General features: G+C 71.9%; 51 protein-coding genes and 2 pseudogenes (1 of these 53 cut by a window edge). 25 read left to right on the top strand and 28 right to left on the bottom strand.

All coding sequences use genetic code 11. The annotated features are described in order from the left end of the window. Positions 1 to 159: 159 nt before the first annotated feature. Complete coding sequence (locus tag ASC99_RS06110; protein ID WP_057229088.1) at positions 160 to 624, bottom strand: MarR family winged helix-turn-helix transcriptional regulator; 465 nt, start codon at positions 622 to 624, stop codon at positions 160 to 162. A gap of 94 nt (positions 625 to 718) precedes the next feature. On the opposite strand from ASC99_RS06110, the gene ASC99_RS06105 reads away from it, so the two are divergent. Then, entirely contained in the window at positions 719 to 1,216 is a 498-nt protein-coding gene (locus tag ASC99_RS06105) for a VOC family protein (RefSeq protein ID WP_057229086.1), read from the top strand. A gap of 63 nt (positions 1,217 to 1,279) precedes the next feature. On the opposite strand, the gene ASC99_RS06100 is transcribed toward ASC99_RS06105, so the two are convergent. The 3 genes from ASC99_RS06100 to ASC99_RS06090 form a co-directional block, all read right to left on the bottom strand. Further along, entirely contained in the window at positions 1,280 to 1,627 is a 348-nt protein-coding gene (locus ASC99_RS06100) for a hypothetical protein (RefSeq protein ID WP_057229084.1), read from the bottom strand. Between the two features lie 144 nt (positions 1,628 to 1,771). Continuing rightward, positions 1,772 to 2,932, bottom strand: a complete 1,161-nt coding sequence (locus ASC99_RS06095; protein ID WP_057229083.1) for an ADP-ribosylglycohydrolase family protein — start codon at positions 2,930 to 2,932, stop codon at positions 1,772 to 1,774. A gap of 13 nt (positions 2,933 to 2,945) precedes the next feature. Then, complete coding sequence (locus tag ASC99_RS06090; protein WP_057229081.1) at positions 2,946 to 4,343, bottom strand: FAD-binding oxidoreductase; 1,398 nt, start codon at positions 4,341 to 4,343, stop codon at positions 2,946 to 2,948. A gap of 119 nt (positions 4,344 to 4,462) precedes the next feature. On the opposite strand from ASC99_RS06090, the gene ASC99_RS06085 reads away from it, so the two are divergent. The 5 genes from ASC99_RS06085 (at position 4,463) to ASC99_RS06065 (ending at position 9,631) form a co-directional block, all read left to right on the top strand. After that, positions 4,463 to 5,995 (top strand): AMP-binding protein, encoded by a 1,533-nt coding sequence (locus ASC99_RS06085; RefSeq protein WP_057229079.1) that lies wholly within the window; start codon positions 4,463 to 4,465, stop codon positions 5,993 to 5,995. Between the two features lie 44 nt (positions 5,996 to 6,039). Next, positions 6,040 to 6,816, top strand: coding sequence for a TIGR03084 family metal-binding protein (locus ASC99_RS06080; RefSeq protein ID WP_057229077.1), 777 nt, complete (start codon positions 6,040 to 6,042; stop codon positions 6,814 to 6,816). 87 nt (positions 6,817 to 6,903) lie between these two features. Beyond that, positions 6,904 to 7,326, top strand: coding sequence for a hypothetical protein (locus ASC99_RS06075; RefSeq protein ID WP_057229075.1), 423 nt, complete (start codon positions 6,904 to 6,906; stop codon positions 7,324 to 7,326). A 101-nt stretch (positions 7,327 to 7,427) separates the two neighbouring features. Next, positions 7,428 to 9,098 (top strand): cytosine permease, encoded by a 1,671-nt coding sequence (locus ASC99_RS06070; RefSeq protein ID WP_057229073.1) that lies wholly within the window; start codon positions 7,428 to 7,430, stop codon positions 9,096 to 9,098. A gap of 104 nt (positions 9,099 to 9,202) precedes the next feature. Further along, the gene (locus ASC99_RS06065) at positions 9,203 to 9,631 is read left to right on the top strand and encodes an SSI family serine proteinase inhibitor (RefSeq protein ID WP_057229255.1); all 429 of its coding nucleotides are present in this window, start codon (positions 9,203 to 9,205) and stop codon (positions 9,629 to 9,631) included. A 64-nt stretch (positions 9,632 to 9,695) separates the two neighbouring features. On the opposite strand, the gene ASC99_RS06060 is transcribed toward ASC99_RS06065, so the two are convergent. Next, entirely contained in the window at positions 9,696 to 10,196 is a 501-nt protein-coding gene (locus ASC99_RS06060; RefSeq protein WP_057229071.1) for a DUF1772 domain-containing protein, read from the bottom strand. Between the two features lie 131 nt (positions 10,197 to 10,327). Between ASC99_RS06060 and ASC99_RS06055 the strand changes: the two genes are divergently transcribed. From ASC99_RS06055 to ASC99_RS06045, 3 genes are all read left to right on the top strand, one after another. Next, positions 10,328 to 11,257, top strand: a complete 930-nt coding sequence (locus ASC99_RS06055) for an AraC family transcriptional regulator (protein ID WP_057229068.1) — start codon at positions 10,328 to 10,330, stop codon at positions 11,255 to 11,257. A gap of 31 nt (positions 11,258 to 11,288) precedes the next feature. Further along, positions 11,289 to 11,825, top strand: a complete 537-nt coding sequence (locus ASC99_RS06050; RefSeq protein WP_063856988.1) for a hypothetical protein — start codon at positions 11,289 to 11,291, stop codon at positions 11,823 to 11,825. Between the two features lie 143 nt (positions 11,826 to 11,968). After that, the gene (locus ASC99_RS06045) at positions 11,969 to 13,255 is read left to right on the top strand and encodes an MFS transporter (RefSeq protein ID WP_235583006.1); all 1,287 of its coding nucleotides are present in this window, start codon (positions 11,969 to 11,971) and stop codon (positions 13,253 to 13,255) included. Position 13,256: 1 nt separating this feature from the next. On the opposite strand, the gene ASC99_RS06040 is transcribed toward ASC99_RS06045, so the two are convergent. From ASC99_RS06040 to ASC99_RS06020, 6 genes and pseudogenes are all read right to left on the bottom strand, one after another. Next, positions 13,257 to 14,594, bottom strand: a complete 1,338-nt coding sequence (locus ASC99_RS06040; protein ID WP_057229066.1) for an NAD(P)/FAD-dependent oxidoreductase — start codon at positions 14,592 to 14,594, stop codon at positions 13,257 to 13,259. Positions 14,595 to 14,696: 102 nt separating this feature from the next. Next, a complete protein-coding gene (gene aspT / locus ASC99_RS06035) occupies positions 14,697 to 16,358 on the bottom strand; it encodes an aspartate-alanine antiporter (protein WP_057229064.1) in 1,662 nt (553 codons plus the stop codon). Between the two features lie 130 nt (positions 16,359 to 16,488). After that, complete coding sequence (locus ASC99_RS06030; RefSeq protein ID WP_235583005.1) at positions 16,489 to 18,810, bottom strand: error-prone DNA polymerase; 2,322 nt, start codon at positions 18,808 to 18,810, stop codon at positions 16,489 to 16,491. A 286-nt stretch (positions 18,811 to 19,096) separates the two neighbouring features. Beyond that, positions 19,097 to 19,600: pseudogene (locus ASC99_RS40110) on the bottom strand (PHP domain-containing protein); the annotation flags it as partial. A gap of 112 nt (positions 19,601 to 19,712) precedes the next feature. Further along, positions 19,713 to 21,302, bottom strand: a complete 1,590-nt coding sequence (locus ASC99_RS06025; RefSeq protein ID WP_057229249.1) for a DNA polymerase Y family protein — start codon at positions 21,300 to 21,302, stop codon at positions 19,713 to 19,715. A 13-nt stretch (positions 21,303 to 21,315) separates the two neighbouring features. Further along, complete coding sequence (locus ASC99_RS06020) at positions 21,316 to 22,002, bottom strand: hypothetical protein (RefSeq protein WP_057229062.1); 687 nt, start codon at positions 22,000 to 22,002, stop codon at positions 21,316 to 21,318. Positions 22,003 to 22,217: 215 nt separating this feature from the next. On the opposite strand from ASC99_RS06020, the gene ASC99_RS06015 reads away from it, so the two are divergent. Both ASC99_RS06015 and ASC99_RS36920 read left to right on the top strand, forming a co-directional pair. Further along, positions 22,218 to 22,658: a VOC family protein gene (locus ASC99_RS06015; RefSeq protein ID WP_057229060.1), complete on the top strand. Its 441-nt coding sequence runs from the start codon at positions 22,218 to 22,220 to the stop codon at positions 22,656 to 22,658. Positions 22,659 to 22,851: 193 nt separating this feature from the next. Further along, positions 22,852 to 24,816 carry a PAS domain S-box protein gene (locus tag ASC99_RS36920; RefSeq protein WP_369824170.1) on the top strand — a complete coding sequence of 655 codons (1,965 nt, stop codon included), beginning with the start codon at positions 22,852 to 22,854 and terminating at the stop codon, positions 24,814 to 24,816. A gap of 8 nt (positions 24,817 to 24,824) precedes the next feature. Here ASC99_RS36920 and ASC99_RS06005 read toward each other — a convergent pair whose 3' ends face one another. From ASC99_RS06005 to ASC99_RS05995, 3 genes and pseudogenes are all read right to left on the bottom strand, one after another. Then, positions 24,825 to 25,397 carry a DUF1345 domain-containing protein gene (locus ASC99_RS06005; protein ID WP_369825076.1) on the bottom strand — a complete coding sequence of 191 codons (573 nt, stop codon included), beginning with the start codon at positions 25,395 to 25,397 and terminating at the stop codon, positions 24,825 to 24,827. Positions 25,398 to 25,587: 190 nt separating this feature from the next. Beyond that, positions 25,588 to 26,260, bottom strand: a pseudogene (locus ASC99_RS06000) (dihydrofolate reductase family protein). A 33-nt stretch (positions 26,261 to 26,293) separates the two neighbouring features. Next, positions 26,294 to 27,091: a DJ-1/PfpI family protein gene (locus tag ASC99_RS05995; protein WP_082598109.1), complete on the bottom strand. Its 798-nt coding sequence runs from the start codon at positions 27,089 to 27,091 to the stop codon at positions 26,294 to 26,296. A gap of 70 nt (positions 27,092 to 27,161) precedes the next feature. On the opposite strand from ASC99_RS05995, the gene ASC99_RS05990 reads away from it, so the two are divergent. The 4 genes from ASC99_RS05990 (at position 27,162) to ASC99_RS05975 (ending at position 30,492) form a co-directional block, all read left to right on the top strand. Beyond that, complete coding sequence (locus ASC99_RS05990; RefSeq protein ID WP_057229056.1) at positions 27,162 to 28,115, top strand: helix-turn-helix domain-containing protein; 954 nt, start codon at positions 27,162 to 27,164, stop codon at positions 28,113 to 28,115. Positions 28,116 to 28,167: 52 nt separating this feature from the next. Continuing rightward, positions 28,168 to 28,785 carry a hypothetical protein gene (locus ASC99_RS05985; protein ID WP_057229054.1) on the top strand — a complete coding sequence of 206 codons (618 nt, stop codon included), beginning with the start codon at positions 28,168 to 28,170 and terminating at the stop codon, positions 28,783 to 28,785. 241 nt (positions 28,786 to 29,026) lie between these two features. Next, positions 29,027 to 29,209, top strand: a complete 183-nt coding sequence (locus ASC99_RS42030) for a VOC family protein (protein ID WP_369825074.1) — start codon at positions 29,027 to 29,029, stop codon at positions 29,207 to 29,209. Positions 29,210 to 29,481: 272 nt separating this feature from the next. After that, on the top strand, positions 29,482 to 30,492 hold the full coding sequence (locus ASC99_RS05975) for an isopenicillin N synthase family oxygenase (RefSeq protein ID WP_057229052.1): 1,011 nt from the start codon (positions 29,482 to 29,484) through the stop codon (positions 30,490 to 30,492). Positions 30,493 to 30,502: 10 nt separating this feature from the next. On the opposite strand, the gene ASC99_RS05970 is transcribed toward ASC99_RS05975, so the two are convergent. After that, positions 30,503 to 32,854, bottom strand: a complete 2,352-nt coding sequence (locus ASC99_RS05970) for an ABC transporter permease (protein WP_057229049.1) — start codon at positions 32,852 to 32,854, stop codon at positions 30,503 to 30,505. Then, entirely contained in the window at positions 32,851 to 33,543 is a 693-nt protein-coding gene (locus ASC99_RS05965; protein ID WP_057229047.1) for an ABC transporter ATP-binding protein, read from the bottom strand. The genes ASC99_RS05970 and ASC99_RS05965 overlap by 4 nt, the downstream gene beginning before the upstream one ends. 205 nt (positions 33,544 to 33,748) lie before the next feature. Between ASC99_RS05965 and ASC99_RS05960 the strand changes: the two genes are divergently transcribed. The 3 genes from ASC99_RS05960 to ASC99_RS05950 all read left to right on the top strand — a co-directional run bounded on the left by ASC99_RS05960 (position 33,749) and on the right by ASC99_RS05950 (position 36,497). After that, on the top strand, positions 33,749 to 35,041 hold the full coding sequence (locus ASC99_RS05960) for a sensor histidine kinase (protein WP_057229045.1): 1,293 nt from the start codon (positions 33,749 to 33,751) through the stop codon (positions 35,039 to 35,041). Then, on the top strand, positions 35,026 to 35,715 hold the full coding sequence (locus ASC99_RS05955) for a response regulator transcription factor (protein WP_057229043.1): 690 nt from the start codon (positions 35,026 to 35,028) through the stop codon (positions 35,713 to 35,715). Before ASC99_RS05960 ends, ASC99_RS05955 begins: the two co-directional genes overlap by 16 nt. 74 nt (positions 35,716 to 35,789) lie before the next feature. Then, positions 35,790 to 36,497, top strand: a complete 708-nt coding sequence (locus tag ASC99_RS05950) for a MerR family transcriptional regulator (RefSeq protein WP_057229042.1) — start codon at positions 35,790 to 35,792, stop codon at positions 36,495 to 36,497. Here ASC99_RS05950 and ASC99_RS05945 read toward each other — a convergent pair. From ASC99_RS05945 to ASC99_RS05930, 4 genes are read right to left on the bottom strand one after another with little or no spacing between them, the layout of a single operon-like run. Further along, positions 36,494 to 38,653, bottom strand: a complete 2,160-nt coding sequence (locus ASC99_RS05945; protein WP_057229040.1) for a 3-hydroxyacyl-CoA dehydrogenase NAD-binding domain-containing protein — start codon at positions 38,651 to 38,653, stop codon at positions 36,494 to 36,496. The two genes, ASC99_RS05950 and ASC99_RS05945, sit on opposite strands and share 4 nt — an antisense overlap. A 29-nt stretch (positions 38,654 to 38,682) precedes the next feature. Continuing rightward, positions 38,683 to 39,897, bottom strand: coding sequence for an acetyl-CoA C-acetyltransferase (locus ASC99_RS05940; RefSeq protein WP_057229038.1), 1,215 nt, complete (start codon positions 39,895 to 39,897; stop codon positions 38,683 to 38,685). 11 nt (positions 39,898 to 39,908) lie between these two features. Continuing rightward, positions 39,909 to 41,051, bottom strand: a complete 1,143-nt coding sequence (locus tag ASC99_RS05935) for an acyl-CoA dehydrogenase family protein (protein ID WP_057229035.1) — start codon at positions 41,049 to 41,051, stop codon at positions 39,909 to 39,911. 12 nt (positions 41,052 to 41,063) lie between these two features. Continuing rightward, entirely contained in the window at positions 41,064 to 42,176 is a 1,113-nt protein-coding gene (locus ASC99_RS05930; RefSeq protein ID WP_057229033.1) for a CaiB/BaiF CoA-transferase family protein, read from the bottom strand. Positions 42,177 to 42,350: 174 nt separating this feature from the next. Between ASC99_RS05930 and ASC99_RS05925 the strand changes: the two genes are divergently transcribed. From ASC99_RS05925 to ASC99_RS05895, 7 genes are all read left to right on the top strand, one after another. Next, the gene (locus ASC99_RS05925) at positions 42,351 to 42,614 is read left to right on the top strand and encodes a DUF1876 domain-containing protein (RefSeq protein WP_057229031.1); all 264 of its coding nucleotides are present in this window, start codon (positions 42,351 to 42,353) and stop codon (positions 42,612 to 42,614) included. A gap of 95 nt (positions 42,615 to 42,709) precedes the next feature. After that, positions 42,710 to 43,402, top strand: coding sequence for a hypothetical protein (locus tag ASC99_RS05920; protein WP_157531394.1), 693 nt, complete (start codon positions 42,710 to 42,712; stop codon positions 43,400 to 43,402). 157 nt (positions 43,403 to 43,559) lie between these two features. Continuing rightward, on the top strand, positions 43,560 to 44,936 hold the full coding sequence (locus ASC99_RS05915) for an FAD-dependent oxidoreductase (RefSeq protein WP_057229027.1): 1,377 nt from the start codon (positions 43,560 to 43,562) through the stop codon (positions 44,934 to 44,936). 80 nt (positions 44,937 to 45,016) lie between these two features. Then, positions 45,017 to 46,000, top strand: a complete 984-nt coding sequence (locus ASC99_RS05910) for a DUF3995 domain-containing protein (protein WP_057229025.1) — start codon at positions 45,017 to 45,019, stop codon at positions 45,998 to 46,000. Continuing rightward, positions 45,997 to 47,208, top strand: a complete 1,212-nt coding sequence (locus tag ASC99_RS05905) for a sensor histidine kinase (protein WP_057229023.1) — start codon at positions 45,997 to 45,999, stop codon at positions 47,206 to 47,208. The genes ASC99_RS05910 and ASC99_RS05905 overlap by 4 nt, the downstream gene beginning before the upstream one ends. Beyond that, positions 47,205 to 47,849 (top strand): response regulator transcription factor, encoded by a 645-nt coding sequence (locus ASC99_RS05900; protein ID WP_057229020.1) that lies wholly within the window; start codon positions 47,205 to 47,207, stop codon positions 47,847 to 47,849. Before ASC99_RS05905 ends, ASC99_RS05900 begins: the two co-directional genes overlap by 4 nt. Positions 47,850 to 47,955: 106 nt before the next feature. Further along, positions 47,956 to 48,606: a Pr6Pr family membrane protein gene (locus ASC99_RS05895; RefSeq protein WP_057229018.1), complete on the top strand. Its 651-nt coding sequence runs from the start codon at positions 47,956 to 47,958 to the stop codon at positions 48,604 to 48,606. Between the two features lie 7 nt (positions 48,607 to 48,613). Here ASC99_RS05895 and aroA read toward each other — a convergent pair whose 3' ends face one another. From aroA to ASC99_RS05855, 8 genes are all read right to left on the bottom strand, one after another. Further along, positions 48,614 to 49,852 (bottom strand): 3-phosphoshikimate 1-carboxyvinyltransferase, encoded by a 1,239-nt coding sequence (aroA, locus tag ASC99_RS05890; protein ID WP_057229016.1) that lies wholly within the window; start codon positions 49,850 to 49,852, stop codon positions 48,614 to 48,616. Positions 49,853 to 50,025: 173 nt separating this feature from the next. Then, on the bottom strand, positions 50,026 to 51,234 hold the full coding sequence (locus ASC99_RS05885) for an ABC transporter permease (RefSeq protein ID WP_057229013.1): 1,209 nt from the start codon (positions 51,232 to 51,234) through the stop codon (positions 50,026 to 50,028). After that, positions 51,231 to 51,896: an ABC transporter ATP-binding protein gene (locus tag ASC99_RS05880; protein ID WP_057229011.1), complete on the bottom strand. Its 666-nt coding sequence runs from the start codon at positions 51,894 to 51,896 to the stop codon at positions 51,231 to 51,233. Before ASC99_RS05880 ends, ASC99_RS05885 begins: the two co-directional genes overlap by 4 nt. Then, the gene (locus ASC99_RS05875; protein ID WP_082598107.1) at positions 51,893 to 53,152 is read right to left on the bottom strand and encodes an efflux RND transporter periplasmic adaptor subunit; all 1,260 of its coding nucleotides are present in this window, start codon (positions 53,150 to 53,152) and stop codon (positions 51,893 to 51,895) included. The genes ASC99_RS05880 and ASC99_RS05875 overlap by 4 nt, the downstream gene beginning before the upstream one ends. Before the next feature lie 22 nt (positions 53,153 to 53,174). Then, on the bottom strand, positions 53,175 to 54,122 hold the full coding sequence (locus tag ASC99_RS05870) for a hypothetical protein (protein WP_157531393.1): 948 nt from the start codon (positions 54,120 to 54,122) through the stop codon (positions 53,175 to 53,177). Between the two features lie 102 nt (positions 54,123 to 54,224). Continuing rightward, complete coding sequence (locus ASC99_RS05865) at positions 54,225 to 55,082, bottom strand: peptidase inhibitor family I36 protein (protein ID WP_162257853.1); 858 nt, start codon at positions 55,080 to 55,082, stop codon at positions 54,225 to 54,227. A 240-nt stretch (positions 55,083 to 55,322) separates the two neighbouring features. Next, complete coding sequence (locus ASC99_RS05860) at positions 55,323 to 56,375, bottom strand: glycerate kinase (protein WP_057229004.1); 1,053 nt, start codon at positions 56,373 to 56,375, stop codon at positions 55,323 to 55,325. Next, positions 56,372 to 56,482, bottom strand: partial view of a sugar phosphate isomerase/epimerase gene (locus ASC99_RS05855; RefSeq protein WP_057229002.1) — the 3' portion only. 711 nt of this gene lie beyond the right edge of the window; only the last 111 of its 822 coding nucleotides appear in the window; its start codon lies beyond the right edge, outside the window; the stop codon is at positions 56,372 to 56,374. The genes ASC99_RS05860 and ASC99_RS05855 overlap by 4 nt, the downstream gene beginning before the upstream one ends.

Genomic DNA, 56,482 nt, shown 5'->3' with positions numbered 1-56,482 from the left:
GGCGGCCGCTGGCCGGCCTGGCGTCCTGAATCCCCGACGGCACCTTCGGGACGGGACGTTCCCAACTCCACGTCCGGTCCCGCCCCCAGAGCGCGAGCACCCGCAGCCAGACCAGCCCGACCGCGGCAGGTTACCGCAGGCCGGCCGCTGGCGGTCCGACTACTTCTCGGCGGCCCGGAGCCGTTCGCCGACCGTGCCGAGGCTCTCGGCAAGCACCGTCAGCTGCTCGGGGGTGAGCACGTCGATCAGCACCTCGCGGACGGTGGCGACGTGGCCGGGGGCGGCCTCCCGCAGCACCCGCCAGCCCTGCTCAGTGATCTCGGCGAAGACGCCGCGGACGTCGCTGGGACAGGAGCGGCGGCCGACCAGGCCGGACTTCTCCAGCTGGGTGACCTGATAGGTGAGGCCGCTCTTGGAGGTCACCAGCCGGTCGGCCAGGTCGGTCATCCGGAGCGAGCCGTCCGGCGCGGCGGAGAGCTGCACCAGAATCTCGTACTGGGTGTGGGAGAGCCCGGCGCTCTCCTTCAGCTGCTGTTCGAGACGGCGCTCGATCAGATTGCTGGCGACCACGAAGCCCCGCCATGCCGCCATCTCGCGCTCGTCCAACCACCGGGGCTCGTCCATGGTCCTATCGTACCCAATTGTTCAAATTCGAACCAAGGTGTACCGTGGTCAACAGAGGGTTCAAATTTGAACTAGCAGGAGCACAGGAGTAGCCATGTCCGTCCGCCGCCTGAACCACGCCGTGCTGTACGTCCGTGACGTGGCCCGTTCCGTGGCCTTCTACACCGACACCTTCGGCTTCAAGGTCGACGTCGAGATCCCCGGCCGCGCCGCCTTCCTGAGCGCCGCCGAGACGCTGAACGACCATGACCTCGGCCTGTTCTCGGTCGGCGCCGACGCACCGGCCCCGCCGCGCGGCAGCGTCGGGCTCTACCACCTCGCCTGGGAGGTCGGCACGCTCGGCGAGCTGGCCGAGATCGCCGAGAAGCTCACCCGGCGGGACGCCCTGGTCGGCGCCACCGACCACGGCGTCTCGAAGTCGCTGTACGCCCACGACCCGGACGGCATCGAGTTCGAGGTGATGTGGCGGGTGCCCCGCGAGGAGTGGGCCTCGCTCGAGAAGGCCGAGATGCGGCGGCTCGACCTGCAGGCCGAGATCGACCGCTGGGGCACCGAACTGAAGACCGGCGCCGCGGCCGGCTCGGCCACCTGACCCCTGACACCCAGGCAGCGAGCAGGGCCGGCCGTCGGAACGGCCGGCCCTGCTGACGATCACTCAGTAACCGACCGCGTCGCCGCCCACCGCGAACGCGTCCTCGCAGAGCGACTCGGCGTCGCCGCCCACGGCCGCCGCCGGGCCGACCGCCAGGGCGTCGCCACCGACCGCGCCCGCGAAGTCGACACCGGTCGCGTCGCCGCCGACCGCACCGGCCGCACCGGCGGCGTCCACGTCACCGCCGACCGCCAGGGCGTCGCCGCCGCCGTGCGTGACGGCGTTGCCGCCGACCGCCAGCGAGCCGTGCGAGTGGCGGCAGGAGTGGGCCGAGGCCGTGCCGGCGCCGATGAGCAGCGCGCAGCCACAGATCGCGGCGGCAGCGGTGATCTTGGCAAGGGTCGTACGCATGAATCCTCCAAGTTGGTACGAGACGCCTGAAGGATCGGCACCGCACGACCTGACCATGAGACAGGTTCTGCTCCATCACCCGTCCGGCTCAGCATTTCCCCCCGCCCGGAGCACCGTTCACGAACCGGGCAACGGCCTGAGGGGTCAGTAGTTCCAGGGCCGTTGCTCACCGGGGTGGACCTCGGCGGCGAAGTCGTCCGCGGCCATGGCGATCACCGCCCTGCCCTCGATCCGGGCCAGCCAGGGCTGCGGCAGCCGGACGTCGCCGTGGTGGGCGCCGAGCAGGTTGCCGCAGATCGCGCCGGTGGAGTCGCTGTCGCCGGAGTGGTTGACCGAGAGCAGCAGGGCGGCCTCGATCGGGGTGCGCGGCGGCTTCGGCTCGCAGACCGTCCCGCCGCTGCCGACGTGGAAGGTCTGGTGCCGGGTCCGGGCCAGCAGCGCGTAGACCGCGATCGCCAGCGCCTCCTCCGCCACCCAGCCCGCGCCCAGGCTCTCCACCTTCGCCGCGCTCGCCTCGCCGTCCGCCGCCAGCTCGTACGCGGCCCGCAGCGCGGTGGTCGTCTCCTCGTGGCCGGGGTAGCGGCCGAGCAGGTCCAGGGTGCGCAGCACCGCGCCGGCCGGCGACTCACCCTCGACCAGCAGGCTGACCAGCGCCGCGAAGGCGCCGGCGGCGTAGTAGCCGGTCGGGTGGCCGTGGGTGATCTGGGCGCAGTTGGCGGCGAGTTCGAAGGAGTGCTGCTCGCCCAGGCCGGTGAAGCCGAACGGCGCGGAGCGCATCACGGTGCCGCAGCCCTTCGAGCCCGGGTTCACCGGTCCTGGACTGCCGGTCAGCGGCGCGTACGGGTGCGGGGTGTGGTCCGCCCGCAGGCCGGAGAGGCAGGCGTTGCCGGGCGCGCGGCGGGCGTACAGCCAGGGCTCCTCGCGCAGTCGGCCGGTGCGGTGCCGCAGGCCCTCGGCGGGGGGCGGGCCCGGGTGGTCCTGGGTGTCCAGCCAGCGCAGGTAGGCATCGTGGACGAGTGCCGCCTCCGCGCCGCCGATGCCCTTCGCCCTGGACCGGACGTAACCCGCCAGCCGTCCCTCGGCGGTGAACAGCGTCATCTGGGTGTCGTCGGTGATCCGACCGACGACACCGTCGTAGTCGGGCACCAGCCCGGTCACCCCGGCCTCGCCGTACTTCGCCCGGATCGCGTCCAGCGACAGGAACTCCACCGGGTTGCCGAGCGCGTCGCCGATCGCGCCACCCAGCAGGCACCCCCGGACTCTCGAACGGTACGCGGTCAGTTCTCCCCAGGACTGCTGCTGCACCTGCGTTGACTCCTCAGTCGGGCCGGATGTTCTGGTTGAGCCGGAACAGGTTATCCGGGTCCCACTCCCGCTTGAGCGCCTTCAGCCGCCGGTACTTCCGCTCCCCGTACGCCTCCCGGACCCGCTGCTCGCCCTCCTCCATCAGGAAGTTGACGTAGACACCGGAGTGGTGCGGTGCCAGCGCCGTCCACAGGCCCCGGGCCCAGGCCCGCTCCTGCTCGAAGCCCTCGGCGTCCGCGCAGGTGCCGTTGATGTTGAAGGTGTGACCGGCCTGCCGGCCGCTGACCGCCGTCTCGTCCTCCCCCACCTGGGCGATCGCACCGCCCAGTTGGAAGATCGGGAAGCTGGTGAGCGGGGAGGTGATCCGCGCGGCGTGCTCGGCGGTGATGTCGATGACCTGATCGGTCAGTTCGGCCACGTCACAGGACTTGAAGTAGTACCAGCGGCCGGGCGGGAAGGACGGGTCGAGCATCGCCTGGTGCTCGGTGAACGGCTTGGCCCGGCACAGGTCCGCCGCCGGCGGACCGAACCTCCGCAGCGGCCGCAGCACCTGCTCGCCCCGGTCGAGGTCACCCACCCAGCAGCAGATCACCATCGCCACCCGCCGGCCGTGCAGCGCCGCCGGGATCCCGGGCAGCGGCGGTGCCTTGCGGTGCACCACGGCCGTGGTCAGCTCGTCCGGCACCTCGGTGATCCAGTCCCGGTAGAACCGCAGCAGCCTGGCCGAGTCGGCCACCGGCCAGATCAGCGGCCCGGCCAGCACGATCGGGCCCACCGGCTGGAGGCGGTACTCGAACTCCGTCACCACACCGAAGTTCCCGCCACCCCCGCGCACGCCCCAGAACAGCTCCGGGTTCTCCGTCGCGTCCGCCCGTACCGTCGCACCGTCGGCCGTGACCAGGGTGACCGAGAGCAGCTGATCCACCGTCAGCCCGTACTTGCGCATCAGCCAGCCGATGCCGCCGCCCAGCGTCAGCCCGGCCAGCCCGGTGTGCGTGACGATCCCGGCCGGCACCGCAAGACCGGCCCGCTGGGTCTGCTGGTCGAGCTCGCCGAGCAGCACCCCGGCCTGCGCCCGGACGGTGCGGGCCTCGGCATCCACCGTGATCCGCCGCATCGCCGACAGGTCGATGACGATCCCGTCGTCGCACAGCGACTGCCCGGAGAAGCTGTGCCCGCCGCTGCGCACCGCGACCGGCAGGCCACTCTCCCGGGCGAACCTGACGGCGGCGGCCACGTCCGTGGCGCCGGTGCAGTAGGCGATCAGGGCGGGGTGCCGGTCGATCGAGCCGTTCCAGATCCGCCGGCTCTCCTGGTACTCCGGCTCACCGGGCCGGACCAGCCGGCCCCGGAAAGAGCTCCGCAGCCCGCCGAGGAGCGTCTCGTCGATCACGCCGTGGTTGCCGCTCATCACCGTGTCCTCACCGACGGCCCCTCCCCCAGTCTGGCATCGGGTCCGAGCCCCCGCCTTGTCACCCGTCCGGGCACGCCCTCTGTCCCCGGGCCGGGCCGGACGGGCAGAGTGACCGTATGCAGACTCCACTCACCGTGCTGGACTTCCTTCGCCGGGCCGAGACGGTCTACGGCGACCGGATCGGCCTGGTCGACGAACCGGACCAACCCGCCCGCTCCTGGGGCGATCTGAGCTACCGGCGGATGGCCGAGCTGGCCCGGGCCCAGGCCGCCGGTCTTGACCGGCTGGGCATCGGCCCCGGTGAGCGGGTCGCGATCGTCTCGCACAACTCGGCCCGGCTGATGACCGCGCTGTACGGGGTGAGCGGCCATGGCCGGGTGCTGGTGCCGGTCAACTTCCGGCTGAAGGCGGAGGAGGTGGCGTACATCGTCGAACAGAGCGGTGCGTCCGCCCTGTTGGTCGATCCCGAGCTGGACCGGGCACTGGCCGGGGTGCCGGTGCGGCACCGCTTCGTGCTCGGCGCGGAGAGCGACGCCCTGCTGTACGACTTCGACCACGCCCCGGTCGAGTATCCGGTCGACGAGTCGGACACCGCGACGATCAACTACACCAGCGGAACCACCGCCCGCCCCAAGGGAGTTCAGCTCACCCATCGCAACCTCTGGTTGAACGCGGTGCTGATGGGCCTGCACTTCGGCGCCAGTGACCGGGACGTCTACCTGCACACCCTGCCGATGTTCCACGCCAACGGCTGGGGCCTGCCGTTCGCGCTCACCGGCCTCGGCGCGAAGCACATCGTGCTGCGCAAGGTGGACGGCGCGGAGATCCTGCGCCGGATCGACCGGCACGGCGTCACCTATCTGTGCGGGGCACCGGCCGTGGTGACCGCGGTGCTGGACGCCGCCGCCGACTGGGACGGGCCGGTCCCGGGGCGCGACCGGGTCCGGATGATCGTGGCCGGAGCGCCGCCGCCGACCTCGGTGGTGGAGCGTGTCGAGGCGGAACTCGGCTGGGAGTTCATGCAGTTGTACGGCCTGACCGAGACCGCCCCGATCGTCACCGTCAACCGCGGCCGGGCCGAGTGGGACGACCTGCCGCCCGCCGAGCGAGCCGAGCGGCTGGTGCGGCAGGGCGCGCCCGCGCTCGGCACCGAGCTGCGGGTGGACGGGCAGGGCGAGGTGCTGGTCCGGTCCAACACCGTGCTGGCGGGATACTGGGACCAGCCCGAGGAGAGCGCGGCCGCGCTGCGCGACGGCTGGTTCCACACCGGTGACGGCGGGGTGCTGGGGGACGGCTACCTGACCATCTCCGACCGGAAGAAGGACGTCATCATCAGCGGCGGTGAGAACGTCTCCTCGATCGAGGTGGAGGACTGCCTGTACTCCCACCCGGCGGTGGCCGAGGTCGCGGTGATCGGGGTGCCGGACACCAAGTGGGGCGAGACGGTCAAGGCCCTGGTGGTGCTGCGGGACGGATCTGCGGGCGACGAGGCCGAGTTGATCGCGCACTGCAAGCAGCACCTCGCCGGGTACAAGGCGCCGACCTCGGTGGAGTTCCGCTCGTCACTCCCCCGGACCACCACCGGGAAGCTGCAGAAGTTCCGGCTGCGCGAGCCGTACTGGGCCGGCCGGGCCAAGTCCGTCAACTGAGCAGTCCGCCAACTCATGTCCCCTCCCTGAAGGAGCACCCCGCCATGGTCGATGTCACCGTCCTGCTGAACGACCTCCGGGACGAGAGCGCCGCACTCGACGCACTGGTCGCGGGGCTGGGCCCGGCCGGGTTCGCCACCCCGACCCCGGCCGAGGGCTGGACCGTCGCCCACCAGATCGCCCACCTGGCCTGGACGGACCAGTGGTCGCTGCTGTCCTGTCGGGACGGTGAGCGGTTCACGGCCGAGGTGCTCACCCACTACACGAACGTCCCCGAGCCGGTGGACGCCGGGGCCGCCGAAGGGGTAGGCGAGGACCCGGCCGCGCTGCTGGCCCGCTGGCGGGCCGGGCGGGCGGAGCTGGCCGGGGAGCTGGCGACGGCCGCCGCCACCGATCGCCGACTCCCCTGGTTCGGCCCGCCGATGAAGGCCGCCTCGATGGCCACCGCCCGACTGATGGAGACCTGGGCGCACGGCCAGGACGTCGCCGACGCGCTCGGCGCGACCGTGCCGCCGACCGACCGGCTCCGGCACGTGGCCCATCTCGGCGTCCGCACCGTGGGGTTCGCCTTCGCACTGCACGGGCTGCCGGTGCCCGAGACCCCGATCCGGGTGGAACTGACCTCTCCCTCGGGTGAGTTGTGGACCTGGGGACCACCGGAGGCGGCCGATTCGGTGCGCGGCCCGGCGCTCGACTTCTGCCTGCTGGTCACCCAACGCCGGAGCCGGAGCGACCTGGCCCTGGTCGCCACCGGGCCGGTTGCCGACTCCTGGCTGCCGATCGCCCAGGCTTTTGCCGGGAATCCCGGAAAGGGGCGATAAACCTTCCTATCCAGATGAATTGACACTCAATCAATTCACCCTTGCGAGCGATATACAGATTCGTTGACGAATGATGGACTCTCCGTCATGAACCGACGCATCGGTATTTCCGCGCTCACCGCCCTGCTCACTCTCGCCGCTCCGCTGCCCCCGGCGGCGGCCCAGGCCACGCCTCGCACGCCCGCCGGCGAGGTGAACGCGTTCTTCGAGGAGTACCGCCTGGCCGCCCTCGGCGAGATCGACGAATACCCGAAGGAGATCCGCGCCAAGACCCTCCCGCCTCCCCTGAATGCCCAACTCGACCGCTGGTCCGCCACCCACCACGGGGCCGACCCGGTCTTCCGCGCGAAGAACATCCCGCGCACCTGGTCCATCCGCACCCTCACCACCACCACGGTCGCGGTGACGGAGACCTGGTACGAGGGCGGCACCCAGGAGGTCCGCTTCACCGTCCGGCCGCCCGCCCTGACCATCACGGCCATCAACGACCCGCCGGGAGGCAGCAGCTGACGACCAGCCGGTTACCGCGCGGAAACAGCGTGGGCACGCTGCGCTTCACACTCGCTCCCTAACGTCACGGCTCACAGACCCTCGACGAGCAGGAGCGGCGCATGACCGACACCTCCACCCAGGCCCCCGAGCAGGTGAGCGCCCCGCGCCGCTCGTACGCCAAGTCCGCCGCCGACGAGAGCCTGGAGGACTACTCACTCCGTTATGCGCCGCACTCGTTCCGGCGCTGGTCGCCGCTGTCCGTGGCGTCCACCGCACTCGGTGGGATCGCCTATCTCGCGGACTACGCGATCGGCGCCGGGATCGTGATGTCGTACGGCTTCACCAATGCGCTCGCCGCCATCCTCACCGCCGCCACCCTGATCTTCCTCACCGGCATCCCGATCTCCCGCGCCTGCGCGGCCAACGGCGTGGACATGGATCTGCTCACCCGGGGCGCCGGGTTCGGCTACTTCGGCTCCACCCTGACCTCGCTCGTCTACGCCAGCTTCACGTTCATCTTCTTCGCCCTCGAGGGCTCGATCATGGCCCAGGCGCTGCACGAGGTGCTGCATCTGCCGCTGACGGTCGGGTACTTGGTGACCACCCTGGTGGTCATCCCGATCGTCTTCAAGGGCATGTCCTGGATCTCCAAGCTCCAGGCCTGGACGCAGCCGCTCTGGATCCTCGGCCTGGTCGGCCCGTTCGTCATCCTGGCCGTCCACTCCCCCGGCACCTTCGCCGAGTTCACCCACTTCGGCGGCACCCAGGGCGTCGGCTCCGGCTTCACCCTGCTCGGCTTCGGCCTGGGCACGGGTATCGCGCTCTCACTGATCGCGCAGATCGGCGAGCAGGCGGACTACCTCCGCTTCATGCCACAGCGCACCCCGGCCAACGCCCGCCGCTGGGACTTCGCCGTGCTGGCCGCCGGCCCCGGCTGGGTGGTGATCGGCGCGGCCAAGCAGCTCGGCGGAGCGCTGCTCGCCTTCGCCGCACTCGACGTAGTGGGCAACGCCAAGGCACTGGAGCCGATCGCGCCGTACGTCGAGTCGCTGCGGCCGTGGTTCGGGGCGGCGGCGCTGCCGTTGGCCGGGCTCTTCGTGGTGGTCTCCCAGGTGAAGATCAACTCGACCAACGCCTACTCCGGTTCACTGTCCTGGTCCAACTTCTTCTCCCGGCTGACCCACCGTCACCCGGGCCGGGTCTGGTACATCTTCCTCAACTGCGGGGTCGCGCTCCTGCTCATGGAGCTCGACATGTTCAGCGCGCTCGGTTCGCTGCTGGGCTTCTACTCCAACGTCGCGATCGCCTGGATCGGCGCGGTCACCGCCGACCTGGTGATCAACAAGCCACTCGGCCTCAGCCCGAAGTACATCGAGTTCAAGCGCGCCTACCTGCACCCGGTCAACCCGGCCGGCTTCGGCGCGATGTGCATCGCCGCCGCCGTCTCGATCTGCGCCTTCTTCGGCTGGTTCGGCGAGTACGCCCAGGCGTTCAGCCCGTTCATCGCCCTCGCGCTCGCCATGGTCTGCAGCCCGCTGATCGCCTGGGCCACCAAGGGCCGCTACTACCTGGCCCGCCCCAACCCGAACGCCGACTCGACCTCCACCGAGACCCTCACCTGCACCGTCTGCGAGGGCGCGTACGAGATCCCCGACACCGCCGACTGCCCGTTCCACCAGGGCACCATCTGCTCGCTCTGCTGCAGCCTGGACGCGGACTGCCACGACGCCTGCACCAAGTCCCCCGACAGCGGCCCGGTCCTGCTCGGTATGCCGACCCTGCGCGGCTGAGACAGGCCCTGAACGGTGGCCCGGGTCGCCCGATCGGGTCAATCCTCGCTCCCGTGGGTGGCGGTGGCTTGGTACCCGGTCCGACCCGGGCCAAGCTGGGCGCCATGACCGCCAGCGCACCGCACTGTCCCCGTCTGCCCGTCGCTCTGGGTCTCGGCCTGGCCCTGGCCGGCTGTCTCGCCGTGCCCGCCCCCGCCTCGGCGCGGGTCTTCCCTCCCCAGTCCGCCTACTCCTCCCTGCTGCTGACGGTCAGTCCGGGCCCGGTGGCCCTGCCCGAGGCGGCGGTGACCACCCTGACCTGCGACCTCCAGCCGAGCGGCTCGCACCCCGACCCCGACCCCGCCTGCGCCGCACTCACCGAGGCCGACGGCGACCTCGACCGCCTCGCCGGCCTCCCGGGTACCGCCTGCGCCGCCCTCTACGACCCGGTCACCGCCACCGCCGAGGGCAGCTGGCACGGGATCCCGGTGAAGTGGGCCAGGACCTTCGGCAACTCCTGTGCACTCCGGGCCGCCACCACCCCGGTGTTCTGAACCCCGGCCCCGGCCCCGACCCTGACCCGCCCCACCCCGCCCGCCGACCTCGCTTGACGGAGCGTCAGCCCGCGTTCCGTCCACCGACCACCAGCGCCGCCACCAGGCAGCCGAAGCCCGCCGTCGCGGAGACCGTCCGGACGGTGTTCCACCGCACCCACGTCGTCTCGAAGGTCTCCCGGACGGCCGCCAGATCCGGTATGCCGTCCAGTGAACCGGCCGCCGCCAGCTGGTCGTTCAGCGGCACGTTCACCGCTCCCGTGACCACCAGCACCACCATGTACAGCACCGCCGCCGCGATCAGCCACGGCAGCAGACTCCGGTCACCACCCCGGAACTGGAGCACCACCGCCAGCAGGGTGAGCACGATCGCCCCGAGGAAGACCAGCATGAACCAGCCGTTCAGGATCGCCACGTTGATCCGCTGCATGGTCTCCACGAAGGTCCGGTCGTCGGCCTTGGCCAGCCCCGGCATCACCGAGCAGGAGTAGGCGAAGAACAGACCCGCGCTGAGCCCCATGGTCAGCGTCGCCCCCAGCAGTACCGCACCTCTGAACCCGGTCATCCCACACACTCCCCGTCGTCAACTCTCGCTGTCTGACACCCAGTCAACCGCTTCCGACCGCTCTCCGGCCATCGTTGATCGACTCAACCGCATACGCGGGCGTCCACGGCGGGCGTCTAGACTCGACCGCCATGGACGCACTGGCCGGACTGCTCGCCGGGCCGAGGGCCCGAGGTGCCTTTCTGCTCCGCTCGGTCCTGGCCCCGCCGTGGGCGATCCGGGTCGAGGACCGGGCACCGCTCACCCTGGTCACCCCGGTCCGCGGCACCGCCTGGGTCCTACCGGACCACGGCGCCCCGGTCCGGCTCGCCACCGGCGACGTGGCGATCGCCCGGGGCCCGGAGGCGTACGTGCTGGCCGACTCCCCCGACACCCCGCCCCGGGTGGTGATCCACCCCGACCAGAGCTCCACCACCCTGGACGGCGAAGAGCTCTGCGACACGATGACCCTGGGTACCCGCACCTGGGGCGACACCCCGGACGGCCCGGACGTGCTGATCAGCGGGACGTACCAGCTCCGCGGCGAGGTCAGCCGGGGCCTGCTGGACGCGCTGCCCCCATTGCTGGTGGTGACCGCCGACTCCTGGCACTCCCCGCTGATCGACCTGCTCGGCGAGGAGATCGGCCGCGACCGGCCGGGCCAGGACGCCGTGCTGGACCGGCTGTTGGACCTGCTCCTGATCGCCACCCTGCGCACCTGGCTGGCCAGACCCGAGTCGGACGCCCCGGCCTGGTACCGGGCCCACACCGACCCCCTGGTCGGCCACGCGCTCCGCCTGCTGCACGGCGATCTGGCCCACCCCTGGACGGTGGCCGGCCTGGCCGCCGAAGTCGGCGTCTCCCGGGCCGCGCTGGCCCGCCGGTTCGCCGAGCTGGTCGGCGAACCGCCGATGTCCTATCTGACCGGCCGTCGGCTCGCGCTGGCCGCCGACCTGCTGCACGACCCCGCCGCCACCCTGGGCAGCGTCGCCCACCAGGTCGGCTACAGCAGCCCGTTCGCCCTCTCCACCGCTTTCAAACGCGTCCACGGCATCAGCCCGCAGCAGCACCGCTCGGCCTGACCTGTCGGTACCCGGCCCTACCTTCGGCGCCATGGGCATCTATCTGGTGAGCACCAGCCACGACGACTGGGCCGATGACGAGGTCTTCCGGCCGACGGCACTCGCGCTCGACGCCGAGCTGACACGACGTGGGCTGCCGACGTTCACCTTCTTCCCCGGCCGCACCTTCGAGGAGAAGCTCTACCGGCCGATGGCAGGCTTCGACCGGCTCTGCCGATCGCTGACCCCCGATCAGTCCCCGCTCGACTGGGACCTGCTGCTACCGGTGGACCTCCCGGACACCCTGGTCCTGCCGGTGCCGTCCTCCTACTCCGACACCACCACCGTGCGCGCCGCCCTCCCGGTCCTGCACGGAGCCCGGGCGCTGGCCGCCACCATCGAGCTCCCCGTCGAGCACCTCCCGACCGACTGCGCCAACCTCGACCTCTGCGCCTGGTTCGACAGCCCGGCCGTCTCCCGGTATCCCGGCCCGTGGCAGGACGACCTGGACACCGCCTTCTACACCGCGCTCTACCTCCGCGCCGCCGAGCACGCGCTCCGCGAGGGATGCCCGATGCACTACAGCTGACCGGCCTCGATGAATTCGCCGCCGCCCGCACGTCGAGCTCGCCCCGGCCGACGGCAGCTGAGCGAAACTCCGGCGACAGGGCACCCCGGCGCTCCCTACTATCGGGCTGCCCCTGCCCACCCACCCTCTCGATTGGCCTTCCCGTGAAACAGCTGATCCCCGCCGTGCTCCGGGAGGAACCGCAGTTCGCCCAGCTGTTCGCCGGGCAGTCGCTCTCGCTGCTGGGCGACCGGGTGTCGATGGTGGCACTGCCCTTCGCGGTGCTGTCGGTGGGCGGATCGGCCGCCGACGTCGGCCTGGTGGGTGCAGCGGCGCTGCTGCCGCTGCTGCTGTTCACCCTGGTCGGCGGGGTGTGGGCGGACCGCTTCCCGCGGCACCGGATCATGCTGATCTCCGACCTGGTGCGGTTCGCCGCCCAGGGCGCGGTGGCCGTGCTGCTGATCGCCGGGGTGGCCGAAGTGCCGCATCTGGTGGTGCTGATGGCGGTCTTCGGCTCGGCGAGCGCCTTCTTCATGCCGGCCGCCACCGGCCTACTGCCCCTGGTGGTGCCGGCCGAGCGGCTGCGCGAGGCGAACGCGCTGCGCGGTCTTGTGCTGTCCTCCGGCATGGTGGTCGGCCCGGCGGTGGCGGGAGCGCTGGTCTTCCTGGCCGGGCCCGGCGGGGCACTGGCCCTGGACGCGGTCAGCTTCGCGGTGAGCGCCGCGTTCCTGGTCCGGTTGCGGCCGCGCCCGGCCCAGAACCCGGCCCAGGCCGAGGCCCAGGACGAGGCCCAGGACGATGCACCGGGCGGCAGCTTCCTCAGCGAGCTGCGCGAGGGCTGGCGGCACGTCAGGTCCCGTACCTGGGTCTGGTCCGGGATGGCGGCGATGAGCGTCTACCACGTGGTGGTGCTGCCCTCGATCTTCGTGCTCGGGCCGGTGCTCTCCGAGCAGGAGTGGGGCGGCGCGGCGGGCTGGTCGGCCGTGACGGCCGCGTTCGGGATCGGCTCGGTCGTCGGAGACCTCTGGGCCTACCGGCTGCGCCCGGCCCGCCCGCTGGCGCTCGCCGCCGCCGCACTCGCGGTGGCCTCCTGCCAGGCGCTGATCATCGGTGCCGCCCCCTCGCTCACCGTGGTCGCCCTCCTGGAGGCCGTCACCGGCGTGGCGGTCTCGCTGTTCTTCGTCCTGTGGGAGACCAGCCTGCAGACCCACATCCCCGAGCAGGCCCTGTCCCGGGTCAGTTCCTACGACAACCTGCTCTCCTCCGGCCTGATGCCGCTCGGCCTGCTGGTGGCCGGTCCGGTCGCGGCGGCGTTCGGACTGCGCCCGACCCTGTACGCGATGACCGCGATCGGCGTCCCTGCCGCGCTCCTACTGCTCTGCGTCCCGGCTGTCCGCCGGCTGCCCGACCACGCCGAACCGGCCGAACCGACCGAACCCGCCCTGGTCTGAGTCAGCGCGGCCCGCGCAGCACCGGCCCGAGCACCGACGGGTGGAACAGCGCGGTCGGCGGCGAGACCAGCGACATCACGTGCTGGAACCGGTCGCAGACGTGCGCGTCCGTGGTGGCCCGGGCCAGCACCCGGTCCAGGTACCGGTGCTGAAAGCGGATCAGGGCGCCCGACGGGCCACCGGCGGTGGCGGCGAACCGGACGTCCTCGGTGGAGGACATCACCCACGGGTCCTTGGTGACCTTGGCGATCGCCTGCCGGGCGGCACCCGCCGCGGCCGGACCGATGCCACCGTGCCGGGTGACCGCGACGCCCAGCGCACGGGCGCTCATCGCGGCGACCGTGATGCCCTGGCCGTACACCGGATTGAAGGTGCAGGCGGCGTCGCCGAGGGCGATCAAGCCCTGCGGGGCACGGCGTTCGTAGCGGCGGCGGACCCCGGGTCCTGGCCGGAAGCCGCGGACCTCACCGACCGGTTCGGCCTCGGCGAGCAGCTCGCGCAGGGTCGGGTCGCGCAGCAGGTCGAGCTGCTTGCGGAAGCCGGCCTCGCCGGGCTCGGGCTCGGCGCCGCGCATACCGCCGACGCTGACGATCCACCGGTCGCCCTCGACCGGGAGCAGCACGGCGAGGTACGGGTCATCGGGTGCCTTGGTCTGGATGTAGAGCGCCTGGTGGCGGAAGTCCACTCCCGTCGGCCGGTGGAACAGCCGGCTGGAGTACGCGACCCCGGCGTCGACCCGCTCCTCCGGTACGGCCGGCGCGCCGAGGTCGGCCAGCCACCCCGCGACCGAGGTGGACCGGCCCGAGGCGTCCACCACCAGCTCGGCGGGCAGCTCACGTACCTCGCCCTCGGTACCGCGCTCACGGATCCGAACACCCGTCACCCGGCCCGCGCTGCCGAGCAGCCCGACCACCTCGGTCCCCTCCAGGAACTCCACCGAGGAGTCCTTGCGGACCCGGTCGAGCACCACGTGGTCCAGCACCGGCCTGGTGCAGGAGAGGAAGACCAGCTCACTGTGGTGCTCCGCCATCCAGCCCGCCGAACTGAGCCAGCGCAGGTCGCTGGCCAGCGGGACACCGACCGCCCCGGCCGCCAGCAGCTCGGCCCGGGAGCCCGGCATCAGCTCCTCCAGCACCTGGTGCCCGGCCGCCAGCAGCAGGTGGGCGTGCCGCCCCTGCGGCAGTCCGGCCCGGAAGTCCGGCTGCTCGGGGTAACGGTCCCGTTCGACCACCACCACCCGCTCGGCCGCGTCCCGCAGGGCCCAGGCCGCCAGTGTCCCGGCCAGCCCGCCCCCGATCACCACTGCTGTGCCCTGCCCCGAGACCGCTTCGCCACCCATCCGGCCATCCAACCGCAGACGGCCGCCCCACCGCCAGGGGGCGCCCGGCGGCGCACTCCCCGGTGGCTGAGCGACCGTCAGCTCACGACCCGCTGCGGTAGCTCAGAGCTTGAGCCCGAGCAGACCGACGAAGACCGGACCGGTCAGCGGGAGCAGGAAGTTGGAGATGGTGTACGTGATCGTGTAGCCGAGCATCGGCACGCTGCTCTGGGCGACGTTGCTGACGGCGGTGATGGCGGGGGTCGAGCACTGCTGGCCCGCGATGGCGCCGATCAGGATCGGCTTCTCGATCTTCAGCAGTTTGCGCCCGAGGAACAGCCCCAGGAAGGCCGGCACCACCACCATCGCGATGCCCGACAGCGGCAGCAGCAGCGGGTACTGCTTGAGCAGCGGCCCGGCGTCCGGTCCTGCCGCCATGCCGGTGACCGCGATGAAGATGGAGAGCCCGAGGTCCTTCATGGTCTGCGCGGCCACCGGCGGGTACGCGCCGAAGGTCGGGCGCTGGGCGCGCAGCCAGCCGAACACCAGGCCGGCGATCAGGCAGCCGCCGCCGGTGCCGAGCGCGAGGTTGACGTCCCCGACATGGATGGTGATCATGCCGAGCAGCACACCGAGGCAGATGCCCAGGCCGATGTAGATCCAGTCGGCACTGTCGGTGCGCACCTTGGCACCGACCGCCTTGGTGAACCGCTCGACCTTGGAGCGGGTGCCGACCACGGTCAGCGTGTCGCCCTGGTGCAGCTCGGTCTCGCCGACCGCGGGTATGTCCTGGTCGACCCGCTGGACGCCGGTCAGGTAGATGCCCTCGGTGGCGGTGGTCTCCCGCTCGCGCAGCTGGGTGACGGTCTGTCCGGCCACCTTCTTGTCGGTGATCACCACCTGGCGCACCGTCAGCGGGCTGTCCAGCCCCGGCACCCCGGAGGTCTCCGGGCCGAGCTCGTACCCGGTCTCCCGGACCGCGTCCCGCAGACCGACCACCAGCACCCGGTCGCCCCGCCGGAGCTTCAGCCCGGGCTCGACCTTGAGCACCTGCTGCCCACGCTTGACCCCCTCGATCGAGGCGTCCTGCCCGACCGCGTCCTCCAGCTGCTGGAGGCTGGACCCCTCGCCCTGCGACACCAGGTAGGTCCGGCCCACCAGACCGGGCAGCGAAGCCGTCTCCCCGGCCTCGAGGCCGACGCCCGCGCCACGCATCTTCTCCCACAGCTCGCGGGAGGCGTCGGCCAGGTTGATCCGCATCAGCATCGGGAAGAACTGACTGGTCAGCAGGACGATGCTGATCAGGCCGAACAGATAGCAGACCGAGTACGCGGTGGCGACGTGCGCCTGCAGCTCGGTGGACTGGTCCGCGGTGATCCCCGGCAGCTTGCTGATCGCCTCCTGCGCGGTACCGACCACCGCCGACTCGGTGGCCGAACCGGCCAGGATGCCGGACGCCGTACCGACGTCGAGCCCGCCCGCCATGGCGATGCCGTACGCCATCAGGATGACGACCACGGCCTCCATCACCGAGAGCACCCCGAAGCGCAGGCCCTTGGCGTTCAGGTTGGCGAAGAACTGCGGCCCGGCCAGGTAGCCGAGCGAGAAGATGAAGAGCGCGAACGCCACGTTCTTGACGTCCTGCGCACCGATCAGCATCGAGACGATCAGCGTCCCGCAGATGCCGCCGAGCTGGATCGGACCGACCTTGAGCTTGCCGACCAGGTAGCCGAGTGCCAGACAGGTGAACAGTGCCAGTACCGCGTTCTCGCGCAGCAGACTCATTCCATGGACCTCCGTACGCCCGGGCGATCATGATCGTCTCCTGCATCAGACCGCACCCCCTGCACCTGGGGCCCGTCCACGCTGCCGAACGGGTGACGGCCGGTCAGCTGGCGGGGCATCAGCCGAGGGCTCAGACCGCGACCCGCAGCGGGGCGAGCCTGGTGGCGACCAGGTTGGTGGCGCCGTGCCGGCGTTCGACGGTGCCGTGCACCAGCAGACCGGCCCGGTCCAGGGCGGTGCGGCGCTGCGGTTCCCAGACGTGCCGGTTGCAGACCACGTTGATCAGGCCGGTCTCGTCCTCCAGGCTGAGGAACAGCACCCCGCCCGCGGTGGGCGGCCGCTGGCGGTGCGTCACCAGTCCGCCGACCAGGACCTGGGTGCCGTGCGGGACGCTGCCCAGCTCGTTCGCGGGGACCGCCCCTGCGTGGTCCAGGTCCCCGCGCAGGTGCTGGACCGGGTGGCTGGTGGCGGAGGTCCCGGTGGCCCAGAGGTCGGCGATGGTCTGCTCGACCGGGGTCATCGCGGGCAGCGGCGGCGCCTGCCCGCCGGGCGCCGTCCCCGGGATGCTGTCGGGATCGGTGCCCGCGAGCACCCCGGCCGACCAGAGCGCCTGACGCCTGGTCAGTCCGAAGCAGTCGAAGGCACCCGCTGTGGCCAGCGCCTCCAGCACCGGAGCCGCCAGGCCGGTCCGCCGGGCGAAGTCCTCCAGTCCCTCGTACGGCCGGCCTGCCACCACGGCCGCCGCCTGCGGGGCGCCCAGCCCCCGGACTGTGGTCAGACCGAGCCGGATCGCGGGGCTGTCCTGCTCGGGGCCCGGCTCCAGGGTGGGCTCGGCCGCGCTGACGTTCACGTCCACCCCCCGGACCTCGACGCCGTGCCGCCGGGCGTCCGTGACCAGACTCAACGGCGAGTAGAAGCCCATCGGCTGGTTGGCCAGCAGCGCACAGGTGAAGGCCGCCGGGTGGTGGTACTTGAACCAGGCGCTGGCGTACACCAGGTAGGCGAAGCTGATCGCGTGCGACTCCGGGAAGCCGTAGCTGGAGAACGCCTCGATCTTGGTGTAGACGTCCTCGGCCACCTCCGCCGGGATACCGCGCTCCGTCATCCCGGCCAGCAGCCGCTCCCGCAGCCGGGCGACCCGCTCCAGCGAACGCTTCGAACCCATCGCCTGCCGCAGCCGGTCCGCCTCCGCCGGGGTGAACCCGGCACAGTCGATGGCCAGTTGCATCATCTGCTCCTGGAACAGCGGCACCCCGAGGGTCTTGCCGAGCGCGTTCTCCATCAACGGGTGCGGGCACTCGGCGGACTCCTGCTTCGCCCGGCGGCGCAGGTACGGATGCACCGAGCCGCCCTGGATCGGCCCCGGCCGGATCAGTGCGACCTCGACCACCAGGTCGTAGAACTCCGTCGGCCTGAGCCGGGGCAGGGTGGCCATCTGGGCCCGGGACTCGACCTGGAAGACGCCGACGGTGTCGGCCCGGCAGAGCATCGCGTAGACGGCCGGGTCCTCCTTCGGCAGCTCGTGCAACGCGTAGCGCTTGCCGTGGTGTTGCTCGACCAGCCGACAGGTGTCGTGCAGTGCGGAGAGCATGCCGAGGCCGAGCAGGTCGATCTTCACCAGCTTCGCCCCGGCCACCGAGTCCTTGTCCCACTGGAGCACCGAGCGCCCCGGCATCCGGGCCCACTCGGTCGGACAGACCTCGCCGATCGGTGCCTCGGTGAGCACCATGCCGCCGGAGTGGATGCCCAGGTGCCTTGGCAGGCCGAGCAGTTGACCGGCCAGGTCGAGGACGTCGCCCGGCACCACCGCGTCCGCGCCCGGCATTCCCCGGAAGTCGCCCTGCCGGGCGAACGCCTCCACCTGCCCGGCCGGGTAGCCGAGCACCCGGGCCGCGTCCCGCAGCGCCAGCCGGGGGCGGTAGGTGATCACGTTGGCCACCTGGGCGGCGTGGTCGCGCCCGTAGCGGCGGTAGACGTACTGGATCACCTCCTCGCGGCGGCGGTGCTCGATGTCCAGGTCGATGTCGGGCGGGCCCTCCCGCTCGGTGCTCAGGAAGCGCTCGAAGAGCAGCTTGTACTTGAGCGGGTCGACGGAGGTGATGCCCAGGGCGTAGCAGACCGCCGAGTTGGCGGCGGAGCCCCGGCCCTGGCACCAGATGTCCTCCCGGCGGCAGAACTCCACCAGGTCGTGGACGATCAGGAAGTACCCGGCCAGGCCCCGCCCTTCGATCACCGAGAGCTCCAACTCCAGCTGCCGGTGCGCCTTTTCGTCATCGGTCCGGTAGCGTCCGCGCCCGACCAGGGTGCGCAGCAGACCTGCCTCGGTCTCCCCCTCGGGCACCGGGAAGCCGGGCAGGGCCTGCTCCATCGCCGCGAAGTCGAAGGCGCAGGACCGCCCCAACTCCACGGTGGCCTCCCGCACTCCGGGATACCGGGCCAGCCGGGCGGCCATCTCCCGGCCGGAGTGCAGGTGGGCGGCGCCGGAGGCGATCGTGCGCCCGGCCGCCCTGCCGCAGGGTGTCCCGTCCGTGCAGCGCGGCCAGCCCCTGGGCCAGCCGGCCCTGGGCGGGCGAGGCGTGGTGGACGTTGTTGGAGGCGACCACGCCCAGCCCCGTACGGGCCGCCAGCGCGGCCAGCCGGTCGTTGCGCAGGTCGTCCTCGGGCAGGCGCTGGTGGACCAGCTCGACGAAGACGTTCTCCGGACCGAACGCCTCGGTCAGCGACCGGAGTTCACGCTCGGCCGCCGGCTCGCCACCAGCCGCCAGGGCGGCCGGGACCCGGCCCTTCCGGCAGCCGGTGAGCACCGCCCACTCACCCCCGTGCGCGGCCGCCAGCTCGGCGAAGTCGTACCTGGGCCTGCCCTTGGTGCCGCCCGCGAGCTGGGCGGCGGCGATCGTGGCGGAGAGACGGCGGTAGCCCGTCTCGCTGCGGGCCAGCACCAGCAGGTGTTCGTCCGGGCCGAGGGTCAGTTCGGCGCCGAAGACGGTCCGGAGCCCGATCTCCCCGGCCACTTCGGCGAACCGGACCACCCCGTACAGGCCGTCGTGGTCGGTCAGCCCGACGGTCTCCACCCCGAGCCGGACGGCCTCCTCGGCCAGGGCCGCCGGATCGCTGGCGCCGTCCAGGAAGCTGTATGCCGAGTGGGTGTGCAACTCGGCCCAGGGGACGGCCTGTTCCGGCCGACGCAGCGGCACGACCTCGGCCGGGGCGGCCTCCGGTGCGGGAGGCGCTGCTCCGGTCATCCGGCGGCGCAGCTCGTCCCAGGGGAGCTTGGAGTGACTGGTGAATCCCATCGGGGGCCTGCTCTCGGGTGGTTCGCTTGCTCTGGTCAGCCCCCCATGGCTGTCACATCCGCTATCCGTACTCCGCCTCCAGCCACCATCGGCCGTCCTCCACCGTGAGCAGTAACGCCCGCCCCTCGGCGACCACTTGGAGCCGGGCCCGGCGACGGGCCCGCACCGGGTCCCACCAGTACTCGACGGCGGGCCACGGACCGGTCCAGCCGTTCACCGCCAACTCCCGTCCCTCCAGCCGGAGTCGGTCCGGTGGAGCGGAGGCAACGGACCGGCCGCTGACCGTGACGGGACGGCCCGCCGCATCCAGGACGACGACCTCGGGGGGCTGCGCCGGAACCACGAACGGCAGGCAGGCCGCCACCCGGCCGGGCCACGGTTCGGCTTCGGGGCACGGGGGTTCCTCGCCCCAGACCGCCCGGGTCACCCACTCGCCCGGCCCCCGGCCACCGGCCGGACGCGGCCGGCTGATGCCGCCCTGCCCGACCACCGCCTGCACCCGGGCCACCGCCCGCTCCAGCGCGTCACCGGCCACGCTCTCGCCCCAGAGCGCCAACTGCCGCCCCTGGTCCGGCACCAGGGCGTCCGGGACCAGCCGCAGCGCGGTGAACCCGCCCGCCTGCTCCTCGAACACCGCCATGCCCTGCCAGGCCTGCAACTGCCAGCGGACCCGCTCGGCCAGCGCCGCCGCGCCGAGCCGCCGCTCGTGCCGCCAGAGCCGGGAGTGCGTCCGGCCGTCGGCGGTGGTCACCTCGACCGCGACCCGCCGGCAGGTCAGGCCGACCGCGCCGAGCCGCTCGTAGAGCAGGTCGGCGAGCGTCCTGGCCACGAAGACCAGCGGCTCGGCCAGCTGCTCCGGCGGGTCGAAGAGCTGTTCCACCGTCAGATCGGGGCCCGCCCTGCGGGGCACCAGTGGGCGGGCGTGCAGCCCTCGGGACCGCCGGTGCGCAGCCGTCCCCGCCGGGCCGAACCGGTCGGCGACCGACCGCACCGAGAGCGCGGCGAACGCACCGATCGTCCGCACCCCGAGCCGGACCAGCAGGTCCGCCAGGGTCTCGTCGCCGAGCAGCGCCACCGGGTACGGGGCCAGGAACTCGGCCGTCCGGCCGGGTTGCACCACCAGTCCGTACGGGGCCGAGCACACCACATCCTGGCCTTCCGGCACCCGCCCGGCGCTGCGGGCCGCGAGGGTGGCCGCGAACAGACCGTCCGCGACCCCGATCCTGACCTCGCCCGGGGACGGGAGGGCGGCCAGCACCGCCAGCTGCACCTGCTCGGCCAGCGCCTGCTCGCCGCCGAAGTACCGGGCCGGGCCCTTGACCGGGATCACGCACACCCCCGGCCGCAGCACCTCCACCCGTGGGGTGAACGCCTCCACCGCCACCACCACCGGTTCGAACAGTTCGGCCTCCCGGGCGGGCTGCCGTTCCCGCAGCCGCAACTCCGGGCAGAGCCGCTGGGCCAGCCGGAGCTGCTGCCCGCGCCGCACCCCGGCGTCCCGCGCCAGCTGCGAACAGGCCAGCACCCGGCCGGCCTCCAGCACCGCCACCGGCTGCTCGCTCCCGGCGTGCGGCGCCGCCGCCCGTACCGGCCACTCCGGGCACCAGAGCACCAGCACCCGGGGAGTCCGTCCCGCTTCCTCCGTCGTCATCTCCGTCGTCATCTCAGACCACCGCCAGACCGCCCACGGCCCCCGTGACCTCGCCGTTCCCGGCCTGCTCGCCCGCCTCGACCGCCCGCACCGCACCGTGCTCGTCCGGCAGCCACAGCCACGCCGTCCGCGCCCGGCCACCCGCGCCGCGCCCCTCCGCCACCACCAGCGCCTGACGACCGGTCAGCTGCCCGTGGCCGTCGCCCACCCCGAACCAGCGGCTCTCCGCCACCCGCAACCGCGCCACCGCCCCTGGCCACGGCCCCGCGACCAGCAGCACGCAGCCGCTCCGGCGCAGCACCGCCGCCAGCCGGGCCGCCAGCTGCGGCGGCACCGCCCCGTCCGTCCCCAGCAACACCAGCCCGACCGCCCCGGCCAGCGCCGAGACCACCTCCGGCCACTGCGCCCCCGGCCGGTCCACCAACAGCAGCCGCTCCAGCTCCACCCCGTACCCGGCCGCCGCCGCCAACCCCAGATCCGGCAGCCCCACCGCCGCCGTCCACACCCCGGACTCCTCCGCCGCCGCCCCGGCCGCCAACGCCACCAGCAGCCCGGCATCCCCCACCACCGAAACCACCGTCCCGGCCCGCAACCCACCCCCGGGCAGCAACCCCGCCAACGCAGGCAGCACCGGCAGGCTCTCCGCACCGGCGGACGCAAGCGCCGCCGGCCGGATCAGCGCGGGATCGAAAGTCGACATACCTCAGCATCGAACATTCGTTCGTACTTATTCAAGTCCGGATACTCGCCCCTTCCGCTCACTCACCGTGACTCGCCACGCTGGTCCGACGCGCAGGCGACGAATCGTCGAAGAAGAATTGCAAGCGGGCGCGGCACGCTGCGGCTGATCGTCATCATGGGAGCGGCCCACCACCGGCCCACCACCGGCCGCACGAGGAAGAGGGAGAGACCGGCATGGCGATTCAGCGGATGGACAACGTCGGCATCGTCGTCGAGGACATGGATGCCGCCATCGCATACTTCGTGGAACTCGGTATGGAGCTGGAGGGCAGGGCGGAGGTCGAGGGCCTCGTCGCCGACCAGTGCACCGGACTCGACGGCGTCCGCTGTGACATCGCGATGCTCCGGACCCCGGACGGTCACAGCCGGCTCGAGCTGGCGAAGTACCGCAGCCCCGCGGCGATCAGCGCCGAGCCGCGCAACCGGCCGCACAACATTCTGGGCACGCACCGCGTCATGTTCGCCGTCGACGACATCGAGGACACCGTTGCCCGCCTGCGCCCGCACGGCGCCGAACTCCTCGGCGAGGTCGCCCGGTTCGAGGACAGCTATCTGCTCTGCTACGTCCGCGGCCCGGAGGGCATCATCGTCGGACTGGCCCAGCAACTGAGCTGAGAAGGAGAACCCTGGTACGCAGCGCGTCGAGTTCGATCCCGCACAACTGAGAACGAACGGCGCCGGGACCGACCTTTGCACAGTCCGACATTCACACGATCAGGAATGGTCAGAGACGGGCGATTTCGTTCTACTTTGCAAGAATTCCCGGATCCTCGTCCCCCGTCCCACGCTCTCAGTACGGTCATATGCCATGGTCACCCCTCAACATCACCAGTCCGACGGTTCCATGGATCGAGGTGGGGCGGACGCGGCGGCGCTCCCTCACCAGAGCGCCTCCGACCGGGACATGGACGAACTGCGCGCCGCCGAGCAGCGGTTCAGGGGCCTGCTGGAGTCCGCGCCGGACGCGATGGTGATCGTGGACGACTGCGGGGTGATCAGGTTGGTCAACGCGCAGACCGAGGCGTTGTTCGGGTACCGCAGGGAGGAGCTGCTCGGCAGGCCGGTGGAGGCTCTGCTGCCCGAACGCTTCCGCGCTCACCACCCGCAGCACCGCAGCGGATACACCGTCACCCGGCGGACCCGGCCGATGGGTTCCGGGCTCGACCTGTACGGGCTGCGCCGGGACGGCACCGAGTTCCCGGTCGAGATCAGCCTCAGCCCGCTGGAGACCGCTGAGGGCCTGCTGGTCTCGGCTGCCATCCGGGACGTCAGCGACCGCAAGGCGGCCGAGGTCAGGATCAGCGAACTGGCGGCGTTGGTCGAGTCCTCGCAGGACGCGATCATCACCCACACCCTCGACGGCCGGATCACGTACTGGAACGCCGCGGCCCACCGCCTGTACGGCTACGGCCCGGAGGAGGCGCTCGGGCGCCACATCGGGACGCTCGCCCCGCCCGACCGCAAGGACGAGGTGACCGCACTGCTGGAACGGCTCGCGCGGGGCGAGCGGGTGGAGAACCACGAGTCGCTCCGGGTGGCGGCCGCCGGACAGCTGCTGGACGTGGACGTCACCCTGTGGCCGACCCGGGACCAGTACGGCGCGATCTGCGGAGCGTCCGCGATCGTCCGCGACGTCGCCGACCGCAAGCGGGCCGAGCTGGAGCTGACCCGGCTCTACCAGCAGCAGCGACACATCGCGCTCACTCTGCAGCGCAGTCTGATGGGTTCGCCGCCGGACATCCCCGGGATGCGTACCGCGAGCCGGTACCTGGCCTCGACCGAGGGGGCGGGGGTCGGCGGCGACTGGTTCGACCTGGTGCCGCTCGGCGCTGGGCGGATCGGCGTCATCGTCGGGGATGTCATGGGCCGGGGGCTGGAGGCCGCCGCCGTGATGGGACAACTGCGCTCTGCTGCCCACGCGTTGGCCAAGACCGGGATGCCGCCGCGGCAGCTGATGCAGGCGCTGGACTCGGTGGTCGCCGATCTGCCGGACCAACTGGTCACCTGCTGCTACCTGGTGATCGACCCCCACGTCGGCCAGGTGTCGATCTGCTCGGCCGGCCACCTGCCGACCCTGCTGGTCTCGCCCGACAACACGGTGCGCGAACTCCTCGCGCCGGTCAGCGTCCCGCTCGGAGTGGGCGACGTCCCGCACCAGCAGGCGACGCTGACCGTCCCGCCCGGCTCCACCCTGGTCCTGTACACGGACGGTCTGGTGGAGACCCCCGCGAGCGATCTGGATGTCCAGATCGCTTCACTGGCAGACGAGTTGGAGCGGGCATTCATCCGGACGCCCGACCTGGAGGTGGTCGCCGACCGGGTGCTCCGGGCGATGCTGCCAGGGACGGACCGCTATTCGGACGACGTGACACTGCTGCTCGCCCAGTTGCCTGCCGCGCCGCTGGCGACCGCTGCCGTCGAACTGCCCGCGCTGCCCTCCTCGGCATCGCTGGGCCGCCGTTTCCTGCGGGCCACACTCCAGGACTGGGACTGCCCCGAGCCCGAGGACACCGTCTGCCTGCTCGGCTCCGAGCTGATCGCCAACGCCGTCAGACACGCCCAGGGACCGATCGGGCTGTGCCTGCACCGCACGGCCCGTGAGCTGACGATGGAGGTCTCGGACGCCAGCCCGTCGCTGCCGGTCCCCCGCCCGGCCGACAGTGCCAGCGAGGACGGCCGGGGCCTGTCCCTGGTGGAGTCACTCGCCTGCGGCTGGGGAGCCCGCCCGACCGCCACCGGGAAGACGGTCTGGCTCACCCTGGCGATCGACTGAGCGGTGCGTCAGCCGGTCACGATCCCGGTGACGAGGTTGATCGTGGTGGCCAGGATGCTGGCGCCGAAGACGTAGGAGAGCAGTGAGTGCCGCAGCACGACCCTGCGGATCAGCGAACTCGACACGTCGGTGTCGGAGACCTGGTAGGTCATGCCCAGGTTGTAGCTGAAGTAGAGGAAGTCGCTGTACGCCGGCGGATCGTCGGAGTTGAAGTCGATCCCCGGCGTCGACGTCCGGTAGTAGAGGTGTGCGTAGTGGGTGGCGTACATCAGGTGCAGCCCGGCCCAGGACATGAAGACCCCGCCGAGCGCGGTCGCCGCCGCGGCGTGTCCGGCGTCGGACTTCCCGAGCAGCAGCAGCACCACGATCCCGACCAGCCCGCACAGGGCGGCGCCGACCACGACGAGTTCCTCGACCACCGGCCGGAAGTCCTCCCGGCGGGCGTTGCGGTGGGTGGCCGCCGCATCCAGCGGCCAGAGCACCGCCCACCCGGCCAGCACGAAGACGGTCTCGGTGCCGGCGACGCCGGAGAGGATGCCCAGCGGGGTGTCGACCAGTGCGGAGACGACCGCGCCGATCACCACCCCGGCCGCGACGGCCCCGCCGAGCCGCGGGATCGCGGACAGCGGGAGCCCGCGCGTGACGATGCGGCTCGGTGGCAGTGTGGTCCCCGATTCCCGTCGGACCGGACGATGTCCCGACGACCCTCCCTGATCACGGCGCCCAACTCCAGCCGCCGCGCCGCGCCGAGTGACCGGCGGGGGGGTGTGGTCAGCGGACGACGTCGAAGACGTTCTTCTGCAGACCGTTCGGGTAGACCTCGTGCTCGACCAGCTTCAGCTTCTGGGTGTCCTTGTCSGTGGTGCTGAACAGGCGCTTGCCCGCGCCGAGCAGCAGCGGGAAGACSAGCAGGTGGTAACGGTCGATCAGGCCGGCGTCSGAGAGGGCGTGGTTCAGCGTGGCGCTGCCGTGGACGATGATCGGGCCGCCCTCGGTCTCCTTCAGKGCGGCGACCTCYTCGAGCGAGCGCAGGATCGTGGTCTCGCCCCAGTTCGACACCAGGTCGTCCTCGGTGAGGGTGGTGGAGACGACGTACTTCGGCATCACCTTGTACCTTGTCGAGCGAGCGCAGGATCGTGGTCTCGCCCCAGTTCGACACCAGGTCGTCCTCGGTGAGGGTGGTGGAGACGACGTACTTCGGCATCACCTTGTAGTCGGCGAAGTCCGCCATGTCCGGCCACACCGGGCTGAACGCCTCGTAGCTGGCCCGGCCCAGCAGGATCGCGGTGGCCTCCTGCTGCTCCCGGCCCTTGATCTCGAAGGCCTCGGGGAGGAACTCGATGTCCTTGAAGGTCCACCCGGAGTTCCGGTAGCCGGGCTCGCCACCCGGGCCCTCCACGACGCCGTCGAGCGAGATGAAAGCGGTGCTGATCAGGGTGCGCATCTGCAGTTCCTCGATGTCTCGTAGCTGGTGTGATCACCACCATAGCCACCCTGCTTGCAAAAAACAACCAGCTGCTTCTGAATCGAAACCCGGTGCGCATCTGCAGTTCCTCGATGTCTCGTAGCTGGTGTGATCACCACCATAGCCACCCTGCTTGCAAAAAACAACCAGCTGCTTCTGAATCGAAACCACTCGGTAGTCCGCGAGCTCGCCGGTGCGGTCGGCCGCCCACACGTACTCCATCTGGTGGGCGGTGCGACGGGCGAGCTGTTCGCCGAAGATCCGCCCCACGATGTACAGGCTGGCGTCGATGCCCGCACTGATCCCCGCGGAGGTGACGATGTCGCCGTCATCGACCCACCGGACGTCGGTGTGCACGTGGATGTCCGGCCACCGCCGGGCCAGCTCTTCCTGATCCTCCCAATGGGTGGTGGCCCGGCGGCCGTTCAGCGCCCCGGTGGCAGCCAGCAGGAAGGCCCCGGTGCAGATGCTGAACGTCAGCGCGGAGGTCTGCCGGCGCCTGGCCAGCCAGTCGATCACGTCCGCGTCCGCCTCGACCGCCGTGGTGACGCCGCCTGGGATCACCAGGACGTCGAAGCTCGGATCCTCGTTGAGAGTGTGATCCGCCGTCACCTGCAGCCCGCCACGGGCGCGGACGAGCTTGTCGGCCGGTGCGACCGTCAGGACGCGTAGCAGGGGCTCGCCCTCGTCGGTGCGGGCCAGCCGGCCGGCCGTGCTGAAGACCTCGAAGGGGCCTCCCAGGTCGAGGACCTCGACCTCGTCGAAGACGAGCATTCCGAAGGTCAGTGGCGTAATGGCGTCAGGTCTCATGCCACCAGACTCGGGCCCGCCAACCGCTGCCGACAGTGTCGGAAACGGCATCCACCGCTAGGATTCCGCCATGCACCGCCACCGGATCGCCTGCCTCGCCTTCGACGGGATGGCCCCGTTCGAACTCGCCACGGTCGCCGAGGTGTTCGCGGTCTCCCGGCCGGAGCTGGACGTGGACTGGTGGTACCGGTTCGAGTTGTGCGCCGAGACACCCGGCCCGCACCGGGTCGTGGGCGGCTTCGACATCGTGGTGCACCACGGCCTGGACCGGCTCCGGTACGCCGACACCGTCATCGTCCCCGGGGTCGCGGACGTGCGCCGGGACGTCTCCCCTGTGGTCCTGGACGCGCTGCGCGAGGCGTCCGCGCGAGGAGCGCGCGTGGTGTCCATCTGCAGCGGCGCGTTCGCCCTGGCCGCCGCGGGCCTGCTGGACGGCAAGGAGGCGACCACGCACTGGCGGCACGCCCGGCTGCTCCAGGAACGCCACCCGGAGGTGACGGTCAACGCCTCGGTGCTCTACGTCGACAGCGGGTCGGTCGTCACCGCCGCCGGTACGGCCGCCGGCATCGACGTCTGCCTGCACCTCATCCGCAAGGACCACGGCGCCGAGGTCGCCGCCCGGGTGGCCCGCAGGATGGTCGTGGCCTCCCACCGCGAGGGCGGCCAGGCCCAGTTCGCGGAGCACCCGGTGGGCCGGGCCCCGTCCGACGACCCGATCGGCCACGCCATCCGGTACGCACTGGACAGCCTGCACCGGCGTCTGACCGTCGACGAACTGGCCGGTGTCGCCCACCTGTCGGTACGTCAGTTCGAACGTCGCTTCGTCGACACGACGGGCCTGCCACCGGGCCGCTGGATCACGCAGCAGCGGATCCGGGCCGGCGCCGTACTCCTGGAGTCCGCGGACCATCCGATCGACACGGTGGCCGGCCGCGTGGGCCTGACCGTCGCGGGGTTCCGCCACCACTTCCGGGAGACGATGGGCATCAGCCCGTCGGCCTACCGGCGCCAGTACCAACGCTGACCCGAACGAACGCGACTTGCGGTGACCTGCCGACGGTCGCCACGATCAGCGGATGTTCGAACTGCTGCCAGCCATCGGGATCCGCCTGCCGGACGGTGCGGGGGTGCTCCGCTTCGGTCTGGACGGTGCCGCCACACGGGAGGTGCTGGCGGGCCTCGGCGCCGTCCGGGAGGACGAGGCGGCGGCCTGGGCGTACTCCGTCCGGTGGGGCGACGTCGAGCTCAGCGCCCGGGCGGGGACCGCACCGGACAGTCCCCTGGACAGCGTCGTACTACGACGGCACCTGCGGCCGCACTGGTACGGCCCCGCGGACGTCGCCGTCGTGCTCGACGACGTGGACCTGTTCGGCTACCCGGCGGTCGAGGTGCTCGCAGCTCTGGGGCCGGACCGGCCCTCCGGGCTGTCGTTCCGGCCCACCCGCCCGGGCGGCTACCTGCCCGCCGTCACGCTCCGGGCCGAGCCGCCGTCCACCGAACCGGACCTCGCCGCCTACCAGGACATGTGGACCACCGGGCGGGACCGGTGGCAGCTCGAACCCACCGGCAGCGGCTACCTGGTCGTCATGAAGGGCGACCCACCGATGGACCTGCTGATCTGCCACGAGACGCTGGCCGAGCAGATCATCGCCAACATGCTCGCGGCCGGCGTCGAGGTCGTCGTCACCGACTGAGGAATCGCGGCGGGAATCCGCTGGAACGGCGCGGCCTCGGCCTAACCTGAGCCGGGAGAGCCGGCCCCCACCGAGGAGCACCCGATGACCCAGCCGCCCCCGCCCCAGGTCTGGCCCAGTCTGCGGGCGCGTGACGCCCACGCGCTGATCCGCTTCCTGACCGAGGCGTTCGGCTTCGAGGCGACCGCCGTCTACGCGGACGGGCCCGTGGCCGCAGCGGCCGGGCAACTTCGGTGCCTACGTGGTGGTCACCGAGGACCCGGATGCGCTGTTCGCCCGGGCGGTCGCCGCCGGGGCCTCGGTGGTCGCGGAGCCGCACGACACCGACTACGGGCCTGACGGTTCACGGGACTTCACCGTGCGCGACCCCGAGGGCAACCTCTGGGCCTTCGGCACGTACCGGGGCGAACCCCGAAAGAGCTGAGCACAGCGCAGTCCCCGGTACTCCCGCTTCGAGCGCCGGGGCTCGGTCGTCGCCGAGAACCGGCTCCCGAACGGAGTTGCCGGGGGCCTGACCGGGGGCTTGGATGTGTGCTCTCGCGGGGCGGGCGGACGTCTCTGCCTGCGGGGCGGGCTCCATCCGGTGATCCGGGGTGTACCTACCAGTCTCCTCCGGTTCCACCCCAGGTCAACCCCCTTCCGACGGTAACCTGGTGCTGTGTTCGATCCCAGGGGGACTCACCTCGGACGGCAACCATGACAGAGCAACTCACCGGCCTCCCCGTCATCGACCTCTCGCTCGCCGACGGCTCCGCCGACGACCGGGCCCGGCTGCACGACACCCTGCGCGGCGCGGCCACCGAGGTCGGTTTCTTCCAGCTCACCGGCCACGGCGTGACTGCCGGGGAGACCACCGAGCTGACCGACGCCATGCACGCCTTCTTCGCGCTGCCCGAAGCCGACCGGCTGGCCGTCAGCAACCTCAACTCCCCGCACTACCGCGGCTACACCCGCACCGGCACCGAGCACACCGCCGGCAGCCGGGACTGGCGCGACCAGCTCGACATCGGCGCCGAGCTCCCGCCGCACGTGCCCGGCCCCGGCGAGCAGCCGTACTGGTGGCTGGAGGGGCCGAACCAGTGGCCCGCCGCCGTCCCCGGCCTGCGCGCCGCCACCCTGAACTGGATCGACCACCTCGGCTCGGTCGCCGCCCGGCTGCTGCACGAGCTGCTGGCCGCGATCGGCGCCCGCCCCGACTTCTACGACTACGCCTTCGCCGGCCACCCCCACCTGCGGCTCAAGCTGGTCCGCTACCCAGGGACCGCCCCCGACGGCACCGGTCAGGGCGTCGGCGCCCACAAGGACTACGGCTTCATCACCCTGCTGCTCCAGGACCAGGTCGGCGGCCTAGAAGTGCTCCGCTCCGACGGGACATTCCTCTCCGTCCCGCCGCTCCCCGGCGCCTTCGTGGTGAACCTCGGCGAGCTGCTCGAAGTCGCCACCGACGGCTACCTCAAGGCCACCAGCCACCGGGTGGTCAGCCCGCCGGGGGCCCGCGAGCGCTTCTCCGTCCCGTTCTTCTACAACCCCCGCCTCGACGCCCACATCACCCCCCTCGACTTCCCGCAGGCCCACCACGCCCCCGGCGCCACCCAGGACCCCCGCAACCCCCTGTTCGCCGAGTTCGGCCGCAACGAACTCAAGGGCTACGCCCGCGCCCACCCCGAGGTGACGAAGCGTCACCACCCCGAACTCCTGGCCGTCTGACCGCCGTTCGCTACTCCGCGCGCAACGCCGTCGCCGCCGGAGTCTTCGCCGCCCACCCCGCCGGGAGCAGTGCGCCCAGCAGCGCGATCGCGATCCCGGCCGCCACCAGCAGCGCCAACTGCGGTGCCTGGTACACCTCCAGGACCGACGACGGCAGGTTGGTGCCCACCGAGTGCCCCATCACCGGCAGCACATAGCTGTGCAGCGCGAACCCGGCCGGTACGCCCAGCACTCCGCCGAACAGGCCGATCCCGGCCACCGAGGTCAGCACCAGGACCACGGTCTGGCTCGGCGACATCCCGAGCGACTTGCAGATGCCCAGGTCACGGACGCGCTCCCGGGTGTCCAGGACAACCGAGTTGAGCACGCCGAGGCCCGCCACGGAGACCAGCATCAGGGTGAGCAGAGTCGCCATCGCCTGCAGCACGAGGACCAGGTTGCCCCGCTCCGAGGGCTGATTGGCGATCGCCTCACCGCCGAGCGGCCGCACCACCGCTGCGACCTGCTCCGCGTAGTCGGCGGCCCGGACGCCGGGCTTGAGCGTGACCAGGAAGGCCACCGGCCCGGCCTTCGGGAAGTCGGCCTGGTCGGCGTGCAGACGCGTCCCGTCGTTCGAGGTGTCGAAGAGCTCGCCGACGATCCGCAGGGTCCTGGTGTCGCCCTCCTGGGTGACCCGCACCGAATCACCGATCCTGCTGCCGGTCCGTTCCAGGAACCGGGTCGGCACCACCACCTGCCCGGGGCCGGTGAGCCACTGACCGGAGATCAGCTCGGGGGCGCCGGAGGCGGAGTCGCCCTGGTAGAGGACGGCTTGGGCGGCGCCGGGGATACCGGCCACGGTGACCTCCGCGAAGGCCCTGCCGTAGAACGAGGCGGTGCCCGCGTTGGCCTCGACGGCGGCGCGCACCTTGGCCGGGTCGGCAGCTGCGGAGACGAGTTGCCCGGGGGCCGGTGTCCCGGGGCCGTGGGCAGCGCCGCTGAAGACGGAGACCGCCGCCAGGCTCTCGCGGTCCTGCGCCTTGGTGATCGCACCCATCGAGCTGGTCAGCCCCACCGCAAAGGTGGCCGTGACGGTGCCGAAGACCACCGCGAGCAGCATCGCGACCGCCCGGACCGGATGGGCGAACGGAACGGCCAGGCCGTACGTCACCGCGCGCGGCAGCGGCAGTCGGCCGAACGCCCGGTGGGCCCACTGGCCACGCCCGGTGCGCGGCGCCCGGCCGACTGCGATGGCCTCCACCGTCCGCAGCCGGCCGGCCCGCAGCGCGGGGACCAGCGCGGCGATCCCGACCACCAGCAGGGCGACCGCGGGCACCAGCAGGTCCACCCACCAGGCGACCGCCAACGAGGCTGCGCCGTAAGCCTGTTCGGTGTCGGCCAGCAGCGGCAGCGCCAACAGGTTGCCGAGCAGCACGCCCAGCACGATGCCGGCGGCGGCCGGGATCAGTGCCTGGGCCAGGTAGGCCCGGACCACCTCGCCCGGGGTGAAGCCGACTGCCTTGAGGATGCCGATCCGACGCAGGCTGGTGCCGACCGCGCCGCTGACCACGCTGCCGACGATGATCACCGACATCGCGAGGCCGAGCGCGCCGAACGCGACCAGGAACGGGATGGTCGGCGCGGCGCCCTGGTCGGCGGCGCGCTTGGTGTCGAGATAGGACTGGGCGCCCAGCAGCGCACCGGGCGGTACGGCTGCGGCGAGCCGCTCCCGGGCGGCGGCGAGCTGCTCCTTCGTCCCGGCGGCGTCGAGGCGGTAGAGCCACTGGGTGGTGACCGGGTGGTCCGCCGAGGCCAGCGCCGTCAGCTGACCGGGCGTCACCCAGGCGTCGGCGGTCCGGCTCGCCGACAGGGCGAGGCCGACCACCGTCAGGGTCGGGCTGCCGGCGGCGTCCGGGACCCGCAGCGTGGAGCCGAGCTCGAAGGCGGGCCCGGCGAACGAGGTGGCGAGCACCAGCTCGCCCGGCTGCTCCGCCCACCGGCCGGACTGCAGGTCCAGCCGGTCCACCTCTCCTCCCGGGCTCGACCGCCCGGCCAGCGTGAGCGTGGGTGTCCGCCGGCCTTCCTGGTCCAGGCCCCGGATCGTGGTGGTCGGGTACGGACCGCCGCTCGCCGTCACACCCGCCAGCTTCCCGGCGGCATCGAGCTGTTCGGCGCCCACCTGGTCCGGGTCGAACTGCACGGTGAGGTGCGCGCCGTGCTGCCGGGCGAAGGCGTGGTCGAAGGGGGCGTTCACGGCGACCAGCAACGCCCAGGCCACCACCGCCGAGGCGACGGCCATCATCACGGCCACCGCGATGACCACCGTCTGCACCCGCCGCCGGCCCACGCCCGAGCGGACCACCCGGCTGATCGGACTGCTCATCGGAGAGCCTCCGTCCGGCTGTCCAGGGCGAGTTGACCGTCCACCAGGCGGATCGTCCGGGTCGCGCACGCCTCGGCCAGCGCCAGGTCGTGGGTGACCAGTACCACGGTCTGGCCGCTCCGGTGCAGGTCCACCAGCAGCTCCCGGACGTCCTGGCCGGAGGCGCTGTCCAGCGCCCCGGTCGGTTCGTCGGCCAGTAGCAGCGCGGGCCGGTTCACCAACGCCCGGGCCACCGCCACCCGTTGGCGCTCACCGCCGGACAGCCGGCCGGGGTAGGCGCGGGCGTGCCGCTCGATGCCCAGCAGCTCCATCAGCTCACCCGCACGCGTCGCCGCCGTCCGCCGCGCCGTCCCGGTCAGCTGGGCGGGCAGCTGGATGTTGTCGGTGACGGTGAGGTCGTCGAGCAGGTTGAAGAACTGGAAGACCATGCCGATCCGCTCCCGGCGGAACCGCGCCAGCGCGTGTTCGCTCAGCCCGTCGATCCTGGTGCCCGCCACGGTGACGGTCCCCCCGGTCGGCCGGTCGAGCCCGGCCACCAGGTTCAGCAGCGTGGACTTGCCGCTGCCGGACGGGCCGGTCACCGCCAGCGCCTCGCCCTCGGCCACCGTCAGGTCGAGCGGTCCGAGCGCGGGCGGCCCGGCACCGTCGTAGCTCCGGGCCACGCCGGTCAGTTCGATCACATGGTTCATGGCAGGTCCTCAACCGAGCAGGAAATGTTGGCTCGGCGAACCTAGGAGCGGCCCCTGCGGTGGCGCGTCGGCCCCGGCACCGACTTCCGCCCTCCCTGCGGACGGTCCGGCCACCGCGTCATCCCTGCGACGTACGCCTGGCGGACGGGACCCTTCGTCGCCGGGGAGGACGCGGACCGGGACGGCGGGGCCGCACAATGACCCGGTGAACGCGGAAGACCGGCGCGGATGGCGTCAGCAGGTACGGGACGCGCTGCGCCCGGAGCAGGGCCGGGCGCCGCTGTCGGCATGGGCCTGGCGGGCCGACGTGCTGCTGGCGGTGGCACTGACCGTGGTCGCGCTGGTGGTGGCCGCCCGCTACCCGGGCGACGGGCCGATCCGGATCGGCCCCAGGGACGACGGGTACGCCGTCCCTGCGGTGTCGGTGCCGTCCCGCTACGGTCCGCCGCCCGTGGAGCCCACGGTCTCCGCCGGCGGCTGGCTGCTGGTCCTGCTCTCGGCGCTGCCGCTGGTGGCCCGGCGCCGGTATCCGCTGGCCGCGTTCGGCCTGCTGATGGCCGCCGTCCTGGCGTTGGGCGACGGCGTGTCCTGGATCAATGTGCTGACCTGCGTCGTCGGGGCCTACAGCGCCGTGCTGTACAGCCGCTACCGGACCGGTGCGGCGGTGGGGCTGCTGGTCGCCGCCGTACTGGCCGGGCTCGCGATCCGCGAGGCCGAGCCGATCCTGCCAGGCTGGTCCAGCCCGGCGGTGGTGCTGCTGGTGGCCGGGGTGCTGGCCGGCCTGGTCCGGTTCTGGCAGCGGCAGCTGGCGGCCGGCCGGGACCGTTTCACCGAACTCCAGCAGGCCCAGCAGGAGGCCACCCGCCGGGCGGTCGAGGAGGAGCGGGCCCGGATCGCCGCCGAACTGCACGACGTGGTGACCCACAACGTGAGTGTGATGGTCATTCAGGCGGGAGCGGCGCGCACGGTGCTGGACACGGCACCCGAGCGCTCCAAGCAGGCACTGCTGGCGGTGGAGGCCGGCGGCCGGGCCGCGCTGGCCGAGCTGCGCCACGTGATGGGCCTGCTCGCCGCACCCGACCACGAACGGGCCGAGGGTCTCGAACCCCAGCCCGGTCTCGCGCAGTTGGCGGCCCTGACCGAGCGGGTGGCCGCCGCCGGGACACCGGTCGCCATCACGGTGACGCTGCCGCCGGAGCCGCTGCCGCCCGGGGTGGATCTGACGGCGTACCGGGTCGTCCAGGAGGCGCTGACCAACACCATCAAGCACGCGCCCGGCGCCCGCGCCCGGGTGGTGATCGGCCACTCCGGCGACCAACTGGAGATCGAGGTCACCGACACCGGCCGGGTCGGCGACTCCCCCGTCGCGCCCGGCGCGGGCCGAGGGCTGATCGGGCTGCGTGAGCGGCTGGCGGTCTACCACGGGGAGCTGACGGCCGGTCGGACCGCCGACGGCGGCTACCGGATCAGCGCCCGGCTGCCGTGGCGGACCGCGTGAACCGGCCGCCGCTGCGGGTCGTGATCGCCGACGACCAGGGCCTGGTGCGGACCGGCTTCGGGATGATCCTGGCTGCCGACGGCATCGAGGTGGTGGCCGAGGCCGCCGACGGCGCCGAGGCGGTCACCGCCGTCCGCCGCACCCGGCCGGACGTCGTCCTGATGGACATCCGGATGCCGCAGATGGACGGCATCGAGGCCACCCGCCGGATCCTCGCCGACGCCGCCCCGGACGGCCTCCGGGTGGTCATCCTGACCACCTACGACCTCGACCACTACGTCTACGCCGCGCTGGCCGCCGGTGCCAGCGGCTTCCTGCTCAAGGATGTCACCCCCGAACACCTGGTGGCCGCCGTCCGCCTGGTGCAGTCCGGCGACGCCCTGCTCGCACCCGCCATCACCCGCCGTCTGGTCGAACGCTTCGCCCGGCCCGGCGAGCCGGCCACCGCCCTGCACCGGGACCTCTCCGCGCTGACGCCGCGTGAGCTGGAGGTGCTCCGCCTGCTCGCCACCGGCCTCAGCAACGCCGAACTCGCCGACCGCCTGGTGCTCAGCCCGACCACGGTGAAGACCCACGTCGGCCGCATCCTGGCCAAACTGGAGCTCCGGGACCGCGTCCAGGCCGTGGTCCTGGCATACGAAACCGGGCTGATCACCCCCACCGGGAGCAGCTAGCGGCGCTCGTTGGTGGGACACTGCTGCTGTCACAGCGGTACTGCCGCGTCCGATCCCGAGCGGGAGGCTTCACCATGACAGCGGCTGCGTCCCCGCAGATGACCGTCGACGAGCTGGCGGCCCGGGCCGGGGTGACGGTCCGGACGCTGCGGTTCTACAGCGCGAAGGGGCTACTGCCGCCGCCGGAGCTGGGGCCGCGCCGGGTGGGCTGGTACGGGGCCGAGCACCTGGGGCGGCTGGAGCTGATCGAGGAGTTGCAGCGGCAGGGCCTGACGCTGGCGGCGATCGAACGCTACCTGTCCCAACTCCCGGCCGACGTCGGCTCCTTGGACCTGGCCATCCACCGTGCACTGGTGGCCTCCTGGACCCCGGAGGCGGCCGAGGAGGCCACCAGGAGCCAGCTCGCCCGCCGGGCCGGCCGGCCGCTGTCGGAGGCGGACGTGGACCGGCTGGCCGCGATGGGTGCGGTGCACCGCACCGACGACCCCGAGCTGTTCAAGATCGACCCGGGCCTGCTGCCGCTCGGGGTCCGGGTGCTGGATGTGCCGATCCCGCTGGAGACCCTGGTGGCGGCCCGCGCGGTGGTCCGGCTGCACAGCCAGACCGTCTGGCGCCCGTACCGGGAGAGCGAACCGGGCGACCAGGAGCTGACCCGGATGAAGGAGCTGGCCGCACAGATCCAGCCGATGATCGTCCAGGCCCTGGTGACGGCCTTTCAGCGCTCCCTCGCCGAGGAGCTGGCCGCGCGCCCGGACGAGGACGCGCGGCCGGACAGCCCCTAGAACGTCCGCCCGTCGGCGGCCATCTCCGCCAGCAGCGCGGGCGGCTCGAAGCGCGCACCGTACGCCGCCGCCAACTCCCGGGCCCGGGCCGTGAATCCGGGCAGGCCGCCGTCGTAGCCATTGATGTACTGGAGCACGCCGCCGGTCCAGGCCGGGAAGCCGATGCCCAGGATGGAGCCGACGTTGGCGTCGGGCACCGAGGTGAGGACACCTTCGGAGAGGCAGCGGACCGAGTCCAGGGCCTCGGCGAAGAGCATCCGCTCCTTCATGTCCTCGAACGGGATCTCCGCGCCAGGGCGGGCGAAGTGCTCGCGCAGGCCGGGCCAGAGCCGGGTGCGGCGGCCGTCCTGGTAGTCGTAGAAGCCCGCACCGCCGCTGCGGCCAGGGCGCTCGAACTCGTCGAGCATCCGGTCCATCACGGTGTCGGCGGGGTGCTCGGGCCAGTCGCCGCCCGCCTCCTCGATCGCCCGGCGGGTCTCGTTGCGGATCTTGCGCGGCAGGGTGAGGGTCAGCTCGTCCAGCAGCGACAGGACCTTCGCGGGGTAGCCCGCCTGGGCGGCGGCCTGCTCGACCGAGGACGGGTCGAGGCCCTCGCCGACCATCGCCACGCCCTCGTTGATGAACTGGCCGATCACCCTGGAGGTGAAGAAGCCGCGCGAGTCGTTCACCACGATCGGGGTCTTGTTGATCTGGCGGACCAGGTCGAAGGCCTGGGCCAGCGCCTCGTCCCCGGTCTCCGGGCCCCGGATGATCTCGACCAGCGGCATCTTGTCGACCGGCGAGAAGAAGTGCAGACCGATGAAGTCGGCGCGCCGGGTGACCCCTTCGGCCAGCACACCGATCGGCAGGGTCGAGGTGTTGGAGCAGAGCAGCGCGTCGGGCGCGACGACGTCCTGGACCTCCTGGAACACCTTGTGCTTGAGCTCGGTGTTCTCGAAGACCGCCTCGATCACGGTGTCGCAGCCGGCCAGGTCGGCCGCGTCGGCGGTCGGGGTGATCCGGGCCAGGAAGGCGTCCCGCTCCTCGGCGGTGGTCCGGCCGCGCGCCACGGCCTTGTCCAGCAGGGCTGCCGAGTACGCCTTGCCGCGTTCGGCCGCCTCGAGGGTGACGTCCTTGAGCAGCACCTCGATGCCCGCCTTGGCGCAGGAGTACGCGATGCCCGCGCCCATCATCCCGGCGCCCAGCACGGCGACCTTGCGAGCCTTCCGGGCCGGGACCGAATCCGGGCGGCTGGTGCCGGAGTTGACGGCCTGCATGTCGAAGAACAGCGCTTTGATCATGTTCTTCGAGGTCTGCCCGCAGGCCAGCTCGGCGAAGTAGCGCGCCTCGATCACCATCGCGGTGTCCACGTCCACCTGGGCGCTCTCGACCGCCGCCGCCAGGATGTTGCGCGGGGCGGGGTAGGGCGCACCGGCCAGCTGCTTGCGCAGGTTGGCCGGAAAGGCGGGCAGGTTGGCGGCGAAGGCGGGGTGGCTCGGGGTGCCGCCGGGAATCTTGTACCCCTTGACGTCCCAGGGCTGGACGGCCTCCTCGTGCGCGTCCACCCAGGCCCGCGCCTTCGCCAGCAACTCGTCGCTGTCAGAAGCCAGTTCGTCGACCAGCCCGTTCTCCAGGGCCTGCGCGGGCCGGTACTGCCGCCCCTGCAGCAGCACCTTCAGCAGCGCGTCCGTGATGCCGAACATCCGCACCGTACGGACCACGCCGCCCCCGCCCGGGAGCAGACCGAGCGTCACCTCGGGCAGGCCGATCTTGCTGCCGGGGGCGTCCAGCGCGACCCGGTGGTGGCAGGCCAGCGCGAGCTCGAGGCCGCCGCCGAGCGCGGCGCCGTTGATCGCGGCGACCACCGGCTTGCCGAGGGTCTCCAGGGTGCGCAGCGCGCGCTTGATCCGCATCGAGTTGTCGAACACCCGCTGGGCGTCCTCGGGGCGGGCGGCGGAGATCAGCCGCAGGTCGCCGCCGGCGAAGAAGGTCTTCTTGGCGGAGGTGATGATCACGCCGCGCAGACCGTCAAGTGCCTTGAGCCGGGCGACGGTTGCCTCCAGCGCGTCGGTGAAGGCGGCGTTCATGGTGTTGGCGGACTGGTCCGGGTCGTCCAGTACCAGGGTGACCACGCCGGTCGCGTCCTGCTCCCAGCGGATGGGGGTGGTGACAGTCATGAGTCAAGGTCTCCAGGAGTGACGGGTGGTCAGATGCGCTCGACGATGGTGGCGACGCCCATGCCGCCGCCCACGCACAGGGTGATCAGGCCGTAGCGCAGGTCGCGCCGCTCCAGCTCGTCGACGATGGTGCCGAGCAGCATCGCACCGGTGGCGCCGAGCGGGTGGCCGAGCGCGATCGCGCCGCCGTTGACGTTCACCTGGTCGTGCCGGAAGCCGAGTTCGCGGATGAAGCGGAGCGCGACGGCGGCGAACGCCTCGTTGATCTCGACCAGGTCGATGTCGGCGGCGGTCAGCCCGGCCTTGGCGAGCGCCTTGCGGGTGGCGGGGGCCGGGCCGGTGAGCATGATGGTGGGCTCGGAGCCGGAGACGGCGGCCGAGACGATCCGGGCCCGCGGGCGCAGCCCGTACCGCTCGCCGATCTCCCGGGAGCCGATCGCCACCAGGGCGGCGCCGTCCACGATGCCGGAGGAGTTGCCGGCGTGGTGCACGTGGTCGATTCGCTCGACCCAGTGGTACTTCTGCAGGGCCACGGCGTCGAAGCCGCCCGCCTCGCCGATCCCGGCGAACGAGGGCCTGAGCCCGGCCAGCGTCTCGACCGTGGTGCCGGGGCGGATGAACTCGTCCCGGTCCAGCACGACAAGTCCGTTGCGGTCCTTGACCGGTACCACCGAGCGGTCGAAGAGACCGTCGGCCTGAGCCTTGGCGGCCCGGATCTGGGACTCGACGGCGAAAGCGTCCACGTCGGTGCGGGACAGGCCCTCGATGGTGGCGATCAGGTCGGCGCCGATGCCCTGCGGGACGAAGTGGGTGTCGTAGGAGGTCATCGGGTCGGCGAACCAGGCGCCGCCGTCGGAGCCCATCTTCACCCGGCTCATCGACTCCACGCCGCCGGCCAGGATCAGGTCCTCCCAGCCCGAACGGACCTTGGCGGCGGCCAGGTTGACCGCCTCCAGGCCGGAGGCGCAGAAGCGGTTCTCCTGCACCCCTGCCACCGTGTCCGGCAGCCCGGCCGCGATCGCGGCGATCCGGGCGATGTCGGAGCCCTGGTCGCCGATCGGGCTGACCACGCCGAGCACGATGTCGTCGATCGCGGCCGGGTCCAACCCGGGCAGGCGGGCCTGGAGTTCGTGGATCAGACCGACCACCAGGTCGATCGGCTTGGTGCCGTGCAGCGAGCCGTTGCTCTTGCCCCGGCCGCGTGGGGTGCGGATAGCGTCGTAGACGTACGCTTCGGTGGTCACGTGAGTGCCTCTCAGGTCAGCAGGGAGCGGCCGATGATCTCTTTCATGATCTCGGTGGTGCCGCCGTAGATGGTCTGGATCCGGCCGTCGGTGAACGCCTTGGCGACCGGGTACTCCGTCATGTAGCCGTAGCCGCCGTGCAGTTGCAGGCAGCGGTCGGCGGTGCGCTTCTGCAGTTCGGTGGCCCACCACTTGGCCATCGAGGCGTCCACGGGGGTGAGCGCGTAGCGGTTGTGCTCGGTGATGCAGCGGTCCACGAAGGTCCGGGTGACCGCGCACTCGGTGGCCAGTTCGGCGATCTCGAATCGGACGTGCTGGAGCTTGGCCAGCGGCTTCCCGAAGGCGGTGCGCTGCTTGACGTACTCGGTGGTCAGCTCGACCAGGTACTCGGCCCCGGCGATCGCCGAGACCGCGATTCCCAGCCGCTCCTGGGCCAGGTTGCGCATCAGGTACAGGAAGCCCTGGTTCTCCTCGCCGAGCAGGTTCGCCTTCGGCACCCGGACGTCCTGGAAGAACAACTCGGCGGTGTCCTGGGCCTTCTGGCCGATCTTGTCCAGGTTGCGGCCACGCTCGAAGCCGTCCGTGCCGCGCTCCACCACCAGCAGGCTGAGGCCGTGCGCGCCGCCCTCGGTGGTGGTCTTGGCGACCACGATCACCAGGTCGGCCAGGATGCCGTTGGAGATGAAGGTCTTGGCGCCGTTCAGCAGGTAGTGGTCGCCCCGGTCCTCGGCCCGGGTGGCGATGCCCTGAAGGTCGGAGCCGGTGCCGGGCTCGGTCATCGCGATCGCGGTGACCAGCTCACCGGAGCAGAAGCCGGGCAGCCAGCGCTGCCTCTGCTCCTCGGTGGCCAGCTGGGTCAGGTACGGGCCGATGATGTCGTTGTGCAGGCCGATCGCCAGACCGCTGGCCCCGGCCCGGGTGAACTCCTCGGCCAGCACGGCCGGGTAGCGGAAGTCGGCGCTGCCACCGCCGCCGTACTCCTCCGGGACGGCCAGGCCGAGCAGGCCCTGCCGGCCGGCCGCCAGCCAGGCCGAGCGGTCGACGATCCCGGCCTGCTCCCAGCGTTCGTGGTGCGGGAGCACCTCCTTGGCGAGGAAGGCCCGGACGGTCTCCCGGAACGCCTCGTGCTCCTCGGTGTAGATCTCGCGCTGCACGGTTTCCTGCCTTCAGCCGGAGAGGCTCTTGATGTCCCAGTCCCGGGCCACCTCGGTAGTGTGACCGCCGGGCCGGGCCGGGGGGCGGCGCAGCGCGCCGGGGGTGACGGAGAAGCGCGGCGCGGGAGCCGGCTGGGTGATGCCACCTTCGGTGACGTACGTGCCGCGCGCCACCAGGTGTGCGTGCTCGGCGGCCTGACCGAGCGTCAGCACCGGGGCGGTGCAGGCGTCGGTGCCCTCGAAGACGGCCGCCCACTCGGCCTGGGTCCGGGTGGCGAACCGGGTCGCGATCAGCGCCCGGAGCTCGGGCCAGCGGGCCTGCTCGTACTGGCCGGGGGCGTCCGGGCCGAGCTCCAGCAGCCGGGCGAACTCGGCGTAGAACTGCGGCTCCAGCGCGCCGACGGCCAGGTATCCGCCGTCCGCCGCCTGGTAGACGGAGTAGCAGGGCGCGCCGCCGTCCAGCAGGTTGACGCCGCGTCCGTCCTGCCAGAGCCCGGCGGCCCGCAGGCCCCAGAGCATGGTGGTCAGGTGGGCCGCGCCGTCCACGATGGCGGCGTCCACCACCTGTCCTGCGCCGGTCTGTTCGGCGTGCCGCAGCGCAGCCAGCAGGCCGGTCACCAGGTACAGCGAGCCGCCCGCGTAGTCGCCGAGCAGGTTGGCGGAGAAGGCGGGCGGTCCGTCGGCCGCCCCGGCCAGGCCGAGCACGCCGGCGGTGGCCGCGTAGCCGAGGTCGTGCCCGGCGCGCTGGGCGAGCGGGCCGTGCTGGCCCCAGCCGGTCATCCGGCCGTAGACCAGCGCGGGGTTGCGGGCCAGGCAGATGTCGGGGCCGACGCCGAGCCGTTCGGCCACGCCGGGGCGGTAGCCCTCGATCAGCAGGTGGGCCCGCTCGGCCAGGTCGAGCACCTGCCCCGGACCCTCGGGCGCCTTGAGGTCGACCACCACCGAGCGCTTGTTCCGGTTGGTCACGTCGTACGCCGGGTCGGGGCCGAGCACGGCCGGCTCGGGCCGGTCCACCCGGACCACGTCGGCGCCGAGGTCGGCGAGCAGCATCGCGGCGAACGGCCCTGGGCCGATCCCGGCCAGTTCCACCACCCTGACCCCGGCCAGTGGCCCGGGGCTGGTCATCTGTGCCACCGACCGTCCTCCCATGTTTGACAGTGGGGCTGTCACAGTCGCGATGATAGACAAGTGACCAGCCGGTAACAAGAGCTGCGACGACGGGTCGGGAGCAGCCTTGCGATCGGCTCCGCAGAGGCGGATTCTGGGGCTGAACGATCCACCCGAGAGAGGTGATCGGACATGCAGAACCACTGGATCGTCGACCTCACCTTCGAAGAGGACGACACCCGCACCACCTGCACCGCATCGCTCAGCGGCTTCAGCGCCCCCGGCGTCCGGGGCCTCGGCATCGCCCGCCGCAGCCCGGACGACGCCCCCGACTCCACCGTCGGCGAGGAATTGGCCGCCGCCCGAGCCTGCTCCAACCTGGCCCACGAGCTGATCCACAAGGCCGCCGCCGGAATCGAGGACCGCACCCACACCACCGCGCACCTGATCTTCTGATCCACCCTCCACCGGGGCCGGGCCACCGCCGGGCCCCGGTGATAAAATTTCATGGCTCGGGACGATTCGTCCGGAAGGTCGCGATCATGACGTCGATGAGCGTGGTAGGCCGTCGCAGCACCATTTGGGCTGCGGTCGCCGGCATTGTCTCAGCCGGGCTCCTGGTGGCCGGGCAACTGCTTCTGTGGCGGACGCCGGAGTACGACGGTGTCGATGCGGTGCCGAAGCTGACCCGTTACTACCTCGACAGCGGCAACCGGCACCTTGCCGAGACCTCGGCCCTGATGCACCTCGCGTCGGCGTTGCTCTTCGTCTGGTTCCTGGTCGCGCTGATCCGGATCGTGCGCGGGGCGGAGCGACGCGCGGGCAGGTCGGAAAGCCTGTCGACCGCGATGCTGGTCGGCGGCACGCTCTTCGCGGTGTTCATCATGCTGGCCGGTATCACGGGAAACCTCTTCGGGATCACGTCCAACTACGCGGACGGCTTCCCGATCGAGCCGCGCACGGTGATCATCGCCATCCTGCTGCTGGACATGTCCTACGCAAGCACGATCGCGGCGATGGCGGGCGTGTCGGTCCTGCTGTTCGCCCTCTGGCGCGCGGTGCAGACCGTCCACGCCCTGCCTGCCTGGCTCGGCTGGTTCGCGTTCGTCCTGGCCATCCTGTCCCTGGCCGGGCCGTTCGGCGCCTGGGTCACCCCGCTGGCCTTCGGGCTCTGGATGCTCGCGGCGAGCGTGGTGCTGCTGATGCCCGCCGCCGAACCCGAAGGTACTGCCGCCTCGACCTGACCCCCTCCGACGGCTCGAAGCCCGTCGGCCGGTCATAGCTCTACTTATCGGCCCCATAGGTCATCCCTATGGGGCCATAAGCACGGAAAGGGTAGCCTAACCGGGAGCCGCCGGTCAGCCTGGCGGATAACCGCCGCCCAGCCGAAGGACGCATCGCATGCCTCGCCCCATCCGAGTGGCCATAGTCGGAGCCGGTCCCGCCGGCATCTACGCCGCCGACGCGCTGCTGAAGTCCGACGTCGCCACCGAGCCCGGGGTCTCGATCGACCTGTTCGAGCGGATGCCTGCCCCCTTCGGTCTGATCCGGTACGGCGTCGCCCCCGACCACCCCCGGATCAAGGGCATCGTGACCGCGCTGAACCAGGTGCTCGACAAGCCGCAGATCCGCCTGTTCGGCAATGTCGACTACGGCACCGACCTGGTGCTGGACGACCTGCACCGGTTCTACGACGCCGTGGTCTTCTCCACCGGCGCCGACGCCGACCGCGCGCTGGACATCCCCGGCATCGAGCTCTCCGGCTCCTACGGCGCGGCCGACTTCGTCTCCTGGTACGACGGCCACCCGGACGTCCCGCGGACCTGGCCGCTGGAGGCCGAGAAGGTCGCCGTGCTCGGCGTCGGCAACGTCGCGCTGGACGTGGCCCGGATCCTGGCCAAGACCGCCGACGAGCTGCTGCCCACCGAGATCCCGCCGAACGTCTACGACGGCCTGGCCGCCAACAAGGCGGTGGAGATCCACGTCTTCGGCCGCCGGGGCCCCGCACAGGCGAAGTTCAGCCCGATGGAGCTGCGCGAGCTCGACCACTCGCCCACCATCGAGGTGATCGTCAACCCCGAGGACATCGACTACGACGACGGCAGCATCGCCACCCGCCGGGGCAACAAGCAGGCCGACATGGTCGCCTCCACCCTGGAGAACTGGGCGATCCGCGACATCGGCGACCGCCCGCACAAGCTCTTCCTGCACTTCTTCGAGTCCCCGGTCGAGGTGCTCGGCGAGGACGGCAAGGTGGTCGGCCTGCGCACCGAGCGCACCGAGCTGGACGGCACCGGCAACGTCAAGGGCACCGGCAGCTACCAGGACTGGGACATCCAGTCCGTCTACCGCGCGGTCGGCTACCTCTCCCAGGAGCTGCCCAAGCTGCCGTTCGACACCCTCTCGGGCACCGTCCCGCACCAGGCGGGCCGGGTGATCGAGGGCGAGCAGCACCTGCCCTCCACCTACGTCACCGGCTGGATCAAGCGCGGCCCGGTCGGCCTGATCGGCCACACCAAGGGCGACGCCAACGAGACCGTGGCCTGCCTGATCGAGGACTTCCGGGGCGGCGCGCTGCGCACGCCGGAGGCCCCGGAGCAGGACGCGATCGTCTCCTTCCTCGAGCAGAGCGGCGTCAACTACACCACCTGGCCCGGCTGGAAGCTGCTGGACGCGTACGAGCGCGCGCTCGGCGAGCCCCAGGACCGTGAGCGGGTCAAGGTGGTCGAGCGGGCCGAGATGCTCCGCGCCAGCGGGGTGACGCTCCCTCAGGAGTAGGACCAGTTCCCCCGCCAGGGGGAGCCGGTTCGTGACCACGGTGGACGTGGAGCAGGGGCGCCGGGCGAGAGGGTCGAGGCATGGACCTCACCTCTTCCGGCGCCCTTCGCCGTGGCCTGTGCGCCGTCGCCGTCGCGGCCACCCTGCCCTACCTGACCCTCAAACTGCTCTGGCTGTGCGGCAGTACGGTCGGCTTCACCGGTCAGGCCGACCTCTCGATCGGCGCCGACGCACTCTGGGTGGCTAACCTGGTCACCTTCGGGATGGACGCCGTCGCCCTGCTGCTCGCGCTCGCCTTCGTCCGGCCCTGGGGCCGGCGGGTGCCGGTCGGCCTGCTGGTCTTCCCGATGTGGGTGGCGACCGGTCTGCTCGGCAGCATCATGCTCGAACTGCCGCTGATCTTCGGCGCGGAACTGGTGCTCGGCGGCGAACCCCCTGCCACCCAGCAGGAGTGGCTGTACCCCTGGGTGTTCGTCCTGGTCTACGGCGGCTTCGTACTCCAGGGGCTGGCCCTGATCGCCGGTTTCGTCCTGCACGCCCGGGAGCGCTGGGCCGGTCTGCTCGGCAGCCGGATCGGCGACCTGCCGCGCACCGCCACGCTCCGGCTCCAGCAGGTGCTGAGCTGTGTGGCCGCCGGACTGGCCCTGCCGGTCGCGGCCGCCAAGCTGTACTGGGCGCTGGGCGGCGACTTCGGACTGCCGTCCGCCTTCCTGGACGGGCCGCAGCGGCCGCAGCGGATCATCGCGGGCGTCACCGGACTGCTGCTCCTGGCGGCCGGCGCGGCCTTCCTGCGGCTGACTTTCCGGCTCGGGCCTGACCGTCCGCTCCGACCCACCCTCGTCACCGCCTGGCTGGCGGCCGGTTCGGTGTTCGCCTGGGGTTCCTTCACGCTGTTCGTGGACAGCCTGCGGACGGAGGTGCCGAGCGCAGCGGACGCCGTCCCGCCGATCGCCTCGCTGGTCACCGCCGGGCAGGCCGGGGCGGGCCTGCTGCTGCTGGTGGTCGGCGCGGTCGCCCTGCTCGAACACGCTTCCGCCCGAGCTGACGTAGAGTCAGCGGGATGAGTGCACTGATCGGGCGCAGAGCGGCCCTGCGCTGGGTGCATCTGGTGCTCGGCGGGGCGCTGTTGATGCCGTACTGGATGCTCTCGCTGGTGCCGCTGTCCGTACAGTTCGACGACCAGCGCCCGTTGACCACCGTCCTGCTCCAGTTCGCTGCGCTGGGCCTGGCACTCCCGATGGCCGCCGTCACGGCGCTGGTCCCGGTGGTCCGGGTCCTGGAGAGCACCGCGCTGCGGGCCCTCGGGCTGGGTGCCGGGGCCGAGTTGGCGAGCACCCCGTCAGGCTCCTGGGCGGCCCGGCGGCGCACCGCAGCCTGGTACGTGCAGCACCTGCTGCTGGGCGGGATCGTCTCGGGGATATCGCTGTCGGTGCCGCCCGCAGTGGTGGCGCTGGTCCTCTTCCCGCACGACGATCGGCTCCCGTACTGGTTCGGCGCCACCCGGGTACCGCCGCTGCTTATCGCGGCTGCGCTGGCCGTTCTGCCGGTGCTGGCCAACGCCGCAGCCGGGGCCTGGCTGGCGCGGATCGCCCCGGCGCTGCTCGGTCCGACGCCCGCCGAGAAGCTGGCCGCGGCCGAGCGGCGGGCCGTCGAACTGGCCCAACGCAACCGGCTGGCCCGGGAGTTGCACGACTCGGTGGGGCATGCGCTGAGCGCGGTCGGCATCCAGGCCGCAGCGGCCGGGCGGGTGCTGGCGAGCAATCCGGAGTTCGTCGCGGAGGCGTTGCTGGCGATCGAGGAGACCGCCCGCACCGCCGTCGCCGAACTGGACACCGTGCTCGGCCTGCTCCGCGAGGACCACCCCGCCGACCCGGCCGCCGGCCCCACACTGGTGGAACTGAGCTCCCTGCTCCGCCAGTTGGAGCTGGCCGGAGTACCGGTCGAGACCCGGGCAGGACCGGGCCTGGCCGCACTGCCGGGCGAGGTCTCCCGGGCCGCGTACCGGATCGTCCAGGAGGGCCTGACCAACGTACTCCGGCACGCCGGGCAGGTGCCCGCCACGCTCCGGATCGAACTGGCCGCCGGAGCACTGGAGTTGGAGTTGAGCAACCCGGTCGGCGCCGAGCGGCCGAGCCGTCCCGGCGGCGGCCGGGGGCTGCGCGGGGTGGCCGAGCGGGCCGCCGTGCTGAGCGGCGAGTGCGCCGCCGGGCCGACCGGGGACGGCCGGTGGCGACTGGCCGCCCGGCTGCCGATCGAGGGGGAGAAGTCATGATCCGTGTGGTGGTCGCCGACGACGAACGGCTGGTCCGGCTCGGCCTGCGGGCCATCCTGGACGCCGAACCCGACCTGACCGTGGTCGGCGAGGCGGCGAACGGTGCCGAGGTGGTGTCGCTGGTGCGTGAACTGCGCCCGGACGTGGTGCTGATGGACGTCCGGATGCCGCAGATCGACGGCATCCGGGCCACCGAGCAGTTGACGACGACCCTCGACCCGGCGCCCCGGGTGCTGGTGGTGACCACCTTCGAGAACGACGACTACGTGTACGAGGCGCTGCGCGCCGGGGCGGCCGGCTTCCTGCTCAAGCGGGCCCGGGCGGAGGAGATGGTGCAGGCGGTCCGGCTGGTCGCGCACGGCGACTCGCTGCTCTTCCCGAACGCCATCCGGCAGCTGGCCGCCGGACGGCGAGCGCCCGCCTCCGCGCCCTCACCGACCGACCGGCTCACCGAACGGGAGGGCCAGGTGCTCCGACTGATGGCCGCCGGGCTTACCAACGGCGAGATCGCCGAGCGCCTGGTGGTCAGCCCCGAGACCGTGAAGACGCACGTCGGCAGCGTGCTGGCCAAGCTCGGCGCCCGGGACCGCACCCAGGCGGTGATCACCGCGTACGAGTCGGGCTTCGTCCAGCCGGGCTGACGGATCTGCTGCCGGGGAGCGCCTTCCGCACGTCGGCTACCCACGGGTAGAGTGCGTCGACCGGTCCCCTGGGGGGCGAACCGTACGAAAAGAACTGGTGAACGCGATGTCAGTCTGGACCCGCCCGGCGCTCTGGTGCCGCCTGGCCGTGGTGATCTCGGCCGGGCTCGGACTGATCCTCAGTACGGGTTCGCTGGTGTACTTCACGGTCGAGAGCAACGTCATCGTGCTCGGCTACTACATCGGCGCCGTGTACTGGATGGTCAAGCGGGACACCGTGGACGCCCCCGCGCCCCGGCTGCGCGGCGCCGCGACGCTGTACATCACGATCACCGGCCTGGTCGCGCACATTTTGCTGAACAAGGGCGTCAACCCGCTGCCCGGCCTGGTGGACGGAGCAGACCTCCGGCAGGAGTGGTCGAGCTTCTTCCTGCACTACGTCACGCCGGTGCTGGTGCTGACCGACTGGCTCTGCCTCAAGCCGCGCAACGTCTCGCGCTGGAAGGACCTGCCGCTCTGGCTGACCTTCCCGCTCGGCTACGCGGCCGTCACGCTGGCCCGGGCCGCGATCTTCCCGGACTTTCCCAACAAGTACCCGTACTTCTTCCTCGACCCGTCCGAGAAGGGCTACGGCTGGGTGTCGCTCCAGGTGGTCCAGCTGACCTTCGAGTTCATCGCACTGGCCGCACTGGTGGTCGGCCTCGACCGGCTCGGCACGCTGGTCGCGCGCAGGCTCCGGCCGGTCGAGGCCACCTGACCGCTGCTCAGACGCCCCAGGTCTCGCGCAGCTTCGCGAACTCCTGGTGGAACGCCGGGAAGGTCTTCCGTACGCAGCCCGGGTCGTCGAAGGTGGTGCCCGGCGTGCGCAGACCCGCGACCGCGAACGACATCACCATCCGGTGGTCCCCGTGGGTGGCGATCTCCGCCGCCTGCGGGGTCCCCGGGTGGATCTCGATCCAGTCCCGGCCGGTCCCGACCGTGATCCCCTGCCGGCGCAGGTTCTCCGCGCAGGCCTCCAGCCGGTCGCACTCCTTGACCCGGGTGTTGTAGACGTCCTCGATCCGCACCGGACCGTCGGCGAACGGCGCGATCGCGGCGAGGGTGGGCATGGTGTCGGAGATGTCCCGCATGTTCACCGTCAGCCCGCGCAGCCGACCGCCCTCGGTGCCGGTGACCGTGACCGCATCCGCGCCGATCCGCACCGTCGCGCCCATCCGCTCCAGCACGTCGACGAACCGCAGGTCGCCCTGCAGCGCGTCTCTCCCGAGACCGGGGACGGTCACCTCACGGCCCGTCAGAGCAGCCGCCGCGAACACGTAACTGGCCGTCGAGGCGTCCGGCTCGACCGGGTACGCGGTCGCCGTGTAGCCGCCCGGCGGCACCACGAAGACCTTGCCATCGCGCTGCACCTCCGCCCCGAAGCTGCGCATCATCGCCAGCGTGATCTCGACGTACGGCACCGAGACCAGGTCGGTGACGGTGATCCGCAGCCCCTGCTCGGTCAGCGGACCGAGCAGCAGCAACGCCGTCAGGTACTGCGAGGACAGCCCGGCGTCGAGCGTCAACTCCCCGCCCTTGACGCCCTTGGCGCTGATCCGCAGCGGGTGGTGGCCCTCCTGCTCCTCGTGCACCAGCTGCACCCCGAGCTCGCGCAGCGCCTCGGTCAGCGGGCCGACCGGCCGCCGCCGCATCTGCGCCGAAGCATCGAACCGGAACTCCCCGTACCCCGCCGCCGCCAATGCCGGCAGGAACCGCGCCGTGGTCGCCCCGTCCCGGCAGTACACCTCGGCATCATTGGCCGGCCCCTGCGGCCGCCCCTCGATCACCCAGTCCTGCCCGTCGGCCGCCACCTCGTACCCGAGCTTGGCCAGCCCCTCGGCGAACCCCTCGGTGTCGTCCGAGTGCAGTGGCCTGAGCAGCCTGGTGGTCCCCTCCGCCGCAGCCGCCAGGAACAGCGCACGCGCCGTCACCGACTTCGATCCAGGAATCTCGACAACCGTCACAGGGTCCTCCACGCCGGGCTCATCTCGGGGTCGCCCCATCCTCCCCCGCCGAACCCCGCCCACCACCGACCGTCCACACCTCGGACCCACAGTCCGTCAGTTCGGTATCACGACCGAGCTGGAAAACGCCGGCCCGGATCCCCCGTCCACCCCGATTGCTGCTCGGGCGGTGGTCACCGGCGGAGTGCCTCCACCGGCTCGACCCGGGCAGCACGGAGTGCGGGGTAGAGGCCCGCCAGAAGACCGGCGGTCAGGCCTGCCAGTGGGGCACCGGCGACGGTCCACGGTGCCATCACGGGGGTCCACTCCCGGCTGATCGCGGCGAGCACCACCACGGCCGTCCCGAGCCCGGCGCCCAGCAGGCCGCCCACCGTCCCCAGCAGGGCGCTCTCGCTGAGGAACTGTGCCGCGATGTGCCGCGGACGAGCCCCGAGGGCCCGGCGCAGTCCGATCTCCGGGGAGCGTTCCATCACCGCCACCAGGGTGGTGTTGGCGATCCCGACCGCGCCGATCGCCAGGCAGACGCCGGCCAGCGCGAGGAACAGCGCGGCCAGGTCGGTGCCCACCCCGTCGCGCAGGGCACGCGGATCGGGCGGCGTCTGCACCCGGAACCGTTCCGGCGCCTCCGCCCGCAGGGCCAGTGCGGCCTGACTGCCGATCACCCGGGCCGCCCCGAGCCGGGTCTCGATCAGCATCTTCGGCGGTTGCTTCGGGGTGCCCCAGAGCACCGAGGCGGTGTGGCTGGGCACGATGACGTCGAGCAGGCTCTCCGGACGGCGCTGCACATCGGCGATGATGCCGACCACGGTGAACGCGGTGCCGTCGATGAAGACTGCTGGGCGATGGGCGAGTTGGGTGACGCCGAGCCGGGCCGCGACCGCGCCGCCCAGGACGACCACGTGGTCGCCGCTGCGCTCGTGCCCCTCGTCGAAGAGCCGTCCCTCCCGTACCGTCGGACGGATCGCCCGCAGCAGTCCGGGCGAGGCGGCCAGCACGCTCTGCGCTCCGGTGGGCGCGCCGGGCAGCGGCACCCCGGTCACCGGGCCGGCCTTGTTGGCGTCCACCGTCCAGTAGACGCCCGCGTTCCGCACACCGTTCAGCTGCTCGATCCGCTGGTCCGCGTCGGCCGGGAAAGCCGGTCCGGTACTGCTGTCGGCGGCCGGGATCTCCTCCACCGTGACCTCGGTGGCGGCGAGTTCGGTGAATCGCTGGCTGATCTGGCCGGTCGCGCTGGCAGTCAGGCCGAGGACGGCGACGAACGCGCCCACCCCCAGCACCGTGCCCAACAGGGTGAGCACCGTACGCCCGGGCCGCTGGAGAATCCCGGCGAGGGCTTCGGCGAGCAGGTCAGCCACTCTGATCCGCGATCGGTCGGCGGTCATCCGGTGAGCACTCCGTCCTTGATGCTGACGACCCGTCCGGCCCGGCTCGCGATCCCGGTGTCGTGAGTGATCATCAGCACCGTCATCCCGTCCCGGTGCAGCGTGTCGATGAGCTCCAGCACGGTGTCGGCCGTCGCGGAGTCCAGGTTTCCGGTCGGCTCATCGCAGAGCAGCAGGCTGGGCTCACCCGCCAAGGCCCGTGCGATGGCGACCCGTTGGCGCTCGCCGCCGGAGAGACGGCTGGGCAGGGCGTCCTTGCGGTGGCCAAGCCCGACGCGTTCCAGCGCCGCCTGGGCCTCCCGCCGTCGGGTCCGTGCGCCGGTCCCCCGGTAGAGCTGGGAAAGGGTGACGTTCTCGGTCGCCGAGCGGTGCGGCAGCAGGTGGAAGGACTGGAAGACGAATCCGATCCGGTAGGCCCGCAGCGCGGTCCGCTCCCGCTCCGGCAGCGGTGCGGTGTCCACACCGTCCAGCAGGTACCGGCCCTCGGTCGGCCGGTCGAGCAGCCCGAGGAGGTTGAGCAGGGTGGATTTACCCGAACCGGACGGTCCCGTGATCGTCACGTACTCGCCCCGACGTACGGTCAGTTCACAGGGCTGGAGAGCCGGCACGGGCGGCGGGCCCGGGTAGGTGAGGCCGACGCCATGCAGTTCGATCACCGTCATGGCAGCCGCACCCCGATGACCACCCGGTCGCCCGGGTCGAGCGGGCCGGTGACGGCTACGGAACCGTCACCCCGAAGGCCGGGTGCGACCGGGATGCGCTCCTCCCGTCCGTCCGGACTTCGCCGGACGACGCCCACCTGTCCGTCCGCGCCGGCGAACAGCGCGGACAACGGCACCACCAGCACCTCGCCGCCGGTACTGGCCGCCGCGACCGTCAACCGGACGTTCTGAGACGCAAGTTGACGATCCAACGGCTTGGTCGGTGTGACCACCAGCGGATAGCCGTTGTTGGCCGGGTTGGTCTTGTCGGTGCGCAGCTCGCCGATCGACTCGATGGTGCCGGGCACGGTCGTACCGAGCACCTCGGAGGCGATCTCCACGGCCATACCGGGCTTGACCGAGTTCTTCTGCTCGGAGTTCAGGACGCCGCGCACTCGGAGGTCTCCGCTGGACAGCGTGATGGCCGGAGCCGCGACCTCCGCGCCGACCTCCGCCTTCAATCCGCCGACAGCCGCCGGAAATCCGGGCAGGAACAGGTACTCCGACAGCGGCAGTACCGGTCCGGTCCTGGCCACCAGGTCGGCCTGGGCCTTCCTGGCCTCCGCCAGGTCGTCGGCCGCCCGGGCGGCCGCCTTCGCGTCGTTGGCGTCCCGGGCATCCGCGACCGCCCGCTCGGCCTGCCTCACCTGCTTGGCGGCGGCCGCGAGCTGGGCCTCATCGGTCTCGCCGGTCGGCTGTGCCTGGTAGCCGACGGCGCTGAACAGCCGGGTCAGGGCCGTCTTGGTACCGGAACCGAACACACCGTTGGCCTCGCCCGGGTCATACCCGAGCGACTTCAATGCGCTCTGCAACTGCCGGACGTCGTCGCCGGTGTAACCGGGCCGCAGGTCCCGAAAGGCCGGTTTGGCCCCGGGCAGCGCGATCAGTGGCCGGCCTCCCACCTCCAGCAGCACGGACCCCGACGCCACCGGATCACCCGCCTTCACCCGCACGGCCGTCACCACCGACTTCCCACCGCCCTTGGCATTCGGTGTGACCTCGAAGGACTGCCCCGCCACCACCTCCCCCCGGAGCACCACGCTCTGCCGCAGCACCCGCCGCTCCACGGCGGCGGTGAGCACGCTGGGGCTCGGCGCGGCCGCCTCGGCCGCCCGTTCCTGCGGCGATTTGACCCAGGCCGAGGCGCTGAGCCCACCGGCCGCCACCGCGACCGAACAGACCACCCCGGCCACCAGAGACACCCTGCGCTTGTTCAACTGCCCTGCTCCCTCTACCGCGTCAGCCGGTGGCGACGATCTCGGTGGCCGCCTTGACGGTCCGGTCGTTCTGCTGCCTGATCTCCGCCAGCGCCGTGATGTTCTGCTGGATCATGGCGTCCTGGTACGCGGACTCCGCCGCGAACCACACCCCCACCAGGTTGGTCTGCCGCTTGCAGGCGACGTCGGCCGTCGCCTGCTCGATCTCGGCCCGGTTCGGCTCCGGCGCCAGCTTGGGAGCCTTGGGGTCCTTGACCGGTTTGGTCCGGTCAAAGCCCTTCCCCTTCATGCACGCCGACCAGTCGGCGAACACCTGCAGGACCACGGGATCGCTGTCGGACTGCGGGCTGCCGTCGATCCGCCGCACCAGCTCGGGATCGTCGAAGTCACCGTCCGGGCTGATCCGCCGCTTGGCCTCGCCCTGGCAGCCTCCCTCGGGCACCGGCGTGCCCTGGTACGACAGCCCGCCGGACGAGGTCGGCCCGGCCTGTGGTCCACGGCCGGAGAGCACCAGCAGTTCGGACTGGCTGAGCACCGGACGGTTCTGCCTGGTCAGGTCGTCGACCTGCCCCTTCCAACCCGGTGGCACGTGGTAGCCCCACTGCTCGGCCATCGTCGCGTCGGCGAGCCCGTACCTGCGTTCCAGCGGATCCCGGTCCGGCTGCGGCTCCGGCAGCCAGGCGTTCGGGTCGGAGAACCCGTACCTGGCCATGCACTTGGCGGTCAGCATCCGCTCCGCCTTGGAGACCGCCAGCCGGGCCTCGGGCCTGAGCTGATACTCCGCCAGCGGCAACGCCTGCCCGAGCGTGCTGTCGAGCCGCGCCGGTGTCCCGCCGATCTGCGGCCGCGAGGCCAGCAGTACCGGCCCTCCCTTGCCGCTCTCCTTGGTCTGGGCGGCCGGTGCACTGCACCCGGCGAGCGCCGCCAGTACCAGCAGGGCGGTTGCCACCACGCTGCCCCGATGCGTCACTGTCCGCTCCTTTCTCAGGTCCCGCCGTGGCCCTCCTGCTCACCCTGCTCAAGGCGCTCCAGCCCCCTCGGTGGTGTGTGTGGTGGTGCCGTGGTGCCGCCGTCAGCAGCCGTAGAAACGGTGCGCGCGGTTGTTGTTCTTGGTGACGAACCAGCCGGTCAGCGACCCGTTCTTCCAGATGCTGTTGGTACGGCCGCCGAAGTACTCGTCCTCGAAGACCGTCACACAGAAGCCGCTGTCCCAGTTGCCGATGGATCCGGCGTTGTTGCCGATCCCCTGGCCCTGCCCGCCGCCGGCGGTCTGGAAGGTGATCCACGGGTTCATCACGTCCGCGACCTCCATGCCCCACATGCCCACTCGGGACCCCTGGCCGTTGTCGTCCCAGAAGTAGCAGATGTCATCCATCTGACAGGTGCTGTGCGCCCCGGAGGCCATCGCCTGACCACCGGACAGCCCGACCACGGCCGCCAGCGCGAGCGCCCCGGCCACCGCCGCCCGGCCGACCAACCGCTTCATACCAAGCCCTCCCTCGCGCGTCGACATGCCGTCAGCAGCCGTATACGCACTGTTGGCCCGGTTGTTGTTCTTGGTGATGAACCAGCCGGTCAGGCGGCCGTTCTTCCAGATGCTGTTGGTGCGACCGCCGAAGTTCTCGTCCTCGTAGATCGTCTGGCAGAGCTGGTAGTCCAGGTTGCTGATCGAGCCCGCGTTGTTGGACAGGCCCTGGCCCTGGCCGCCACCGGCGGTCTGGAAGGTCAGCCAGGGGTTGGCGACATCGGCCACCTGGCCCCAGACACCCGCCTGCGAACCGGTCAGGTTGTCGTCCCAGAAGTAACAGACGTCGTACATCTGGCAGGTGCCCGGGTGCGAGCCACCGGCCGCAGCCGGGCCCGCCAGCACACCGACCAGGGCAGCCGCACCGACCGTGGCGACCACGGCCGAGCTTGCCAGCTTCTTCATGCTTCCAGCGATCTTCACCTGAATTGCCTTCCTCGAAGGATGGGTCCAGCCCCGGGCCGGCCTCCGGGGCGGGATCAGCATCGACGCTCACCGCGTCGGCGGGAACCTGTGAGATTGCAGGTTGCCTCCGGCGCTCCTCATCTGAATCACCTTCCTCGAACGGCAAATCCCGCCCCGAGTCGGTCTTCGGGACGGGATTCGCTGTTCGGGGCTCCGGCGGGAACCTGGGCCGACCGTGGGTCAGGCCGAGTTCGCCAGGGTGGCCCCGGCGGTGCGGAGCCAGTGCAGGGGGCGGGCGAGGGCTTCGGCGGTGGAGCCGGCCAGGGCGGTCAGGGTGAGGGCGGGGAGGGTGGCGGCGCCGGCCACGACGGTGGTGTGGGTGTGGGCGGCGCGGTGGAGGACTTCGCCGACGGCCTTTCCCTGCAGGGAGGTTGCGTCGAAGCGGCCCTCTCCGGTGATGACCAGGTCGGCGTCGGCCACGGCGGCGGTGAGGCCAAGCAGGTCGGCGATGGCCGGGGCGCCTGGGGTCGACTTGGCTCCCCAGGCGGTGTGCAGGCCGTAGGCGGTACCGCCCGCTGCGCCCGCGCCCGGCTGGTCCGGATCGCCGCCCAGCAGGTCGGCCAGCCGGCCGAGCGCCTGGTCGAGCCGGGCCACGTCCGCGGCGGTGGCGCCTTTCTGCGGGCCATAGACGGTGGCGGCGCCTGACGGGCCGAGCAGCGGGTTGGTCACGTCGGTCAGCAGCAGCACCCCACCGGGCGGCATCGGCCGCAACGCCGAACAGTCGACCCTGGCGAGGGAAGACAGAGCAGCGCCACCGTCGGGGAGTTGACGACCACTGGCGTCCAGCATCAATAGCCCGAGCGCAGCCAGCAGCCCGGCCCCGCCGTCCGTGGAGGCCGAGCCGCCGAGGCCGATCAGCAGCCGTCGGGCACCCCGGTCCAGCGCGGCCGCGACGACCTCGCCCGTACCCCGGGTGGTCGCGGTGAGCGGGGCCAGACGGTCGAGCAGCGGGAGGCCGCTGGCGGTGGCGAGCTCCACCACGGCCGTCCCGTCCGGGATCAGAGCGTACTGCCCGGTGACCGAACGCCCGTCCGGACCGGTGCAGTTGGGCACCGACACCAGCTCGCCGCCCGCGCCGACGGCGGCGAGGGTGCCCTCGCCGCCGTCCGCCATCGGCCGCAGCACCAGGTGGTCGGACGGCCTGACGGAGCGCCAGCCCGCCGCCAGCGCCTCGGCCGCCTCGACCGCAGTGGCCGTCCCCTTGAAGGAGTCCGGCACGATGACGACCTTCACCGAGGTTCCACGTACGTACGGTGCCGCTCGACCATCGTGGCCAGGGTCTCAGCGCCAGGGGTGTCCCAGACCTGCTGGTTGAAGATCTCCACCTCGATCCAGCCGTC

It is taken from the genome of Kitasatospora sp. Root107, from assembly GCF_001424875.1.
Classification (GTDB): domain Bacteria; phylum Actinomycetota; class Actinomycetes; order Streptomycetales; family Streptomycetaceae; genus Kitasatospora.
Note: the sequence above shows the minus strand (reverse complement) of the source record. Positions and strands in the feature narration are given on the sequence as shown.

Bases quoted from the DNA above. Each gene is read 5' to 3' on its own strand.
- ASC99_RS06040 (WP_057229066.1), bottom strand. From the start codon at position 14,594: ATGGGTGGCGAAGCGGTCTCGGGGCAGGGCACAGCAGTGGTGATCGGG.
- ASC99_RS06100 (WP_057229084.1), bottom strand. From the start codon at position 1,627: ATGCGTACGACCCTTGCCAAGATCACCGCTGCCGCCGCGATCTGTGGC.
- ASC99_RS06070 (WP_057229073.1), top strand. From the start codon at position 7,428: ATGACCGACACCTCCACCCAGGCCCCCGAGCAGGTGAGCGCCCCGCGC.
- ASC99_RS05885 (WP_057229013.1), bottom strand. From the start codon at position 51,234: ATGACCGCCGACCGATCGCGGATCAGAGTGGCTGACCTGCTCGCCGAA.
- ASC99_RS05865 (WP_162257853.1), bottom strand. From the start codon at position 55,082: ATGAAGAAGCTGGCAAGCTCGGCCGTGGTCGCCACGGTCGGTGCGGCT.
- ASC99_RS05985 (WP_057229054.1), top strand. From the start codon at position 28,168: ATGTTCGAACTGCTGCCAGCCATCGGGATCCGCCTGCCGGACGGTGCG.
- ASC99_RS06015 (WP_057229060.1), top strand. From the start codon at position 22,218: ATGGCGATTCAGCGGATGGACAACGTCGGCATCGTCGTCGAGGACATG.
- ASC99_RS06110 (WP_057229088.1), bottom strand. From the start codon at position 624: ATGGACGAGCCCCGGTGGTTGGACGAGCGCGAGATGGCGGCATGGCGG.
- ASC99_RS06025 (WP_057229249.1), bottom strand. From the start codon at position 21,302: ATGACGACGGAGGAAGCGGGACGGACTCCCCGGGTGCTGGTGCTCTGG.
- ASC99_RS06090 (WP_057229081.1), bottom strand. From the start codon at position 4,343: ATGAGCGGCAACCACGGCGTGATCGACGAGACGCTCCTCGGCGGGCTG.
- ASC99_RS06055 (WP_057229068.1), top strand. From the start codon at position 10,328: ATGGACGCACTGGCCGGACTGCTCGCCGGGCCGAGGGCCCGAGGTGCC.
- ASC99_RS05995 (WP_082598109.1), bottom strand. From the start codon at position 27,091: ATGAGACCTGACGCCATTACGCCACTGACCTTCGGAATGCTCGTCTTC.
- ASC99_RS05905 (WP_057229023.1), top strand. From the start codon at position 45,997: ATGAGTGCACTGATCGGGCGCAGAGCGGCCCTGCGCTGGGTGCATCTG.
- ASC99_RS06060 (WP_057229071.1), bottom strand. From the start codon at position 10,196: ATGACCGGGTTCAGAGGTGCGGTACTGCTGGGGGCGACGCTGACCATG.
- ASC99_RS06030 (WP_235583005.1), bottom strand. From the start codon at position 18,810: ATGGCCGCCCGGCTGGCCCGGTATCCCGGAGTGCGGGAGGCCACCGTG.
- ASC99_RS06065 (WP_057229255.1), top strand. From the start codon at position 9,203: ATGACCGCCAGCGCACCGCACTGTCCCCGTCTGCCCGTCGCTCTGGGT.
- ASC99_RS06075 (WP_057229075.1), top strand. From the start codon at position 6,904: ATGAACCGACGCATCGGTATTTCCGCGCTCACCGCCCTGCTCACTCTC.
- ASC99_RS05930 (WP_057229033.1), bottom strand. From the start codon at position 42,176: ATGACCAGCCCCGGGCCACTGGCCGGGGTCAGGGTGGTGGAACTGGCC.
- ASC99_RS05970 (WP_057229049.1), bottom strand. From the start codon at position 32,854: ATGAGCAGTCCGATCAGCCGGGTGGTCCGCTCGGGCGTGGGCCGGCGG.
- ASC99_RS05920 (WP_157531394.1), top strand. From the start codon at position 42,710: ATGAGCGTGGTAGGCCGTCGCAGCACCATTTGGGCTGCGGTCGCCGGC.
- ASC99_RS05910 (WP_057229025.1), top strand. From the start codon at position 45,017: ATGGACCTCACCTCTTCCGGCGCCCTTCGCCGTGGCCTGTGCGCCGTC.
- ASC99_RS06080 (WP_057229077.1), top strand. From the start codon at position 6,040: ATGGTCGATGTCACCGTCCTGCTGAACGACCTCCGGGACGAGAGCGCC.
- ASC99_RS06085 (WP_057229079.1), top strand. From the start codon at position 4,463: ATGCAGACTCCACTCACCGTGCTGGACTTCCTTCGCCGGGCCGAGACG.
- ASC99_RS05990 (WP_057229056.1), top strand. From the start codon at position 27,162: ATGCACCGCCACCGGATCGCCTGCCTCGCCTTCGACGGGATGGCCCCG.
- ASC99_RS05925 (WP_057229031.1), top strand. From the start codon at position 42,351: ATGCAGAACCACTGGATCGTCGACCTCACCTTCGAAGAGGACGACACC.
- ASC99_RS05915 (WP_057229027.1), top strand. From the start codon at position 43,560: ATGCCTCGCCCCATCCGAGTGGCCATAGTCGGAGCCGGTCCCGCCGGC.
- ASC99_RS05900 (WP_057229020.1), top strand. From the start codon at position 47,205: ATGATCCGTGTGGTGGTCGCCGACGACGAACGGCTGGTCCGGCTCGGC.
- ASC99_RS06050 (WP_063856988.1), top strand. From the start codon at position 11,289: ATGGGCATCTATCTGGTGAGCACCAGCCACGACGACTGGGCCGATGAC.
- ASC99_RS06020 (WP_057229062.1), bottom strand. From the start codon at position 22,002: ATGTCGACTTTCGATCCCGCGCTGATCCGGCCGGCGGCGCTTGCGTCC.
- aspT (WP_057229064.1), bottom strand. From the start codon at position 16,358: ATGAGTCTGCTGCGCGAGAACGCGGTACTGGCACTGTTCACCTGTCTG.
- ASC99_RS05965 (WP_057229047.1), bottom strand. From the start codon at position 33,543: ATGAACCATGTGATCGAACTGACCGGCGTGGCCCGGAGCTACGACGGT.
- ASC99_RS05895 (WP_057229018.1), top strand. From the start codon at position 47,956: ATGTCAGTCTGGACCCGCCCGGCGCTCTGGTGCCGCCTGGCCGTGGTG.
- ASC99_RS05975 (WP_057229052.1), top strand. From the start codon at position 29,482: ATGACAGAGCAACTCACCGGCCTCCCCGTCATCGACCTCTCGCTCGCC.
- ASC99_RS36920 (WP_369824170.1), top strand. From the start codon at position 22,852: ATGGTCACCCCTCAACATCACCAGTCCGACGGTTCCATGGATCGAGGT.
- ASC99_RS06105 (WP_057229086.1), top strand. From the start codon at position 719: ATGTCCGTCCGCCGCCTGAACCACGCCGTGCTGTACGTCCGTGACGTG.
- ASC99_RS05950 (WP_057229042.1), top strand. From the start codon at position 35,790: ATGACAGCGGCTGCGTCCCCGCAGATGACCGTCGACGAGCTGGCGGCC.
- ASC99_RS05945 (WP_057229040.1), bottom strand. From the start codon at position 38,653: ATGACTGTCACCACCCCCATCCGCTGGGAGCAGGACGCGACCGGCGTG.
- ASC99_RS05880 (WP_057229011.1), bottom strand. From the start codon at position 51,896: ATGACGGTGATCGAACTGCATGGCGTCGGCCTCACCTACCCGGGCCCG.